Annotated in this window: 43 protein-coding genes (2 of these 43 cut by a window edge); 18 read left to right on the forward strand and 25 right to left on the reverse strand. The window is 42.1% G+C overall.

All coding sequences use genetic code 11. From position 1 onward, the window contains the following. The 3 genes from FQ082_RS07995 to FQ082_RS08005 all read right to left on the reverse strand — a co-directional run. Positions 1-754, reverse strand: the 5' portion of a protein-coding gene (locus FQ082_RS07995) for an ATP-binding cassette domain-containing protein (RefSeq protein ID WP_149492706.1). It extends 161 nt beyond the left edge of the window; only the first 754 of its 915 coding nucleotides appear in the window; the start codon lies at positions 752-754; its stop codon lies beyond the left edge, outside the window. A 109-nt stretch (positions 755-863) separates the two neighbouring features. Further along, entirely contained in the window at positions 864-2,804 is a 1,941-nt protein-coding gene (locus tag FQ082_RS08000; RefSeq protein WP_188018930.1) for a glycine betaine ABC transporter substrate-binding protein, read from the reverse strand. A gap of 280 nt (positions 2,805-3,084) precedes the next feature. After that, positions 3,085-4,557, reverse strand: a complete 1,473-nt coding sequence (locus FQ082_RS08005) for a coniferyl aldehyde dehydrogenase (RefSeq protein ID WP_149492707.1) — start codon at positions 4,555-4,557, stop codon at positions 3,085-3,087. Positions 4,558-4,992: 435 nt separating this feature from the next. On the opposite strand from FQ082_RS08005, the gene lipB reads away from it, so the two are divergent. The 3 genes from lipB to FQ082_RS08020 all read left to right on the forward strand — a co-directional run bounded on the left by lipB (position 4,993) and on the right by FQ082_RS08020 (position 7,164). Further along, positions 4,993-5,850 (forward strand): lipoyl(octanoyl) transferase LipB, encoded by an 858-nt coding sequence (gene lipB / locus FQ082_RS08010; protein ID WP_149492708.1) that lies wholly within the window; start codon positions 4,993-4,995, stop codon positions 5,848-5,850. Between the two features lie 186 nt (positions 5,851-6,036). Continuing rightward, the gene (locus FQ082_RS08015; RefSeq protein WP_020443289.1) at positions 6,037-6,567 is read left to right on the forward strand and encodes an inorganic diphosphatase; all 531 of its coding nucleotides are present in this window, start codon (positions 6,037-6,039) and stop codon (positions 6,565-6,567) included. A 132-nt stretch (positions 6,568-6,699) separates the two neighbouring features. Continuing rightward, positions 6,700-7,164, forward strand: a complete 465-nt coding sequence (locus tag FQ082_RS08020; protein WP_149492709.1) for an LMBR1 domain-containing protein — start codon at positions 6,700-6,702, stop codon at positions 7,162-7,164. Positions 7,165-7,268: 104 nt separating this feature from the next. On the opposite strand, the gene FQ082_RS08025 is transcribed toward FQ082_RS08020, so the two are convergent. Continuing rightward, complete coding sequence (locus FQ082_RS08025) at positions 7,269-7,562, reverse strand: hypothetical protein (protein WP_149492710.1); 294 nt, start codon at positions 7,560-7,562, stop codon at positions 7,269-7,271. Between the two features lie 286 nt (positions 7,563-7,848). Here FQ082_RS08025 and FQ082_RS08030 point away from each other — a divergent pair, with 286 nt between their 5' ends. Continuing rightward, entirely contained in the window at positions 7,849-8,346 is a 498-nt protein-coding gene (locus tag FQ082_RS08030; RefSeq protein WP_149492711.1) for a hypothetical protein, read from the forward strand. Between the two features lie 282 nt (positions 8,347-8,628). Beyond that, positions 8,629-9,027: a hypothetical protein gene (locus tag FQ082_RS08035; protein ID WP_149492712.1), complete on the forward strand. Its 399-nt coding sequence runs from the start codon at positions 8,629-8,631 to the stop codon at positions 9,025-9,027. Positions 9,028-9,202: 175 nt separating this feature from the next. Here the strand turns inward: FQ082_RS08035 and FQ082_RS08040 are convergent, their stop codons facing one another. The 4 genes from FQ082_RS08040 to FQ082_RS08055 all read right to left on the reverse strand — a co-directional run bounded on the left by FQ082_RS08040 (position 9,203) and on the right by FQ082_RS08055 (position 14,126). Then, a complete protein-coding gene (locus FQ082_RS08040) occupies positions 9,203-10,090 on the reverse strand; it encodes an SDR family NAD(P)-dependent oxidoreductase (RefSeq protein ID WP_149492713.1) in 888 nt (295 codons plus the stop codon). A 165-nt stretch (positions 10,091-10,255) separates the two neighbouring features. Then, complete coding sequence (gene dusB / locus FQ082_RS08045; protein ID WP_149492714.1) at positions 10,256-11,287, reverse strand: tRNA dihydrouridine synthase DusB; 1,032 nt, start codon at positions 11,285-11,287, stop codon at positions 10,256-10,258. A gap of 129 nt (positions 11,288-11,416) precedes the next feature. Then, positions 11,417-13,465: a BCCT family transporter gene (locus tag FQ082_RS08050; RefSeq protein ID WP_149492715.1), complete on the reverse strand. Its 2,049-nt coding sequence runs from the start codon at positions 13,463-13,465 to the stop codon at positions 11,417-11,419. 220 nt (positions 13,466-13,685) lie between these two features. Then, positions 13,686-14,126, reverse strand: coding sequence for an HIT family protein (locus FQ082_RS08055; RefSeq protein ID WP_149492716.1), 441 nt, complete (start codon positions 14,124-14,126; stop codon positions 13,686-13,688). A gap of 238 nt (positions 14,127-14,364) precedes the next feature. On the opposite strand from FQ082_RS08055, the gene FQ082_RS08060 reads away from it, so the two are divergent. The 3 genes from FQ082_RS08060 to FQ082_RS08070 all read left to right on the forward strand — a co-directional run bounded on the left by FQ082_RS08060 (position 14,365) and on the right by FQ082_RS08070 (position 18,688). Next, positions 14,365-15,138 (forward strand): hypothetical protein, encoded by a 774-nt coding sequence (locus FQ082_RS08060; RefSeq protein ID WP_149492717.1) that lies wholly within the window; start codon positions 14,365-14,367, stop codon positions 15,136-15,138. A 180-nt stretch (positions 15,139-15,318) separates the two neighbouring features. Then, positions 15,319-17,229, forward strand: a complete 1,911-nt coding sequence (gene ilvD, locus FQ082_RS08065) for a dihydroxy-acid dehydratase (RefSeq protein ID WP_149492718.1) — start codon at positions 15,319-15,321, stop codon at positions 17,227-17,229. Between the two features lie 211 nt (positions 17,230-17,440). Next, the gene (locus FQ082_RS08070; protein ID WP_149492747.1) at positions 17,441-18,688 is read left to right on the forward strand and encodes a cation:proton antiporter; all 1,248 of its coding nucleotides are present in this window, start codon (positions 17,441-17,443) and stop codon (positions 18,686-18,688) included. A gap of 57 nt (positions 18,689-18,745) precedes the next feature. Here FQ082_RS08070 and FQ082_RS08075 read toward each other — a convergent pair whose 3' ends face one another. The 4 genes from FQ082_RS08075 to FQ082_RS08090 all read right to left on the reverse strand — a co-directional run bounded on the left by FQ082_RS08075 (position 18,746) and on the right by FQ082_RS08090 (position 23,611). Continuing rightward, positions 18,746-20,221 carry a serine hydrolase domain-containing protein gene (locus FQ082_RS08075; RefSeq protein WP_149492719.1) on the reverse strand — a complete coding sequence of 492 codons (1,476 nt, stop codon included), beginning with the start codon at positions 20,219-20,221 and terminating at the stop codon, positions 18,746-18,748. A gap of 166 nt (positions 20,222-20,387) precedes the next feature. Further along, positions 20,388-20,945, reverse strand: coding sequence for a beta-lactamase hydrolase domain-containing protein (locus tag FQ082_RS08080; RefSeq protein ID WP_149492720.1), 558 nt, complete (start codon positions 20,943-20,945; stop codon positions 20,388-20,390). Positions 20,946-20,994: 49 nt separating this feature from the next. Next, positions 20,995-21,912: a MaoC family dehydratase gene (locus tag FQ082_RS08085; RefSeq protein WP_149492721.1), complete on the reverse strand. Its 918-nt coding sequence runs from the start codon at positions 21,910-21,912 to the stop codon at positions 20,995-20,997. Positions 21,913-22,210: 298 nt separating this feature from the next. Continuing rightward, a complete protein-coding gene (locus tag FQ082_RS08090; protein ID WP_011513406.1) occupies positions 22,211-23,611 on the reverse strand; it encodes a 3-oxoacyl-ACP reductase in 1,401 nt (466 codons plus the stop codon). A gap of 641 nt (positions 23,612-24,252) precedes the next feature. Between FQ082_RS08090 and FQ082_RS08095 the strand changes: the two genes are divergently transcribed. Both FQ082_RS08095 and ppk2 read left to right on the forward strand, forming a co-directional pair. Next, positions 24,253-25,869 carry an acetyl-CoA C-acetyltransferase gene (locus FQ082_RS08095; protein WP_149408561.1) on the forward strand — a complete coding sequence of 539 codons (1,617 nt, stop codon included), beginning with the start codon at positions 24,253-24,255 and terminating at the stop codon, positions 25,867-25,869. Between the two features lie 281 nt (positions 25,870-26,150). Further along, the gene (ppk2, locus tag FQ082_RS08100; RefSeq protein WP_011513404.1) at positions 26,151-27,164 is read left to right on the forward strand and encodes a polyphosphate kinase 2; all 1,014 of its coding nucleotides are present in this window, start codon (positions 26,151-26,153) and stop codon (positions 27,162-27,164) included. Between the two features lie 106 nt (positions 27,165-27,270). Here ppk2 and FQ082_RS08105 read toward each other — a convergent pair whose 3' ends face one another. The 10 genes from FQ082_RS08105 to rsmG all read right to left on the reverse strand — a co-directional run bounded on the left by FQ082_RS08105 (position 27,271) and on the right by rsmG (position 37,150). Beyond that, positions 27,271-27,618: a PilZ domain-containing protein gene (locus tag FQ082_RS08105; protein ID WP_011513403.1), complete on the reverse strand. Its 348-nt coding sequence runs from the start codon at positions 27,616-27,618 to the stop codon at positions 27,271-27,273. A gap of 137 nt (positions 27,619-27,755) precedes the next feature. Further along, entirely contained in the window at positions 27,756-28,874 is a 1,119-nt protein-coding gene (locus FQ082_RS08110) for a DNA polymerase III subunit delta' (RefSeq protein WP_149492722.1), read from the reverse strand. 142 nt (positions 28,875-29,016) lie between these two features. Continuing rightward, positions 29,017-29,823: a 3-deoxy-manno-octulosonate cytidylyltransferase gene (gene kdsB, locus FQ082_RS08115; RefSeq protein ID WP_149492723.1), complete on the reverse strand. Its 807-nt coding sequence runs from the start codon at positions 29,821-29,823 to the stop codon at positions 29,017-29,019. 48 nt (positions 29,824-29,871) lie between these two features. Beyond that, positions 29,872-30,990, reverse strand: a complete 1,119-nt coding sequence (gene lpxK, locus FQ082_RS08120) for a tetraacyldisaccharide 4'-kinase (protein ID WP_149492724.1) — start codon at positions 30,988-30,990, stop codon at positions 29,872-29,874. Positions 30,991-30,992: 2 nt separating this feature from the next. Continuing rightward, complete coding sequence (msbA, locus tag FQ082_RS08125) at positions 30,993-32,789, reverse strand: lipid A export permease/ATP-binding protein MsbA (protein ID WP_149492725.1); 1,797 nt, start codon at positions 32,787-32,789, stop codon at positions 30,993-30,995. A gap of 136 nt (positions 32,790-32,925) precedes the next feature. After that, positions 32,926-33,357, reverse strand: coding sequence for an ExbD/TolR family protein (locus FQ082_RS08130; RefSeq protein ID WP_020443268.1), 432 nt, complete (start codon positions 33,355-33,357; stop codon positions 32,926-32,928). Between the two features lie 89 nt (positions 33,358-33,446). Next, the gene (locus FQ082_RS08135) at positions 33,447-34,181 is read right to left on the reverse strand and encodes a MotA/TolQ/ExbB proton channel family protein (RefSeq protein WP_149492726.1); all 735 of its coding nucleotides are present in this window, start codon (positions 34,179-34,181) and stop codon (positions 33,447-33,449) included. 84 nt (positions 34,182-34,265) lie between these two features. Next, positions 34,266-35,381 carry a ParB/RepB/Spo0J family partition protein gene (locus FQ082_RS08140; RefSeq protein WP_149492727.1) on the reverse strand — a complete coding sequence of 372 codons (1,116 nt, stop codon included), beginning with the start codon at positions 35,379-35,381 and terminating at the stop codon, positions 34,266-34,268. A gap of 145 nt (positions 35,382-35,526) precedes the next feature. Next, entirely contained in the window at positions 35,527-36,306 is a 780-nt protein-coding gene (locus tag FQ082_RS08145; protein ID WP_149492728.1) for a ParA family protein, read from the reverse strand. Positions 36,307-36,433: 127 nt separating this feature from the next. Next, positions 36,434-37,150, reverse strand: a complete 717-nt coding sequence (rsmG, locus tag FQ082_RS08150) for a 16S rRNA (guanine(527)-N(7))-methyltransferase RsmG (protein ID WP_149492729.1) — start codon at positions 37,148-37,150, stop codon at positions 36,434-36,436. A 352-nt stretch (positions 37,151-37,502) separates the two neighbouring features. On the opposite strand from rsmG, the gene FQ082_RS08155 reads away from it, so the two are divergent. The 3 genes from FQ082_RS08155 (at position 37,503) to FQ082_RS08165 (ending at position 42,451) form a co-directional block, all read left to right on the forward strand. Continuing rightward, complete coding sequence (locus tag FQ082_RS08155) at positions 37,503-40,442, forward strand: ATP-binding protein (protein WP_149492730.1); 2,940 nt, start codon at positions 37,503-37,505, stop codon at positions 40,440-40,442. A gap of 119 nt (positions 40,443-40,561) precedes the next feature. Further along, positions 40,562-41,698, forward strand: a complete 1,137-nt coding sequence (locus FQ082_RS08160; protein WP_149492731.1) for a helix-turn-helix transcriptional regulator — start codon at positions 40,562-40,564, stop codon at positions 41,696-41,698. 87 nt (positions 41,699-41,785) lie between these two features. Next, complete coding sequence (locus FQ082_RS08165; protein WP_149492732.1) at positions 41,786-42,451, forward strand: TerD family protein; 666 nt, start codon at positions 41,786-41,788, stop codon at positions 42,449-42,451. A 262-nt stretch (positions 42,452-42,713) separates the two neighbouring features. On the opposite strand, the gene FQ082_RS08170 is transcribed toward FQ082_RS08165, so the two are convergent. Further along, positions 42,714-43,691 carry an ion transporter gene (locus tag FQ082_RS08170; RefSeq protein WP_020443260.1) on the reverse strand — a complete coding sequence of 326 codons (978 nt, stop codon included), beginning with the start codon at positions 43,689-43,691 and terminating at the stop codon, positions 42,714-42,716. A gap of 576 nt (positions 43,692-44,267) precedes the next feature. Between FQ082_RS08170 and FQ082_RS08175 the strand changes: the two genes are divergently transcribed. Beyond that, positions 44,268-44,903, forward strand: a complete 636-nt coding sequence (locus FQ082_RS08175) for an OmpW/AlkL family protein (protein ID WP_149492733.1) — start codon at positions 44,268-44,270, stop codon at positions 44,901-44,903. Between the two features lie 163 nt (positions 44,904-45,066). Here FQ082_RS08175 and FQ082_RS08180 read toward each other — a convergent pair whose 3' ends face one another. Then, positions 45,067-46,806: a 2-oxo acid dehydrogenase subunit E2 gene (locus tag FQ082_RS08180; protein ID WP_149492734.1), complete on the reverse strand. Its 1,740-nt coding sequence runs from the start codon at positions 46,804-46,806 to the stop codon at positions 45,067-45,069. 22 nt (positions 46,807-46,828) lie between these two features. Beyond that, on the reverse strand, positions 46,829-49,642 hold the full coding sequence (gene aceE, locus FQ082_RS08185) for a pyruvate dehydrogenase (acetyl-transferring), homodimeric type (RefSeq protein ID WP_020443257.1): 2,814 nt from the start codon (positions 49,640-49,642) through the stop codon (positions 46,829-46,831). 587 nt (positions 49,643-50,229) lie between these two features. On the opposite strand from aceE, the gene FQ082_RS08190 reads away from it, so the two are divergent. From FQ082_RS08190 to FQ082_RS08205, 4 genes are all read left to right on the forward strand, one after another. Continuing rightward, positions 50,230-51,876: a hypothetical protein gene (locus FQ082_RS08190; RefSeq protein WP_149492735.1), complete on the forward strand. Its 1,647-nt coding sequence runs from the start codon at positions 50,230-50,232 to the stop codon at positions 51,874-51,876. 270 nt (positions 51,877-52,146) lie between these two features. Then, positions 52,147-52,611, forward strand: a complete 465-nt coding sequence (locus tag FQ082_RS08195) for a hypothetical protein (RefSeq protein WP_149492736.1) — start codon at positions 52,147-52,149, stop codon at positions 52,609-52,611. 46 nt (positions 52,612-52,657) lie between these two features. Then, entirely contained in the window at positions 52,658-54,805 is a 2,148-nt protein-coding gene (locus FQ082_RS08200; protein ID WP_149492737.1) for a beta strand repeat-containing protein, read from the forward strand. Positions 54,806-54,959: 154 nt separating this feature from the next. After that, a protein-coding gene (locus tag FQ082_RS08205) for a DUF11 domain-containing protein (RefSeq protein ID WP_149492738.1) crosses the window boundary here: on the forward strand, positions 54,960-57,671 show its 5' portion. It continues 2,574 nt past the right edge of the window; the window shows 2,712 of its 5,286 coding nt (coding positions 1-2,712); it begins with the start codon at positions 54,960-54,962; its stop codon lies beyond the right edge, outside the window.

Consider the following 57,671-nt stretch of genomic DNA (forward strand, 5'->3'; position numbering starts at 1 on the left):
TCTTATTCAATCGTGCTTGTAGCTCTAATAATTGATCCTGTAGTTGAGCGCGAATCAAAGGATCTAGCGCCGAAAAGGCTTCATCCATGAGCAATATAGGATTGTCCATTGCCAAAGCACGTGCCAGCCCAACGCGTTGCTGCATGCCTCCTGACAGCTCATCGGGATAGCTACTCTCTAGATTGGATAGACCAACTTCATTCAGCCAGTGCCGAGCAACCTCATGACGCGCTTTGAGACTCATTTTTCGTACCCGCAAGCCGTAGGCGACGTTTTGAATGACGGTCAGATGAGGTACCAGACCAAAATGCTGAAATACCATACTGACGGTTTGCTGACGATAGTGCTGAAGCTCTTTATCATTGAGCGCTAAGATATTAATAGCAGAAGATGGTTCTCCTTTCTCTACTGGCAAGGCATCTTTATTTGTAACTACTGAGTTAGATACTAACTTAGTCACAGAGTTTTTAGCATTGATAGCTGTGTTTACCAATATCTTGCCACTGGTTGGATCAATCAGACGATTGATATGACGTATCAAGGTTGACTTGCCGGAGCCTGACAACCCCATAATACAATGTAGCTCGCCCGCTTTGACCGCCAAATTAATATCATAAAGCCCGACCGAATAGCCGGTTTGCTCTTTTACCGCAATACTATCCATACCCTCAGCCAGCAATGCCAATGCCATTTTTGCTTGTGCGTGACTGGCGTTATATATCTTACTGATATTTTCTAGCTGAATATGATTCATTGTCGTTCTCTTTGTTTTTATTTTTAGAATTTTTATCTATTAAGATTGATTGATGTAGTTGAGTTATTTTAAAACCGACACAAGGCATTATTATGTCTGCAAATAATCGTTAACCAATCGGGCGTCTACCAGCTTCAATGGTTTTTTGGCGCGCACGCTTACCTTGCCCAAACGCCTGAGTAATGCGGTCAATGATAATCGCCACAATGACAATCGCCGTACCTGCTTGTAAGCCTTGACCAATATTGAGCGTTTGAATAGATTGCAATACATCTTCACCAAGACCTGGCGCTCCGATCATGGACGCCAATACCACCATAGACAGTGACATCATGACGGCTTGGTTTACCCCTGCCATGATACTGGGCAGCGCTTGTGGTAGCTTAATCCAAATAAGTAATTGCAGATGAGTACTGCCAAACGAGCGTCCTGCTTCCACCATTTCATGATTCACTTGAGTAATACCTAAGGTCGTCAGACGAATAAGAGGCGGTAATGCATAAATAATGGTGGCAAACAGCGCTGGCACTTTACCGATTCCAAACAGCATCAGTACCGGTATCAGATAAACAAAGCTTGGCATGGTTTGCATCACATCTAATATAGGCGTCACAATCTTACGCAATAGCTTACTTCCTGACATGGCAATGCCGATAGGAATACCAATAACCACCGTCACCCATACTGAAACGATGAGCAATGCCAAGGTATCAATTAACGCGCCCCATAAACCAAATGCCCCAATCAAGAACAACCCAGCGCCGCATGCTAAGGCAAACCAAATTTTACGTACAGCAAACCATGCCAATACCGTCACAAGGGCAATAATTAGCCATGCAGGGATAAGCGTTAATAGGCGCTCAATAGGAAGCAATAAATACGTTAAGGCGACGGTACTGATCGTACGGAATACGTCGCCATGATTGCGAACGACGCTGGCTAAGGTGTTATTCAGTGGAGATTCAAGTGACCATGAAGGGAAGATAGATGATGGGTCTGCTAGGTTCGTACTAGATGCTGTTTTATCAGTCACGATAGCAGCACCCGTTAAGCTAATACCTAATTTAGCTGCAAGATTCGTCGCTGCCTCGTCCGATAACCACTGCTGCCAAACTTGGGGGTTATCACGCAGAAAAACAAAGGCTTGCTCTTCTCCGCTACGTTTGCTTTCACTCATCTCTAAAATAGCACCATTAAGCTCAGCGGGGCTAAATTGGATTTTTTTGAAAACATCTGCAAGCTCAGGATTGGCATCGATAAATGGGGTAGATACAGCGATACCTAAAGGGGATACGGGGAATCCAGACACGCAATCAGCTGTACCATCAGCGAGTAGTAAATCTTGCCAGCAGGCGTCATCATGGGCAGGAAATTCCAATGCGGCAAAATCGTATTTTGCCATCAAACCTGTCGGCTGCCAGTAATAAAATAAGAGTGGCTTATGCTGCTCAAAAGCGGAGGCAATTTCGGCATCAAGGGCTGCACCTGTGCCGGGATGGGCATTATTAAAATCACTCTCCAAGCCAGTATTTTTAAGCAATCGCGTATTAAAAATCTCACACGTCCAACCAGATGGACAGTTCATAAAGCGTGATTTGCTAGGGTTTTCAGAGTCTTTAAACAGCTCAGCGTATTTAGGCAGATCTTGATAACGACGTAGACCCGGGTTTTCGTCCAGTACATATTTAGGAACATACCAACCTTGAGTTGCACCGCCCTTAAGCGTGTCACCAATGACAGCGACTTTATTCTGCTCAATAGCTTGTGTCATGATGGGTGAGCGCCCTATCCACTGCTCTCCAATGACTTGGATATCATCTTGCGACAATGCTGTTTCAAGTGCAGGACCTGCTCCCGGCACCTCTTCTACCTGACAGCCATAACCGCTTTCAATGATGTATTTTAAAACACCGCTTGTGAACTGACCACTCTCCCATGTCAATGCCCCAAATTTAATCGGTGCTTGACATGTTGGCACAGCAGCTGATACTGGCAAAGACAGTAAGAGCGAGCTTATAAGCAATAAGCTAAATGCAATCCATTGGCGCACGGCGTTATCCTATTTATTATCTTTATTATCTTTATTATCTTTATTATGAAAGCGGCTGTCATTATCCTAATTTGAGCAATTAATAAGCCTATCATCTACTACTGATTTTTATCTAAAACAAACAAAACTATCGTTTAGTGTCACTACAAAGTGTAGCGATTTATAACACTGATAACAAATGATTCTTTAGACAAAAAAATAGCACCTACCGTAGTAGATGCTATTGATGGATGCATGTGGGTAAATACTATCTATTCAATAAGGCAACTATTTTAAACTGCTATTTCAAAAACAGTGCCATTGCCTTTTTAAATAAGCCACCATAGGGCGGTAACAATATATTTAGCCCATTCAATTTGGATTGTACAAAGATAGGTTTCATATGACTCAAACGATCAAATCCAGCTTTACCATGGTAAGCGCCTGTACCTGAATCGCCAACACCGCCAAACGGCAAGTCATGCTGCGCTACATGCATAATCACTTCGTTGATACATAATCCGCCCGATACCGTATTGGTGCGTACCTTATCGATATCACGGCTATTATCACCGAAGACATATAGCGCTAACGGTCGTGGACGGGCGTTAATAAATGCAATCGCATTATCAAGAGTGTCATAGTGCATGAGCGGTAAAACGGGTGCAAATATCTCGTTTTGCATCAAATCACTCTCAGGCGCAGGCTCGCTGACAATAACTGGTGGCATGAGACGCGTTTCAAGATTAGACGTCGCATCAGTGAGTCTATAGACACCTTCACTGGATAAATTCTCTAAATAGCCTTTAACACGCTTGAACTGCTGAACATTAATAATGCGCGAGTAATCAGGATTGCTTTCAATATTGGGATAGTGTTTCTCCATCCACTCTCTTGCCAGACGCACAAATTCATCATGATGTTGGCGCTGGATCAATACATAGTCAGGGGCGATACACGTTTGACCTGCGTTTAAAGTCTTACCCATCATCACACGATTGACAGCATTTTCTAGGTTAGCACCCTCTAGTACTATGACTGGTGACTTGCCACCGAGCTCAAGCGTGACCGGTGTTAGATTGGGTGCTGCCGCTGCCATTACCTTTTTACCAACAGCAGTAGAGCCAGTATAGAGCAGGTGATCAAGAGGCAGCTCACTAAAAGCCGCTGCAATCTCAACTTCACCGATGACCACACAAACCATATCTGCTGAAAAATAACGTGAAATGGTTTCTGCAAACGTTTGCGCAAATTGCGGCGCCGCTTCACTCATTTTAACCATGATGCGGTTACCAGCGGTAATCGCGTCAATCATCGGTCCTATCGCCAAGAATAAAGGATAGTTCCAAGGTACCATGATACCAACCACACCTAATGGCTGTGGCAAAATCTCATTATGGGCTGGCATATATAGTGCTGAAATCGATACTCGCTGCGCCTTCATCCACCTCTTACCGTGCTTTTTGGCATGACTGATACCCGTAAAGCTCGGAAACAGCTCGGCAAATTGAGTTTCTGATTCACTACGATAGCCAAAATCAGCACTGATAGCATTAGCAAGTAGCTGTTGATTGTCACTCAGCATCAGCTCTAGATTATCGAGTTGGTCTCTACGCGTTGCCCAATCATTGATAGGCTGAGTACGGCTTAGATTTTGCATGCGTGAAAACTGTGACTGCATATCTGCCACGGTTTTGATAATACTAAGCCCTTCGTGCTCATCGTATTTAGGATGCATCGCTTGAACCTGATTGTTTTGATCGCTGTCTGTCATATATCTTCCTTGTCATATACGTGAGAGTCAGCACGTTTTGTCAAACTTAAGACTCTATAGCTATTATTAGACACTAAAAATCACTGATATCACTCTATTATCCTTGTAAACGTGTTATCTATGCAACAAAGCCTAATAGTGAATAAGGCTAAAACATCATTTTCTTAGATATTACTTTTGTTTAGTACCATTTAATGTAGCCTATTGATTCCTGAATGAACAGCATCTTTAATGCACCCATGCGTTTGTATACGATGCGTACCTGCTCACTACAAGGTTGCCTTTTGTGGCTATTTTATTCTTTTATATTTTTCCAGTTCGATATAATTAAAATTAAAATTTGGGCGACAATATGAAAACTGCTACACTCAATGACAGTAATATTAACAATAGATAGCCCATTTTACATAACAAAAACATAAGACAGCCACTCTCATGCCAAATACTATGCAGGCGCTTAATACGCAACCACTTAATGAAAATCTTATCACAAAGTCACTCACTGCTGCTGACTATGTGGCTACTCTTGATGCCATGCTATCACGCACGTTAGAGCGTATTTCTCTTAAAAAAGAGCAAGGACTACGTACGCCTGACGAGTTATGGATTGTCGATCACAATGACGTTTATACTCTTGGGCAAGCAGGTAAAGAAGAGCATATCCTGCAACGTACTAATACGCCTATCATTAAGACGGATCGCGGTGGTCAGGTAACATGGCATGGACATGGTCAGCTGGTTATGTATTGGCTGTTTGATTTGGACAGTATCAGCTGGAGTGTGCGCAATATGGTCTCACACGCTGAGCAAGCGATTGAGGATGTGGTCAATGACTGTCTCAAGAGCACAGCATCAACTGACACCAACCATATCAGCGCCCGTGCCCGCCGTGATGCCCCAGGTGTCTATCTATATGCTGATATGGCTACAGAAACGGACAGCGCTCCTACTAGTGATGAGATAGAAGTTGATAATACCATTATGATTGGCAAAATCGCGTCGCTTGGCTTTAAAATCAAGCATGGCTTTAGCTACCATGGTATTGCCATTAATTTAGATTGTGATTTATCAGCATTTAATGCTATCAATCCTTGTGGTTATGCTGGCATGCAAATGTTGCGTTTGGCGGATTTTGTTAATATGAACCAAGCGACCAATATACAGCCAAATAACCTACCGCTTACCGATGACAAAAAAACACTTACCTACGAGCAATTTACGCAACAGCTCATCGAAAATATCGCAAAACGTCATACAGGACAGATACCACTGCGTGAATTAGCACCAAAATAGGTATTTTTTGCATAATCCTTTTTTGCATAATATCGTGCGCGCTTAGACTTAAGCATTGTGAGAAAATTTGATTCAAACTTGTTATAATCGCACACGGTACAAATTGGGCGCAGTAACAAACCTTATACGCCGACTTTAACCCTTTACGATTCAAACATTCATAACAAAAGCAAATTGGAGTATTTTATGGCAGATTTTAACAAAATTTTGGACGCAGGCGACGTCGACGGCGGCATTATTAATGTCGTAATAGAAATCCCAGCTGGTAGTAGCCATAAAATTGAGTGGAATCGCGAGTTGGCCGTATTTGAGCTTGATCGTGTTGACCCACAGATTTTTGCCAAGCCTTGCAATTATGGTTTTATCCCACAAACTCTTGATGAAGATGGCGACGAGTTAGATGCGCTTATCATCACAGAACAGCCTTTACCGACTGGTATTTTCTTAAAAGCGAAAGTCATCGGTGTGATGAAGTTCGTTGATGATGGCGAAGTCGATGACAAAATCGTCGTCGTACCTGCTGACGACCGTGATACAGGCAATGCTTATAACAGTCTAGCGGACTTACCAAAGCAGCTGATCAATCAGCTAGAATTCCATTTCAGTCACTATAAAGACCTCAAAAAAGCAGGTACAACGGTGGTTGAATCTTGGGGTGATGTAGAAGAAGCCAAAGAAGTGATTAAAGAGTCTATCCAGCGTTGGAAAGATCTATAAATTAAACTGAAAAATTGATGAAAATACCGCAGCTATGATGATAACTGCGGTATTTTTTTGCTTGAATTTTGACTGCACAACAAGGTTATAATACTCCAATCTACTTATTATCATGTTCAAATAAGGACAGTCATGTTTGATTCTGATTCAGGCTCAAAACCTGCCAAAGTAAAATTACCGAAAACGGTTGTTATGATGGTCGAAAAAGGCAATCTGGTCATGGCAATTAAGACGTTAGCCGCTGACGAAAATATCAGTATGGATGCTGCAAAATCTCGCATCGATGCATACGAGCTTGCTCTCAAAAATCAGCAGCAGCAAAAATTAAACAGTATCGCTAATAAACAAGGCATTCCTAGTCAAGCCATGAGCTTTGATAGAGAAACAGTCGAAGATGATACTGAGCGCTTGATTAAGAGTAAAGTAAAAAGCACACCAACGGAGCAAAGCTTCCAAAGCCTACAAGAAGGCGTTGACAGTCAGCTCAATGATTTAGGCTATAAAAAACCCCTACTGCCCTACTGGGCAAAGCGACTACTCATCATTGCTATCATTATGGCTGGGTTATTTTGGATAATGTGGCGTGTGTTTGGCTAGTCTGTTCTAAATGGTTCCATTATACCAGTCCGTTTTAAGTGGTCTGTTAATAGGTTTTTGAAGGGTGAAATAGCTGGTTCCCTTGAGGTATAACCCAATCGAACCTATTGAAATAGCTCATCTAGTTTTACGACAGCATCATCATATTCTTTGCCTGGATCTAGAAATGCTGTTTTAAATGAATAGTAATCTGCCAAAAACTCCAATGAGCATCCGCCTAAAGATTTTGCTTTTTCCATAAGCTTCATTCTAGAATCAAAAGGTATATACCATGAGTCATCTTCTAATAAGCACTTAACTAACATATCAACATCGAAGCATTCTTCTACTGCTTTATCAAATTTACTGAAAACATCTCTCCATGCCCCCATATCTGCATCTACTTTTGCTTCAGACATTTCCCTAATTTGTGTACTAATTCTACAGATATTCACTTATACCTCTACTTAAGTTCCAGAAAACAAATATCCAAATATATCTATAATATAGCTTAAAACATCCTAAACATAAGCTACGATAGAGAGATCGCAGAAGCTAACTTAGTAATTTTTAATCAATGACCTCATAGGCATGAAGATTATATCTAAAATCTGCTGTTCGATGCCTGTATAGCGCACCGATCACGATTTAATACTATTTTCAGGCTTACAAAACTTATTAGTCAATATAAGGTTAATTAAATAAATGGCTCATTTGGATATACATGCTAATGCAGAGATTGGTAAATCCTTAGCAGGGTTCACATTAGGTGAAAAATTGGAAAGCTTTCTTCATTTTATCGATAAGACAGTTGATGGAAATATTAAGGAATGGACGGTTGATTTAGCCTTAGACAATACAGGCGTCTTACTTTTTGAGATACCAAATAATAACGGATATACAATATATTTTTCAGAACCTAAAATAGAGTTAGGCTTTACTGAAAAAGGAACTCTATGCGATATTAGCGCTGGTGCTGGTTATAAAGGTGATATTTTTGAAGGTAACATTAAAATTGGTAGCCGTATTGGAGATATAGATCATGCCTTAGTTTTGGACGATGCTGAAGATATACATTATCTTGCTGATAACGAAGGACAGATCATTGAAGGGATGTACTTCGTAGCTGGTGGCTTAGAGCTTGAAGAAGATCCCGACTCCATTATAGAAGAAGTTAGGATTTATAATTACAACTTAATATAACAACTATTCTGGTCTAGATACCATCTTACTCAAGTAACCTTGCATGGCCCAACAAGTACACTGTGAAGTACATTACAATGAAATAAATGAACAAAACCATTGCTACAATTAGCTTACAGCCGTAGATTCAAGTCCTCACTAGGGTACCGAACCGGTGAAAGCACCTGATTAGTTCGCCATATGTATATTAGCAGTACTCTAAAAAAACAGCTTCTCCTATAACTGATTCTATTGGTGCGCTGATAATGGTAAGCTCAATGCAGAAAACAGGAAATTATGCTTATGGAAATAAATGAATGCGAAGAAAAGTTTTGGAATAGTGACTCTTTTCATTATTATTTAGAGAGTGAAGACACATGGGATGTTGATAAATATTGGGATCTTGAATATTCACTAATAAAGTTAAGTAAGTACCTGAACGACAAGAATATGATAGAAAAAAATCTTGCAAGAAATATTTATTACCTAGGAAATAGTATAAGTAATCTAGTCTGTGCTCATAGGAACTCTACAGTTGCATGGACATGGACATTTGATACATATAGATATAGCGAAGATGACATTGATTATTGTATTGATAGGTTTAATCACCTCATGAGAGTTTTATGGCAAGCTGGTAGCTACAATCATGAAGAATCAATAAATTTTTTTAGAGAAAATCCGTTGTTTAAAGATACTTAACTATAATACTTTATTAAAAATCCTCACTAGTAAACCACACATTTTTCCAATAACGAGCCTTATGTTAAATAGAAATCCACTGCTGCCTACCCGTCTATATCATTATCAATGCTTTTAAGGCACTAAAAAAGGATACCGAAGTATCCTTTTTTTGGTTATATATAATAAATATAATCTAGTGATGCTCACCCGGTAAGATTCTGGCAAAAGCACGTTGAGCAAGGTTTGGTTTTTTATCTGTGGTTTGAGCGGCGCGAGTGCTTGGAAAAATGCGATAACCCATCGATTGAATACCAACGTTAATCGCTGGTGCTAATGAATAAGTAGCCGACGCAAACTTGCCCATGTTACTGGCAATACTATTTGGCTTATGAACGATCGCTTTGGCGACCATCATTGCCGCCTCATCTGGCATAAGCGCTGGCATATAACGATAAAGCTTAGTTGGCTCAATCATCGGCGTGCGTACCAATGGCATAAAGATATTGGTTATCGTCACATTATCGCCTTTGACTTCGGCAGCTAGGCAACGGCTAAAGGCATCCAAGGCCGATTTTGAGGCGACATATGCGGCAAAACGCGGACTGTTTGCCAATACACCAATTGATGAGATATTCACAATTTGACCCGTTTGACGTTCAATCATCGTCGGCAAAAACCCAAGAATGATTTTGACTGCGCCAAAGTAATTGATATCCATGGTACGCTCAAAATCATGGAAACGTTCAGTGGATTCGTGAACCGAGCGTCGTATCGAGCGACCGGCATTATTTACCAAGACATCAACGTGACCAAAGTCCGCCAAAATTTGCGTGCTAACTTTTTCAATGGCATCCATATTGGTCAAATCACAAGGATAATAACTTGCCTTACCACCAAGCTCTTCGATACTTTCTTTAACCGCTTTTAGCTTCTCTTCAGTACGTGCCAACAAAATGACATGAGCACCGCATTCACTAAGCAAAAAAGCAGTACGCTCACCAATACCGCTTGAAGCCCCCGTTATAATAACATTCTTGTCTTGAACTGCTTTACCGATTGCTTTTTTTGAGGGGTTAGCCATGAAACATCCTTTTAAAAATTAGACTTCCGTTAATATTTACCTAAATCATAACAAAGAAATATAGGTTAAAGGAAATAAATAAGCAATAAAGCCAGTTTAACTGGATAGACATTCTTATTAGATGAAGTATGGATCACTTTGTGCTCGACATATGCTCTTCACTGTCTATTCATGAGCATTCAAAAAATCCTCTACCACACGGAACTGTCCGGCGGTACTTTCCTCACCATACATGGCTTGCCTAAAGGCGTTAGAGTTCGGAATACCGGTGGTATACCAAGCAATGTGCTTGCGAGCAATACGGCAGCCTGAGTATTCACCATAAAAACCGTATAGCTCTTCTAAATGTGTCAGTACAATCTCTTTTATCTCGCTAACACTGGGTGATGCCAGCGTCTCACCTGTGCGCAAAAAATGCTCGATATCGCGAAATATCCATGGTTGTCCTTGGGCAGCGCGTCCAATCATCACCGCATCACAGCCGGTCAGCTCATAAACGCGCTGCGCTTTTTGCGCACTATCGATATCGCCATTTGCAATGACTGGAATGCCAATGCTTTCTTTGACCTCACGTATCAGCTCATAACGCGCCTCTCCGGTATACATATCTTCACGCGTGCGTCCATGGATGGCAATAGCAGCTATACCCGCTTGCTCTGCTCGCTTTGCCACGCGCAAAATATTTTCACGTCCATTCTCATAGCCCAAGCGCGTTTTTAAAGTAACGGGCGCATCGACGGCATTCACCGCAGCATCTAGCAAGCGCGCAACCAAATCCTCATCTTGCAATAGTGCAGAGCCTGCCAATTTACGGCAAACCTTTTTGGCAGGGCAGCCCATATTGATATCAATAATTTGTGCACCATTATCAATCTGATAACGCGCCGCTTCTGCCAATTTATCAGGTTCTGCGCCTGCAATTTGTGCCGAAATAGGCGCAATCTCATTATCGAAATTGGCACGATAGAGCGATTTTTTGCGCGCATACAGTGCCGTATCAGCGATGATCATTTCACTGACTGCATGACCTGCACCAAAGGATTTGCACAATCTTCGAAAAGGGTTGTCTGTCACGCCAGCCATCGGTGCAACTATCAAACGGTTCTCAATCGTCAAGCCGCCAATCACGAGTGGCTGCAATAAAGGATGGTCTGAGGTAGGATTAGACGAAAGTAAAACTGGAGAATCAATAGACATAAAAAACGGCTTGATTAGCAATGAAAACAAGCCGTTATTCTAAGGATTCGTGCGCATATTGCAAGGGATTACGTAATCATTTGCTCAGCTCATAAAGTTTATCAACATTGAATGTCCTGTTTAATATACCTATTTATCAAAAACACTGCCCTGCTCAAGCGTTATATCTTCATCATGCTCTTGCATACGCCACGGTAGAATATCTGGTGAGACATTGACAAAGTGTAGATATTTCTCAAACTGATCAATAATGTCATTAATAATCGACACTGATTCATAACCATATAAATCATAGGTCTGACCACCACGGCGCAAATACACTTCAGCACGGTAATGGTGCTCTTGCGGCAATTTGTTTGCCATATCTTCCGTATAATAATCAGGAATATCATGCTCTGATAAGCGAACCTCGTACCAGAACTCCACATTATCGCCACTTCTTAATTCTAATACAGCGCGGTTATTGATCTCATCATAATTCACATCAGGTAACCAACCTGTATCGGCGAACTTCTCAGCCACTTCGTTCATAGAAGATAAAATCGTTCCTCTGATATAACTAAGCACTTTATCGCGTGTTGGCTGCTCAGTCATATAATCAATACGCTCGCGCCAAGCCTCTAGTTTCAGTAGATGCGGCGGCAAATGATTGTCGTTACCTAAACTCTGGTTACGATGACCTTCAATACGTAGCGCTCGCCACATGCCAAATATCGAAATCAATATAATAACGGCAAAGGGTAAGGCGCTGACAATAGCGGCAGTCTGCAATGCTGTCAGTCCACCAGCTACCAGTAAAGCCGCGGCAACTGCCCCTTCAGTCACTACCCAAAAGGTACGTTGCCACCATGGCGTATCACTGCGTCCACCCGCTGCAAGAGAGTCAATCACCAACGACCCTGAATCCGATGAGGTCACAAAAAAGGTAATAATTAATAGTACTGTTAATGACGACACTATCTGAGTAAAAGGCAAGTTCTCTAATAATTTAAATAACGCAATTGCTTGGTTGTTCTGCACTTCAGTAATGAGTGCATCGTAGCCATCAACCATAATCATATGGAGCGCTGTATCACCAAAAACCGCGAACCAAAAGAATGTAAAGAAGGTTGGTACTAACATCACGCCTAATACAAACTCACGGATAGTACGACCCCGACTAATCTTGGCAATAAACAATCCGACAAAGGGTGCCCAAGCAATCGTCCATGCAAAGATAAAGAGTGTCCAACTGCCGATCCAATCACTCGATTGATAAGCCTGTAAACTAAAAGTACGCTCAACAATATTGCCTAAATAGCTGCCCGTGTTTTCCATAAAGGCGTTTAGAATAAAGATGGTTGGACCCACGATAAAAACAAACAGCATCAGCCCCGTTGCTAACATCATGTTCAAAATTGAGAGTCGCTTTACCCCTTTATCCATGCCAGCGAGAACAGATGCCAAAGCTGCTAGTGTCACCAGCGCAATGATAATCACCTGAACTGTAATACTAACAGGTATCGTATTTGGTAATAGATAATTTAACCCGGCATTGATCTGTGATACAGAAATCCCCAAACTGGTCGCAATACCGAACATCGTGCCCACAATGGCAAACACATCAACAGTATGTCCAATCGGACCATAAATTTTATCACCAATGAGTGGATATAGTGTTGAGCGCATTGACAAGGGCAAGCCATGACGAAAAGAGAAATATGCCAGCGACAAACCTACCACACCATAAATCGCCCAAATATGAAAACCCCAGTGAAAATAGGCAATTTGCATTGCTTCTTTTGCGGCCTCAATAGTCTGCGGCGTTGAAAGCGGTGGACTAGCAAAGTGTATGACTGGCTCTGCTACGCCGTAAAATAGTAAAGCAATCCCATACCCTGCTGAAAATAGCATGGCAAACCACTCAAGAAAATTATACTCAGCCTGAGCATGATCTGGTCCCAGTTTAATACTGCCATAAGACGAAAACGCCAAGACAATGATAAACATCAAAAATATAGCGACTGCTAACATATAGAACCAGCCGAAAGTCTCAGTGGTAAAATTCAGAACGGTGCTAAATAGTTCCCCAGCAGACTCAGGATTAATGGCAGTACCAATCACTAATAGCAGCATAATGGCTGCTGCCGGCACGAAGACGGGCAAAAGAATAGTGGAACGGGAGGATTTGTTCTTCATAAGCAGATTCTTGTATTAACGATCAAGTAGACTTAATATTTACCACAAAACGATTACTAACCCCAGTATTGCTGCCCATTTGTCACATTACTTGAACTATTGTTACAGCACTATTACCTAAAAACAAAAAAGGCAACTTGTTAGTTGCCCTTTTATTATTATCTAAAGAGTAAGTACTATCTGTTCTTTTAACTCAGAACAACGATAGACGTTTTTAAAATTACGCAGTAATAATCGCTGCCAGTTGTTCAGCTGTTTTTGCAAGCTCGGCATGATCTGCTTGTGTGACGGCATGGCGACCAAGCTCATGAATACTAGAAGGAATCAGGTGCACATGATAATGAAAAACTGTTTGCCCCGCTTCTGCACCATTTAGCTGCATTTGGATAATGCCTTCACGATCAAATACCTGACGCTGGGCTTCCATGACTTTTTTAGCCGTCATCAACACAGCTGCCGCATATTCAGGTTCAAGATCAGCTAAGTCCACCGCTTTTTGCTTAGGAATGACCAAAACATGCCCCTTTGCTTGTGGCATGATATCCATAAAAGCAAGAGTCTTATCATCTTCATAAACTTTATGATAAGGGATATCGCCATCGAGCATTTTGGCAAAAATATTATCGTCTTTATAAGTAGTTTGCGGATTGGCTTGGCTCATTATCTTATTCCTTTAACCTGTATTATTATTGAATCAAAGTTAGTATTGATTGGATAGCGAGTATTAAACGAATACCTACACCATTAAATATAGTGGACGAAATCTCACTTAAGTACAAGTATCAGATAATCACTGATTGATCCTCATGAACTAACTTGCTGCTCTCGTTGATGATTAAATTATTGACGAGCCATGCGCGATAAATGTTATATTAATCTACTCTCTCGATGACCTTACCATGATGGATTTGACTGCCTTGCCAACTCAATTATCTAATAATACTGACGCTCATACGCAATCTATCAATGACGCTACCATAAACAATGATGAGCATGAGCAAACGCTTGGGGCAAATAACCCTCCAGCTACTGACCCAAATGCCATTATATTAGCGCAAGCATTGACTGATAAAGCCATCAGTTGGCGTATTCATAACTGTAAAATCAGTCAAAAGACCATCACTCAAGACTTACCGCTGCCATTTTTATATCATTATGACAGTTTGGACGATGTCGTTAAGCAGACCTATCCTTTAACCCCAAAGCTACTGGTACAATTTAATACGCCGATGACAGCGCAAGAAGCTGCCAAGCTAGTTGGTATTGACGAAGCACTCATATCCAATCCGTGGCATGTCAAGGTGATTGGCTCATTGGTGGTGTTCAGCGAAGCATTACAACTCGCTGTCCGTTTGCATTGGACCAATACGGGTAAAGAGACGCAGCAGATTTATACTAAAGATAAAGATGATGCTATCATTGCAGCCTTTAAAGAATGGCAGTTTTTTGGTCGTATTGATATCCTGTATAAAAACAACAAACAAGCGCTGATTAGTATTGACGAACAGAGCATTGATACAGAAACCAATCAGCCGCTACCATTGACGATAGAAGCCAATATGGAGTATCAATACCTACCAGCGACTCACGCCTTAGTCGTCATTGCCAAGCTAGAAGCAGATAAAGATGAGCTCCCTTGGTTTGAAACCGCTATTTTGGAGCGCATTGCATAAATGATTGACCCTTAAGTCTTGTTTGTTATAGGTTAATTATTTTCAGTTACTCATATCTAATGGTATGGTAACGACTTAGTATTATTCACTAGTACTCTCCCGGTATAAAAAGCACACTATCAACATTGCAGCGGATGCTGCACATATTAATAAATCTCGCTCATTTGTAAGGAATACCACATGGATTATAATTCAAAAACCTCTACCGGCGGTCGTAATATGGCAGGTGCTCGTGCCCTGTGGCGCGCAACTGGCATGACTGATGGCGACTTTGGCAAACCTATTATTGCCATTGCCAACTCTTTTACCCAGTTTGTACCCGGCCATGTGCATTTAAAAGATTTGGGACAAATGGTTGCACGCGAGATTGAAAAAGCGGGTGGCGTGGCAAAAGAATTTAATACCATTGCTGTTGATGATGGTATTGCGATGGGTCATAGCGGCATGTTGTATTCACTACCGAGTCGAGATTTGATTGCTGATTCTGTCGAGTATATGGTCAATGCCCACTGCGCCGATGCGCTAGTATGTATTTCTAACTGCGATAAAATTACTCCGGGTATGTTGATGGCAGCCATGCGCCTCAATATTCCCGTCGTCTTTATTTCAGGTGGCCCAATGGAAGCGGGTAAAATTATCGCCAGCACGGTCGCACACAGTCATAATAATGATGGTAGTAGCGACGTCCATAGCACTGACAGTAAAGGTAATGCCATTCGTAAGCTTGACCTCGTCGATGCGATGATGGACGCGGCCGATGATAGCATTAGTGATGAAGATGTCGCTGCTATTGAAGCCTCAGCGTGCCCGACTTGTGGGTCGTGCTCTGGCATGTTCACTGCCAACTCGATGAATTGCTTGACCGAAGCATTAGGATTGGCATTACCGGGTAATGGATCATTATTAGCAACCCATTCGCTACGTCGCGAGCTATTCTTAGAAGCTGGTCGTACCATCGTGTCACTAGCCAAACGTCGCTACGAGCAAGATGATGATTCAGTCCTACCGCGCTCTATCGCTACTAAAGCTGCGTTTGAAAATGCCATGACTTTAGACATCGCCATGGGCGGCTCTACCAATACTATTTTGCATTTGCTTGCTGCTGCACATGAAGCCGAAGTCGACTTCAAAATGCACGATATTGACCGTTTAAGTCGTGGCGTCCCTTGTTTGGCTAAAGTTGCCCCTGCTTCACAAAAGTATCATATGGAAGATGTGCATCGTGCTGGCGGTGTCTTTGCGCTATTGGCCGAGCTTGACCGTGCTGGTTTGCTACATACCGATTTGCCAACTATCCATAGTGCCACGATGAAAGAAGCGATTGATAAATGGGATATTATGAATCCTGACAATCTTGAAGCACGTGCACGCTATATTGCAGCCCCTGGTGGCGTACGGACGACTGAGGCTTTCTCACAATCAAAAGAATGGTCAAATCTGGATGTGAACCGAGAGTCAGGCTGTATCCGAAGTACCCAACATGCTTATTCAACTGATGGCGGTCTTGCCGTTCTATACGGAAACATTGCTGAGCGTGGCTGTGTGGTCAAAACTGCCGGCGTTGATGACAGCATCTTGGTTTTCACCGGACGTGCACGCATCTTTGAATCACAAGATGACGCAGTAGCAGCGGTGCTTGATGATCAAATCGTCGCAGGCGATGTGGTTATCATCCGTTTTGAGGGTCCAAAAGGCGGTCCTGGTATGCAAGAGATGCTCTACCCGACGACTTATCTAAAATCTAAAGGCCTAGGCAAAGAATGTGCGCTGCTTACAGATGGTCGCTTCTCTGGTGGGACATCAGGCTTGTCTATTGGTCATGCCAGCCCAGAAGCCGCTGAAGGCGGCGCCATTGGCCTCGTGCAAGAAGGCGATACTATCCATATTGATATCCCAAACCGTACCATCAATATGCAGGTCAGTGATGAAGAGTTAGCTGCTCGCCGCGAAGAAATGGAAAGTCGTGGACGTGATGCTTGGACACCCGTCAGCCGTGAGCGTCATGTCTCTCCTGCTTTACGTGCCTATGCTGCAATGACCACCAGTGCCGATACGGGCGCTGTACGTGACGTCAGCCAAGTTGAACGTTAGACAATAATATTTAAGTACCCTTCTTGAACTGAATTTATTAAGCCTGCGCAATGCAGGCTTTTTTTCACCAAAAAACAACGTATCTGTCTATTTAATCACTATCTGATAACGATTTTTTGCGATATTTAGATATTTTTACCGTCATTATAAACGGATACTAAGTGTGACTTTTTTACACTTTAAATCAAATATAACAGCGTGCACCAACCTCATGATTGAAAACTACAATTTATTCTTATTGGTTTGCGGCATTGCCTTCGTATTCGGTGCGCTATTTCCGATTATCTTTAAACGCACGCCTATCTCCTTGCCCATGCTGCAATTAAGCTTTGGTTTGCTGATGGGCTATTTTTGGACAAGTTTGGCATTTTTGAACCCTATCGATAATGGACTGATTATCGAAAAACTGACTGAAATCGTAGTGTTGGTTTCTTTAGTCGGTGCGGGTATCAAGATTGATACTGAGCTGTCTTGGCGATTATGGCGTCCGACGATGCGCCTACTCCTGATTACCATGCCCATCGGTATCTTTGCGATGGCAGTATTAGGTTACTATGCCTTTGGTATGACGATAGGTGCTGCGATTTTACTCGGCGCTGTCCTTGCCCCAACGGATCCGGTATTGGCCTCTAGCATTCAAGTGGGACCGCCCAATACTGGAGGTGAAGATACACCACGCTTTACCTTAACCTCAGAGGCAGGGTTAAATGATGGTCTAGCATTCCCTTTTGTATATCTTGCGATTAAGATCGCAGAAGCCTATAGCGAAGGAGAGCGTTTTACGGGGGATATGCTGTGGTCTTGGTTTACCCATGATGTATTGTGGAAGATTGGCGCAGGGTTACTGGTCGGTATTGTCGTTGGCAAAGTCATGGCAAAGTTGGTGTTCTCAAAGTATAGCCGTGAGACGACTATGTCTCAAGGTTATGTGGTCATTGCCTTAACTTTGATGGCATATGGATTGGCAGAATACGTCCATAGTTATGGCTTTATTGCCGTGTTCGTCGCGGCATTTGCGTTCCGTCGTTCAGAATCTGAACACACTTACCACCATAAATTGCATGATTTTGCTGAGCAATCAGAAGGTTTACTCATGTCACTGGTGCTTGTCATCTTTGGCATGTTCCTTGGACAAGGTCTACAAGCTGGCGTTGAGCTAACATGGCGCGTCTACATCGTCAGCTTTACTTTTTTATTATTGATTCGTCCGCTTGGCGGCTTTATTGCCTTATCAGGGCTGAATCTACCGCGCACTGAAAAATACGCTATATCAGCCCTAGGTATCCGCGGCATCGGTACCCTGTACTACTTATCTTATGCACTCAACCAAGGGTTTTTTAATGATGAAGATGCCCTTAAACTTTGGATAGTGTGCTCAATTGTGATTTTGGCGTCTATTTTTATACATGGTTTAACAGCAAAACAGCTGCTTAAAATGACACCAAACAAAGCGCAATAATAAGATAAACAGTATTTCTTTAACTAAAAAATGCTATTTATAAATCACTAACGCTGATTAAATTTCAGCATCAATTAGACCTAGTATGGCTTCCGTCAGCGCAAACTGGCGGATATCGTTGAGCATGGTCACATCAAAATTATGGACAAAGGCAAACGATAGCTGCCGCTCAGGGTCGCACCACGCAACTGAACCGTTATAGCCCATGTGTCCAAAACTTTGTGGCGCATGAAATTTTGTATTGTGAGTGTTTACCTCAAAATTATCGCTATTACAAATACTAAAACGGCGATGATAACCCAAGCGCCAATCCATATGGGCTGGCATAACGGCATCCATACCAGTGACTTGCGGCGTTGATAGCTGCTTAAAGGTTGCCTCATCAATGAGTGTTTTCCCTTGCCATATACCACCACTAGCCAACATCGCATAAACCGTCGCCAGTGCATGTGCTGATGCGACGCCATTGGCAGCAGGGATAGTAGCTTGTAAAGTCTGCGGATGATAATAGTCAATCGGTTCTTTGCTCGCAAGTAACAGGGCTGCTTTATAGTTTTTAAGATTCAGCTGACTGTTATCAAAGTATAGACGGTTGATTTGTGCCGTATCCAATGTTGGCAGTACTTTCTCTATCTGCTCTTTATTATCAGCTGTTACTGATTGGATTGCATACTGATTGGCTGCTTGTTGTTGTTGCCAGCAGGCATAGCTCGGTAAATCACTATAAGCTTGCAAGGTATCTACTGAATCTGGTTTTAAAACTGGTTTATGACGGCGGGAACGTGGCTGCGGTTGTGAGCTTTCTTGTGCATTTTCTGACACTTCTTCTACTGACTCAAAGTTTTTAACCAATCGCGCAACCTTGTCGACCTGATTTTCTGGTACACCAAAGTAGCAGCTGTTGGCAATGCCTAATGGCTCTGTTAGATAATGGCGTAATGCTTGAGCCAGTGGCATCGCAGTAACGGCTTCTATCACGCCGCCCAGCACCCAACCATATACCAAGGCGCTGTAAGCACTGTCGTATAATTCCGCCTGCTCAGGGGCAGTCACAGGCATTGCTGCAATTTTCTCTAGCATCATACTCCAATCAAGGACGATTTCATTATCGAGGTCAATACTTTGAATCGAAAAAAGATTGGCTTGATGCGACATCACACTGCGTAAAGTGATTTTCTCTTTATTTTGCACGCCAAATGCTGACCAGTAATGGGCAATCGGTAGATCATAATCCAGTTTTTTCTGTGATACCAATACATGAACCAGTGTCGCCAAGATGCCTTTGCCAGTCGAAAAGTTCAATGATAAAGTATCTGTATTCCATGATAAATCAGCACGTGCCAGTCCCACACTTGCTTGTGCGATACATTTGCCAGCTTGATAAACCACTAATGCGCCGCCTGCCGGCGCATCATCAAGCTGCAAATCTGTTAGCAGTTGTTGAAGCCGACGTTGGATATGATTGTCAGTATATGTACCGACGTTAGCGTTTTGATGGGTAGTTGTAGAGATGCTTTCATTATTATTGTTCATAAGTGCCCTGTTCTATTTTATATTTATGAAGTTATTCAGTTTAAAGCCTGTCATACATCTTATCAGGATAAAAAATCTCTATCCTCCAAAATATTTTTATAATGTATCACACAATAAAAAAGGCAACCCTAAGGTCGCCTTTTTTATTGTTAGGAATATTTATGATTTAACGCGGTACTAGCAATCGATTATGAACCTCTTCTGCAAGTTTAGTCAAACCATGACTACGTCCACGCTCCATAGCCGTATCCATTTTACGTCCACGTAACCAACCAGCCCGTAAGGCTATGGCAGCGCCAACACGATTGCCAGAGCCACAATGCATGGCAATTTTTTTGCCATGATGCTGACGTAGTATGTTATCAAACGCCAGTATTTTAAGCTGTTTCAAGTCAGCAGTGCCATTAATAGGTAAATGCTCGTATTGCATGCCTGCCTGCTCTACAGCTGTACTTTCATCGAATTTCAGCTCTTCATCAGGCTGCAAGTTAATAACCAACTCAACTCCAGCTGCTGCCAATGCGGCCACCTTTTCATCATCAAGCGCACCGCATACGATGGTATTTTCATCAGGACGAAAATATGGCTCAAATATGGTGGCAAGATGGATGCCATTATCGTTGCTACTAGTGTCGGCACTGCTAGCCTCGCCAACTGCTGTTTTGTCTACCGCAGCTGAATGATCAGAGCATTCGGTACTTTTTGAATTTTCATGTAAAGTCATAAGGATAAATGTGTTCAATAGTAATGATTTTTGATATAAAAATTATATTTTACTTCGCTTCATCCTGCAAGGTAATCACACCAGCAAGATGCGGCTTGTCATTTTTTGCACTAAACAAACCAAACTGGCAAGTATCTTCTGCGCCTTCTAACTGAGCAAGTGGATCAGCGATAAGCTCTACTTCAGATGGTAAGAAAATAGGCAGCTTAAATGACACCTCAACCGTACAAGCATCAGGCAGCTCGCCCATCATCGCCAAACACTTAGCTTTTGACCACATACCATGAGCAATGGCTTTTGGAAAACCAAAGGCACGCGCTGATAATGGATGCAAATGTATCAGGTTAAAATCACCAGAGACAAACGCATAACGGCGACCGATATCTTCTGGCACTTCAAAAATACTGTGAACACCCTCTTCATTGATTGATGGCTTAACGGCTACTGGACGCGGCGTACTCTTTTTGTCCTTACTGCTGGCAGGTTTTTTGCTGCGTGATAGATAAGTCGACGTGCCTTCCCAAATGATTTCGTCTGCTGCTTTTACCGTGGTGACAAAATCAAACTGCTGACCTTGGGCATGGTCACGCAAATTATCAAACATCACTGACATAGCAACCGTTTCACTCTGCTTAATGGCACGATACTGGGTCACGCTGTTATCGACGTGAACCAGTCCTAGCATAGCAAATGGAAATGGCTCTTTGACCATCATATTCATCTGTAACGCCTGTGAAAGCACCGAAAAATACGTAATTGGCACATTGCCATCGTCTGCAAAGCCGCAAATTTTACGATAATCATTTAGATTGCTTTGATCAATATGCAAATCATCTACAAAATATGTCGCTTGCGGCAACTCATCGCGGCTGACTTTACCATTATTACCGATAGGCAATAGGCTTTTGACAATATTTGCATAGGTAGTATGCGCTTTGGGCAACGCATCATAATGTTTGTCTGACATAATACATCCTAAGTTGGGATTGAGTAGTTTTTTGATGGCATTTAATATGCTATGAATTCGATGACTAAAATATAAGATGAAATCCTAAAATAGGCGCAACGATGTTTGGCTTATTGTCACTTTGTTTTTATCATAAAAAAGCCACCCTTGGGCAGCTTTATTACAATTTATGAGCAGTTTTTTCGTAAGCATATGTGAAGTAACGTCAATACCTTGTTTAATAAAGGCAATTAACGACCAACTTCATGGCTCACATAGCCTTCGTTGTCATCTGCATTGTCATCTGATATAAGAACAATTATGCACCTAATAAGCTTTGACCGCAAACGCGGACAACGTTACCATTTAGACCACCAGAAGCAGGTGAGGCAAACCATGCGATGGTTTCTGCAACATCGACTGGTAAACCGCCTTGGCTCATCGAGTTCATACGACGACCTGCTTCACGGATAGCAAATGGAATCGCTTCAGTCATTTGCGTTTCGATAAATCCTGGCGCAACTGCATTGATGGTCATGCCTTTTGCATTGTCTTCTAGCTGCTTGGCGGTTGCATTGACTAAACCAATGACACCAGCTTTTGAGGTCGCATAGTTGGTTTGACCCAAGTTGCCAGCGATACCTGAGATTGAAGACACACAAACGATACGTGCAGCATCTTTTAGTACATCGTTATCTAGTAAATAACGGTTGAGCTTAGCGATACTGCCCAAATTGATATTGAGCACCATATCCCACTGTTTATCATCCATATTTGCTAGTGTTTTATCGCGGGTGATACCAGCATTATGAATCACTGAATCCAAACCACCACGTTTTTGTGCAGCTTCTGCAATTTCTTTACCAGCATCAGCACTGGTAATATCAACTGTCAAAGCCGAACCACTAATTTCACTTGCCACTTTCTGCAAGTCAGCTTGCTGCTGTGGTACATCTAAACAAATAACATGCGCCCCTTCACGAGCCAATACACGGGCAATTGCTTCACCAATACCGCGACTTGCGCCAGTGACAAGCATGGTTTTGCCACCTAATGGTTGGTTCCAATCGACATCGACATTGGAACCATTACTGACACGTACGACCTGTCCTGACACATAAGCTGAACGCGCTGACGTAAAAAAACGTAGCGTTGAGTCTAAATTCTGTTCTGCGCCTGCTTCAACATAGATAAGCTGTGCAGTAATACCACGTTTGAACTCTTTACCAACTGATTTTACAAAACCTTCAAGGGCACGCTGCGCCAATGCGGCTTCGATATCAGTCAACGCTTCTGGTGGACGACCAATGACGATCACTCGACCTGATTTTTCGACACGGCGCGCAACGCTATGAAAGAACTCGTACACTTGTTTGAGCTCTTCAGCATTGCTAATATTGCTGGCATCAAACAATAAGACTTTAAACTTATCATCACTGCCAGTATTGGCTTTGGCTTTAACGCCTGCATCCGACAGGGTATCTTTTACGTCATCACCACTATTTACAAAGATTTCCGTATGCAGCTCTGACAAAATACGAGCCACTGACGCACTAACTGCGTTATCGCCACCATTAGCACGACCAACCAACACGCTGCCACGTACCAAAGGTTGACCACTATCAAAACGGTCAAGATCTACTGGCATTGGTAAGCCCAAATTCTTTGCGACCTTTTTACCAATAGACGACTGAACAAAATCACCATAACGGTCTGACATAATATAATCCTTTAATTGATGAGTAAGATAATAGTAAACAAGAATAAAATGTATCTATGATGAAATGCGCGCTATTAAAGTGCATTGATTATAAAACTACCTGTATAAAGCGACATTAACATCATCATTTATAAATAATAAGTACTTATTAAATAGGTTAGAAACGGTCTTAACTATACACATTCATACCGAATAAGTCCAAAAACCACTAATGTCCATAGCAATATGTAGACAAGCCAGTATACAAGATGGTCTATTTTTCTGCCGTTAAAGGATTTTAGTTTGTGCTAAACTAAGACCTATAAGTTATAGCAAATCCATTTATCGATAACAATATATTATCAAACCTACGATTATGCAATGCTTTTAATCAGCACTAGCCAGTTTATAAAGCTTGTATTTATCCTTGTAAATACTGCAATATCTACGGTTAAGCGTCACATCGTTTGCTAAAGATATACAGTAAGGTTATAAAAAGCGTCTTATGCTGTATGACAATAATGTGTAATATATATCGCAATAAATGGTAATACATATCTAAAGTATTTTAGGTGTTTTTAGAATAAAGACTTCTATTATTTAAATATTTTTTTGATAACTTCCCTTTTCTATTTCTACCCATATTTTTTAAGGATAATATTATGAGTAACAAAAGCAATCACCCAGATAGTCCTGTTGTTGAGACCACCGTGGTAAAAGCCAGTGATGCTAAGAGCACTGATACTGCTGTAAAATCAGACACCACTGATGCTAAAAAAACAGATGCCAAAGCAGCAGAACCAAAAGCTGATAGCGCTAAAAAAGAAACCGTAGCAAAAGATAGTAAAACCACTGCTACGAAAGAGGATAACGCAGCTAAAGAAAGTGCAGCAAAAGGTAACAGCGATAAAAAAGAAGCACCTAAAAAGGCTGACGCGACTCCTGCTAAGAAAACAAATACTGTGGCTAAAAAAGCAAGTACGACTAAGCTTAGCTCAGGTCAGAACCGTGTGGCTATCCTAGGTGGCAACCGTATCCCATTTGCTCGCTCAAACGGCTCATATGCTGATGTTAGTAACACGGATATGCTCACTGCTGCGTTAGATGGTTTGGTCGAGCGTTTTAACTTACAAGATGAAAAAATCGGTGAAGTCGTTGCTGGTGCAGTTATGAAACTGAGCCGCGATATCAACTTGACTCGTGAAGCGACATTAAATACTGCACTTAACCCACATACCCCAACGTATGATATCTCTCAAGCTTGTGGTACTGGCTTGCAAGCGACGTTTGCTTCTGCCAATAAAATCGCGCTTGGTATCATCGATTCAGCCATTACTGGCGGTGTTGATACTACTTCTGATGCGCCTATCGCAGTCGGTGATGGCTTACGTAAAGTATTGATTAAATTGGGCGCAGCTAAAGACAATAAACAACGCCTAAAAGCATTGATGGGTCTAAACCCGAAAGATTTACTTGATACGCCGCAAAATGGTGAGCCACGTACTGGTTTATCTATGGGCGACCATCAAGCGATCACTACGCTTGAATGGAACATCAGCCGTGAAGCGCAAGATGAGCTTGCCTTTAATAGTCATCAAAACCTAGCACGCGCTTATGACGAAGGTTTCTTTGATGATTTAATTACCCCATATAAAGGTCTGACCCGCGATAACAACTTGCGTCCAGATACCACTTTAGAGAAGCTAGCTAAGCTCAAGCCTGTTTTTGGTAAAAAGAATGCCAAGCCAACCATGACCGCTGCTAACTCTACCCCATTGACTGATGGTGCATCTTGTATCCTATTGGGTACTGATGAATGGGCGGCAGCACATGGTCTAAAACCATTGGCTTATATCGTCCATCAAGAAACAGCGGCTGTTGATTTCATTGGTAAATCTGGTGATACAGAAGGCTTGCTCATGGCACCGGCCTATGCTGTACCGCGTATGCTTGAGCGTGCTGGTTTGACGCTACAAGATTTCGATTTTTATGAAATCCATGAAGCTTTTGCTTCACAAGTATTATCAACGCTTGCTGCATGGGAAGACGAGAAGTTTTGTGAAGAGCGTCTAGGTCTTGATGCGCCACTAGGCTCTATCGATCGTAGTAAGCTAAACGTCAACGGCTCATCACTTGCTGCAGGTCATCCATTTGCTGCAACCGGTGGTCGTATCCTAGCCACTGCTGCCAAACTATTAGATCAAAAAGGCTCAGGTCGTGCACTTATCTCTATTTGCGCCGCTGGCGGTCAAGGTGTGACTTGTATCTTAGAAAAATAGTAATATGTAAATACAACGTGTAAGACTGACTCAGTTTTAAAAATACCCTTTAATCTATTGATTAGAGGGTATTTTTTTATCTAAAAAAATATTGGCTACTTTATTAACACAATAATGACGCCTGCTCTACTCATAGAATTGAGCGTGCTATGCTAAAGTAAAGATGGTTATAAAACAGAATAAAGATATTTGTAAAAACGACACTTATATCGACGTACTTTTGGATTTAATAGACTATAAGATAGTAACAGCATAATAAAAATATTTATCAGGAGCGCATCATGGGTAAAAAACCCTTAATAATTGACCCGACATCTTTAACCGAGCAAGAACGCAGTAAATTAACTACACCTGAGCAAGTGACATTCATAGAGCGTATGGATAAAGATCTTTTGAACGATGAGCTAAAACGCAAGATGCACCAAGACTTAATTGACAGTTATGATGAAGAGCTTGAGAATGAAATAGACGATTATGTACGCGATTTCCGGTTTGATGGTCGCGAGATGAGTGAGCAAGAGCGGTTAGATCGGCGTACCTACTTTCAAGAGCTGGTACGTTTACAACGTGAGCTGATTAAACTGCAAGATTGGGTCGTTGATCGCGGTGAGCGCATTGTGGTGATATTTGAAGGGCGTGATTCTGCGGGTAAAGGTGGGGCAATTAAACGCATTACCCAACGATTAAACCCCCGTGTTTGTCGAGTGGCTGCGCTACCTGCACCTACTGAACGTGAACAATCACAGTGGTATTTTCAGCGTTATGTGGCGCATTTACCTGCTGCAGGCGAGATTGTCTTATTCGATCGTAGCTGGTATAACCGTGTGGGCGTCGAGCGTGTCATGGGGTTTTGTACGGATGCGCAGTACGAAGAGTTTTTTCAATCAGTACCAGAGTTTGAGCGTATGCTGGTACGTTCGGGCATACGTTTGGTAAAATATTGGTTTTCAATTACTGATGATGAACAGCATTCTCGATTTATGAGCCGGATTCATGACCCACTGAAACAGTGGAAGCTGTCAGCGATGGATTTGCAGTCACGGCGACGCTGGGAAGATTATACAAAAGCAAAAGAGACGATGTTTGAGCGTACGCACATTCCTGAAGCGCCTTGGTGGGTGGTTGAGGGCAATAATAAAAAACGTGCAAGGCTCAATTGTATTGCCCATTTACTTGAGCAAATTCCGTATAAAGAAGTGCCACGCGATGAGGTGGAGCTACCTGATCGTAAGCGCGATGATGAATATTATCGCGAGCCTATTCCTGATGATATGTATGTGCCGCCGCGCTATTAATTATTAGCATTCACACTGTCTAAAGAATATTGCTCATAAAAAAGCCTTATAAAGAGTTATAAGGCTTTTTTTATACAGTTATTATGATTGCTGATAAGTATTAAAACTACATAGTATAAGTAGCCTGCAAACTGTCAATCTTACCTGCCAATAAACGCTCAACTTCGTTCTTTATTCTCAATCCCGTAATGTCCGTGCCCATTTGGACTGCAAAACCTACTGGTCGACCACTTTGAGCTTTAGAATTAATCCAAACTACCTTGCCATTCATAGGCAAACGCTCGCTAGAATTGGGCAAAGTAACAGCAATAAAAACTTCGTCACCCAGTTTTTGCGCTCGATCAGACGGCACGAACAATGCCCCATTGGTAACAAAGGACAGATAGCTTGCATATAGCATATCTATGTTTTCAATATGACAGGTTAAAATCCCACCACGTCCTGGCATTGCCATAGTCAGCTCCCTTTATCCATGAGGTTTACAGTATTTTTTCACACAGGGTTATCTTGTATAGTATTAGAGTATACATACTGATAATAAGTTAGTGGCATGCACTGATATGCGAAAGCATCTTTAGGCTTTGTTGTCTATTATAAGCAAGCCAAATCTTGCATCAGCTTATCATAAGCGAATTTTTCTTGCACGTTTTGTTGCAGCGCAATTTTTGTCTGTTGTAAGCTATGCGCAAACACATCTAACCCACTATCAATAGGTTGATAATCATTTAAATTGATTAAAAAATTAATGTCTTTTTGCTGCGCTTCAAAGCCCAAACCAACACGGCGGATATCGATTATCATGAGTTCAGACAGCTGGATAAATTCGACAATACCAAGCTGGGTTTGCCAATAGTCACTTGCCGCCACGCTACTGCGCTTACCGCTACGTAATGCCTGCCATGTCGTCAGCCATAGCGTGCGCTTGCTATACCATGGCGCTTGAGCCAGTGCCACAGCTGCTAAAGGCGCACCATTTGCTAACTGGATAAGCTGCTCAATGGCATCTGTACCAACCGCTTTACGATGGATATTGCTACCCAATGCTTTAGTCATATAATCTACTGCGACAGCAGGGTCAATCGTTTGTAATGCCAATTGCTGAACGCGGCTTTTAATCGTTGGGAGCAACTGTGCAGGGGCATCACTAATCAGAAATAAATGGACTTGGGCTTGGGGTTCTTCCAATGTTTTAAGTAGCGCATTGGCAGCGGCAATGGTCATTTTCTCAGCATGATCTAACACGCAAATACGCATTCCCTGCCCGCCTTGATAAATAAAAGGCTGCAAGGCACGAATATCATCCACCTTTATTTTTAATGATGCGTTACTAGCTGTCTTAGCAGATTTTTTATCTTTTGTACTATTAGTTAACGCTTCTTTTTGAGCGCTACTATCAGCATTGACTGGGAGGCTAACCAGCGGTAACACTTGTAAGCTTGGATGCGTACCTGATCTAAGCCATTGACAGCTCTCACAATGCCCGCAAGCGCCGAGTGGATGCGCATCACGCGCGCGGCATAATAACCATGCCACCAATCGCCATACAAAAGCGCGCTTGCCCATGCCTTGCATGCCAGCCGCCAACAGCGCATGAGGTAAAGACTGCTGCGGCGCTAGTACCCGCATTGTCAGCTGCGACCAAAGTTCGTGTTGCCATGGCAATAGTGGCGCAAAATACATATCATCTGTCATATTTGTCAGCTCACTCATGGCACTCACTTAATATCTTTCAATTAAAAATCTGTGTTAGAGCATAATTTCTAAGAGTAATTTGGAATAAAAATAATGCTATAAAATTTAATTAAAACTATTTTAATAGAAACTGTATTTTTATTGCTTAGGCTATTCTACATTAATAATCTTGGAAATCTGTCAAACTCATGGCATTTAAACGATCCAAATCTTCTTGCGTATCGACACCTGCAGGTAATGAGCAGGCAGCTTTAGCAATGGCGATATGTCCACCATTTTCCAACACACGTAATTGCTCTAAGCTTTCTAGTATTTCAAGCGGCGTTTGTGACCAGTGAACAAATTGCTGTAGCAAACTGACACGATAAGCATATAAGCCTAGATGACGATAGGCATTTTTTGGCGGCTGTTTATTATTCTCACTGGTTAATACAACGTCACGATTACAAGGAATCGGCGCGCGACTAAAATAAAGTGCGCGCTGTTGGTCATTGGACTTCTGACTGACCACTTTAACGACGGATGGGCGCATAAAGGTATCATAGTCCTCGATTGGCTCACACAAAGTGGCCATGACGCTCTCTGCATCTTGTACCAATAATGTTTTAACTTGCTCTAACAATAATGGCGGTACTAGTGGTTCGTCACCTTGCATATTAACCACTATATCATGGGCAGCCCAGCCTTTGATGGCAGCTACTTCAGCCAAACGGTCCGTGCCTGAAGCATGTTCACTGCTTGTCATCACCACATCAAAACCTGCATCTAGACAAATTTTTGCAATCGATTCATCATCGGTTGCAATACACATATCATCGGCAAAATCCGCCAATCGTGCTTTTTCAGCCACCCAAAGTATCATAGGCTTGCCGTGAATGGTTAATAATGGCTTGTTAGGTAAACGCGTACTTTTTAAACGTGCAGGAATGACGATATGAGTTTTGACGGGCATAAGGGCTGATGACATAATCTGTTCCTATAAAACCTTTTAAATCTTTATATGATAAACGCTATATTATTGCTTTCTCATGCTTATATCGATGTCCAAGGTTTGCAATTGCTGTTGTAAACTCTCGTAACAACTGTTTGACAATACTGCGGTCACTGGCAATACCCATAATCTGCTGACCAGCTCTTTATACTCATCACTCAGCGCTTGATTAATAATTGCTTGCATTATCAACGCTCTTATTTTCACGGCATCTTTACTGGTCACGATAATAGGATGATCAGTATACTGCAACAGTTCATCCAGACTAAAATCATAATGATCAGGATAAGGATGCGGAATAACTTCAAAACCAAGAGCATTTAAAGTATCAAAAAAACGCTGAGGATACCCAATGCCGCTCACCGCATGTACCTGACTGCCTTTCTCAGGTGCCATGGCTACTACGGCTAAATTATCCATCTGATTATTAGATGACCACAACAGTTCCAAATCATCCGCTTGTAAATGCATCGTTAAATGCTCAGTTAAGAGCTTGTTATAGTCAGATTTATTATGTATTGATGATGCGTCTGGCTTTTGATGATAAATGACATTAGCACCCTTTAATCGTGAAATGGGTTCGCGTAAAAATCCTGTCGGTAGCAACTGTTTATTCCCAAACCCTCGCGCCGCATCTACCACAACCCATTCAATATCACGTTGCAGCGCATAATGCTGCAAACCATCATCAGCTATAATCAGCTGTAGCTCTGGATAAGCCTCTAGCAAAATAGCAATCGCTTGCTGACGGTTAGGAGATACTGCCATGGCTGTCCCTGTCGTATTAACAATGAGACATGGCTCATCACCGACGACATTAGGGACGCTCTCTGTATTAACCAATAATGGCATCTGGCTGCTATCACCGCCATAACCGCGACTGATAACCCCTACTTTAATGCCTTGCTGCTGCAAATGTCGAACCAAAGCAATAATTAATGGTGTCTTTCCGCTACCACCCACCGTGATATTACCAATCACCATGACTGGAATAGGCGCACGGTAACTGGAAAAAACACCTACTTTATAAGCTTGGCGGCGTAGTACCATCAACAGTGCATACAGCCAACTCACTGGCAACAGTAGCCAAAGCCAAGCCGCTTGACGTTGCCATGCACGTATTATTACCGTTTCAATATTCATAATTATTCAAAATCACGCGCATACATCTGCGCATAATGACCATGCAATTGCATCAGCTCAGCATGGGTGCCAAGCTCAACAATCTGACCACCATCTAGTACAGCAATGCGATCAGCAGACTCAATTGTAGTCAATCGATGCGCAATAACCAGTGTCGTGCGATTCTTCATAATGTTATCGAGTGCTCTTTGTATATAATATTCTGACTCATTATCTAAAGCACTAGTAGCTTCATCCAATATCAAAATTGGCGCATCTTTTAGCAGAGCACGGGCAATCGATAGGCGCTGACGCTGACCGCCAGAGAGTTGCAAACCTTCAGCACCGATTTCACTTTGATAGCCATTTGGCATTTGCATAATGAAATCATGAGCAAAGGCATCTTTTGCTGCTTGCTCAACTTCGACTGGGGTTTTATGAGCCAAACTGCCATAAGCAATATTATTAAACACAGTGGTATTAAACAGTACCACTTGCTGATTGACCATCGCAATCTGAGCACGTAAGCTTTCAAGCTTAATGTCTTCAATGGGCATACCATCGAGCGTAATCTGCCCTGAAGAAGTGGTTAACGTGCGTGTGAGCAAATTGACTAAAGATGATTTACCCGCGCCACTACGTCCAACGAGCGCTACTGTCTCGCCTGCACGTATATCCAAATTAAAGTCGTGTAGTGCCACGGTTGAATCTGGATAAACCAAGCCGACATTATCCAGTTTAATCTCACCTGCCAAGGTAGGGCTAAGCACACCAGTATCCGCCTCTTCCGGCTCATCTAATAAAGCAAATATCGATTCACCAGCCGCCAGCCCTCTCTGCAGTTGTTGATTGACATCCGTCAATGAGCGTACTGGCTTACTTAAGAGACCTGCTGCTGCGATATAGGAGATAAACTCACCAGCTGAGATATCATCTATCACCGCAGGACGTAATGCTAGCCAAACCACGACTGCCATTGCCATTGCCATCAATAACTGTACTGCTGGGGTATTGATACTATTGGTCACAACAACCTTCATGCCTTGGCGCAGGTTTTTCTTAGACGTCACATCAAAGCGCTTAGACTCGTATACTTGTCCGCCATAGTTTTTGACCACTTGATAACCATTGATGACTTCATTGGTGATATGACTGACATCACCCATCGTTTCTTGAATACCCTTGGAAAGCTTCAAATAACGCTTTGAGGCAACCCGGATAAGCCATAAAATCGGTGGCAGCACAACGAATAAAATCAGAGTCAAACGCCAGTTGCTATAAAGCAAAAAGCCCATCAAGGCAACCACGGTCAGACCGTCACGTAATAACGTTTTCATCGAATCGGTGCTAGCAGCGGTCACCTGCTCAACATCAAAAATAAGCTTAGACGAAATCGTCCCTGCCGGATTGGCCAAATAGAATGAACTTGGCAAACGCAGTAACTTATTAAACACCTCTACGCGCAGCTCATAGACCAAGTTTCGCGATACCAATGCCGTGTAGTAATTACCCAAAAAGCTACCCACACCGCGCACAAAGAACAACATCACAATAATAAACGGAAATAAATCTTGCTTACTTTGATCGTTCTGATTGATAGCATCAGTGATGTATTGCAAGAGTTTGGCAATCCAAATCTCGGTGGCGGCATTAATAGCAAAACCGATAATGGTGAGTAATATTGCCCACCAGTATGGTTTTAAATAAGCCAGTAAACGCATGAGCGTCTTGCGTTTAGGCGGATTTAAGGTCACCACTGTTGGTGCTACTGGTGTTTTAGCAGAAGTTTTTGTAGAGTCAGGTTGGTAAGCTTGGCTCATAAAAGCCTCAATATAGGTATAAGAACGAGAGTGAATGGCACTGATAAAGCAGTAACTTGCAATGATGTATATAGCCATAAAAAAGAGTGATGGTGCTTAATACTGAAAACACGCTATAAGCCAAGCTTATTCAGATTTATTGCGGTAACGCTTGACCAAGTGGTACCACGGTACTAATGTTTATATTTAAAAAGCCCAATTTACCAGCGATATCCATCACTCTTACCACTGATTGATGTGTGGCATTGGCATCAGCGGCAATCACAAATAGCATATCACGATTACTGCCCGCCTCTTGCTGCAACATACTGGTGAGTTCAGCTTCATTGCTGCTGGCAAGGGTAATACCATTGACCAAATAGCTGCCATCTTCTTGCACGGCTACCTCAATACTGTTTTTATCGTCGGTCAGTGCCACACCTTCCGCTTCAGGCAAAATAATATTTAAGCGGCTAAAGTGATTGAACGAGGTTGCTAGTAGCAAAAACACGATTAAAAATAATAAACAATCAATCATCGGGGTCAGATTAATTTCAAGCGGCTCAACGGTTGGTTTTCTAAAGCGCATGTCACTCTCTTCAATAGTCGTGATATCCGATACTAATCTGACCAATATAGCGTTTTCACAATGCCATTATGGCGCTGCTAAAAACATAACTATAGAGTGGCCGTTGCCGTTTTATCTAAATCAAATCCGTCAATTGAGTGCTGATCTCTTATGCTAGCATCTACTGCAGCATGAGTAACTTGCTTAGATGTATTAGGAATATGGGTGTTTTCTAACAATTGATAATCGTACAACTCTTGAACCATCAATCCTGCTTGGGTTTCAAATTGCGCATTGATATCGATGATACGGCGCTGAAAATAGCGATAGGCTACCAACGCTGGGATGGCAACTATCATGCCAGCCGCAGTCGTAATCAGAGCTTGCGACACCGCTGCAGCAAGCATCGTTGGGTCTTGCATCGCACCATCAGTAATCGCTAAGAACGATGAGATAATACCCAGTACTGTACCCAACAGGCCTAGTAAAGGGGCAATCGCTCCGATAGTACCAAGCATATTGATGTTTTTTTCTAATTGATGGACTTGTACGCTGGCACGATTTTGCATATGCATCGTCATCGACTCTAAGCCGTATTGACGATAGAGCAAACCCGTTGCTAGGATATCACCTAGCGCAGTCTTTTCTTTGACATTCATCAGCTGCGTACGACCAATGTCACCATTTTCACGAAGGCGAGTAATCAGCTGCTCACGCAATCTATTTGGGGCAACCTTGTTAAACTGTAAGGTATGGCTACGCTCAATAATAATCACCAATGCTAAAATAGAGCACAATACAATAGGTGTCATCAGCCAACCACCCGCTTTTACCAACTCCCACATATCAACTCTCTTCTATATTTTGATAAAAATAGCGGTCATCAAGACTATTTAAATAAGCATTAGATTAAATACACACGCAATATTTTAAGCCTGTGCTTCCATATGCTTAATTAAAGCGGCTAATTGATCTTGACTGTGGAAGAATATCTCAACACTACCCTGCCCGTCTTTTTTATGCTTAAGTTTCACTTCAGCGCCGAGCATATCTGTTAGTCGCTGCGTCAAACGCTCAACATCACGAGACTGTACTTGTTCGGTGCGACTGGCTTTTGGCGCTGGCTGCAAAATAGATTTAACAAGCTTTTCAGCTTCGCGTACGGTCATACCACCATCGATGATTTTTTGAGCAATGATAGGCTGCTGCTCAGATGATAACGCTAAAAGCGTACGCGCATGACCCATATCTAAGGCGCTAGTAGCTAGGTGATCTTTGACCGTGTCGTGCAACTGGTTTAAGCGCAGAAGGTTTGATACGGTAGTACGTGCTTTACCCACGACTTCAGCAATCATAGCGTGACTCATACCAAATTCAGTATGAAAACGCTGTAATGCTGCTGCTTGCTCAATCACGGATAGATCTTCACGCTGGATATTTTCAATTAATGCGAGGGCAATCGCCAGCTCATCTGACAAAGCACGCTCAATCGCTGGAATGACTGACTTGCCTGCCATTTTCGCCGCACGCCAGCGGCGTTCACCGGCGATGATTTCGTGCGTAACAAAAGCTTCGCTTTTATCTTCTGTGGCGAGTAATGGACGAATAACAATAGGCTGCATGACACCATGCTGTTCGATAGAAGATGCCAATTCTGCCAGTGCCGTTTCACTCATGTCACGACGCGGTTGATACTTACCAGCCTGCAAACGGGTAACATCGATTTGCACCAAACTGATTTGGTCTTCAGATCCGTTACTTTCACTCACGTTTACACGATTGCCATTGGCAGTATTTTTACTTACTGTACGCGGTGTACGAGCTTTACGTTGATTGGCATCTTTTGACTCAGAAGCGGCAGTAGATTTTGCATTAGCGGCAGTTTTGACCGTCGCTTTTGTCTCTATTGGATCAGCTGGTAAAGCCTGCTCACGCACGGCTATATCGTCTTGCAAGGCAGAGGCGGTGATTTGCTTTTCTTTTTTGATTGACCCTAATAAGGCGTCTAAACCTCGATTGGCAGCCAACCCTCTTTTCTTCGCCATGATTACCTATCCTCTAACGCTAAAATAAAAGCCAAATGTTTTAAATTCAATAATAAATACGATGTGCACAATTTTGTTATCTGGCTGATTACTCCAGTGATCCATTATTTTTTATAATTGATCATTTTCTCTTATAACCACATAACTATCGACTTTGTTTCATGACTTCAGCGGCCAATTTCTGATAAGCACGTGCGCCCTTTGACCATCTCTCATAAGCAATGACCGGTAGACCATGCGCAGGCGCTTCAGCCAAACGGATATTTCTTGGAATAATGGTTTGATACATAATCTCACCAAAGTGCGCTTCCAGCTCAGCAGACACATCACGGGCGAGCGTATTGCGTGCATCAAATAATGTTCTGACCACACCGCGAATATATAACTTAGGGTTCAACTCTGTTAAACGTTCTATCGTTTGAGACAAATCCGCCAAGCCTTCTAACGCATAATACTCGCATTGCATCGGAATAATAACGCTATCAGTCGCCACCAACGCATTAATTGTCAATAAATTTAAGCTGGGCGCGCAATCTATAATCACATAATCATAGGCAGGTTTTTGTGCCGCTTTTTGAGCTTCAATCAACTCTGCCATTGCCGTCTTAAATAACTCATGGCTGTTGGTTTTGCTCATCAAAGTGATGTCCATACCCGCCAAATCACGATTGGCACCGATGACATCGAATCCTGCCGGACTGCTAACAATAGCGTCAGATAAAGCCACCCCATCAAGGAGCACATCTGCTATCGTCAGTGCCAACTCATTCTTATCGACACCCGTACCACTGGTCGCATTACCCTGTGGGTCTAAGTCAATGAGCAGTACGTGCTTGCGTTTGGCAGCCAAGCTGGCGGTCAAATTTACCGCCGTTGTGGTCTTACCCACTCCGCCTTTTTGATTCGCAATCGCTATGATTTCCATACACTCACTCAATTTAATTAGGATCTGTTACTAATTTTATTAACACGCGCTTTTACTGAAAACATAAACATGAGCACAGCATTTACCATAAAAAAGATAGTTTCATGGTAAATGCTGTGCTCATAGCTTAGACATTTTTATAAGACAATTCAATTAAATGACGACTATCATGTAAACGTGGCACGTTTAATTTAATGGTCTTAAACTGCCAATCGTTACTTAAAGCGTCTAACTCTTCTTCACTTGGCGCTTTGCCTTTCATCGCACATAGATAGCCATTATCTACCAATCGCGGCTCGGCAACTGCAACAAAATCTATCAAACTGGCAAATGCTCGAGAAGTAACTACATCATAGCTTGCCTCGTGCGCTTCAATACGCGATGCGATAGGCTGCATATTACTCAAACCAAGCTCACTGCTCACTTGCTTAATAAAGCGGATTTTTTTCTGATTGCTATCAAGCGCTGTACATGAGCGCTCAGGCTGACAAATAGCAATAATCACTGCCGGCAAACCTGCGCCCGTACCAATATCGAGCAGCGACCCCGAGGGTAAATGGGTTATAATAGCCAAACAATCGATAACATGTTTGATAAGTGCTTCTACCGGATCAGTAATCGCGGTCAGATTATACGCTTTATTCCATAATAAAAGCTGGTCTAAATACAATAATAAGCTGCGCTGCTGCTGGGCACTCAATGTTAGACCCAACTCGTCTATTGCTTGCGCTAAGATATTCGCCAATGTCTGTAATTGTGCGCCAAGCTTTACAAAGCCTGTCGGATCAATATGGATATTACCCATGGTAGCAGAGGATAAAGAAGATTTAGAGGAGTCTGACATACAAGGGTTTATCCGTTTTTGACATGTGAACCGTCTATTTTATCATGCAGGCTGCTTATTGAATAGTTGCAGATTGCGCCAATGTGCGTCATCTTATACTATCTACGCCTATATTGAGCTGTTATTCTTCTTTAACTGTTCTACTATTATTGTTTTATAATTACTATTAGTAAACTTTTATTCGCTAAGACATAATCGCTCATGATACAAATTTGCGCTCAATGACTGCTTTAAAAAACAGCGATATCTTGTAAGATGTTCTATTACTATAAATGCTAATGTATCCATTGCCCCATCAAAAAAACCAAAATCAATCACCATTTAATATTTTTAAGCGACTGACCCTATTCCTATGACAGAACAGCCAAACATACCCCTGAATAAAGACCAACAAGACATTAGCGATAATACCGCAGAGGCTATAATGCCTATTAGTGGCTCAAGTAACAAGCATCCCCATGAAGAGCCCTCAGCCAATAAGGAATCATTTGATAAAAATTCCTTAAATAAGAAGAAATTGGATAAAAGCTTAAAACGTAAAAAAACGGCCCGCAAGTCGGTAGAAAAAGAAAATAACCCTAACGCTACTGATGCGCCTATTACACCTCACCCTATATTCATAGAAGTCAGTCAGCGCTGCCTCGTCGCGGCAAATCAGCTTAAACGCTATAGTAAACCTAGTCTGCTGCCAGCCGATACTCGTAGCGCACCCGATTTAGATATTGGTTTTGGGCAACAGCGGGCGCTTAAGGCGTTGCATACGGCACTCGATATTCATGCTAGTGGCTATCATGTGTTTGCGGCTGGCGAGAATGGTTTGGGTAAACGTACGGTGATTAGTCGCTTGCTCAGTCTTATCGCAGCCGATGCACCGACGCCGGATGATTGGGTATATGTACACAACTTCACTGACCCACGGACGCCACTGGCACTACGCTTACCTGCTGGTCAGGCCGCTGTCTTGCAACATCAAGTCAATACTTTGTGGCAACAAGCCAAAAAACGGCTGAGTCAACGCTTTCGCAGTGATCAGTATCAAAGCAAGATAGAAGCCATCAAAAATGACACACATCAAAAGGAAAGTCATGCCTATGATGTGCTCAATGCTGAGGGCAAGCAGTATGATCTAGCGTTAACGTTTCGGCCGTTTGATAATAAAGCCGTTTTTGTTCATCCAAGCCAGCTTGCAACAGAAACGAGCGATATGGATGATAAATCAGACAAACTCTCCAATAGTCATAAAAACAATACCCTTATCAATGACAATAAGGAAGCGACGACCGTTAGCACCGATGAGAGCGATGTTAAGGCTAATGATAGTTCATATAGCAGCGAATATGAAACTGAGCTAAATAATTTTGCTCAAAAAAATCATATGCAAAAACGTCTGAGTCAGCTGACGATTGCTTTAGAGCAATTAGAAGATGAAGCCAATGATGCCATCGAGTCGCTACATCGCAATATTGCCAAGCGAGCATTACAGCCATTGTTTACCCCTATTTATGAGCAGTTCAGTGCTCAACCACTGGTCGTTGAGTATCTAAAAGTAGTCTTTGCCGATATGGTGACTCATGTCGAGCGTATCGTTAATGGAGATGATGAAGAGTTTGTAACGGCATTGCTCGCCACGACGCCTAGTAGATATGCGGTCAATGTTATTAGCAGTCATGAGCCTGATAGTGGTGCGCCCGTTATCTTTGAAGACTTGCCTACTCACTTAAATTTATTAGGTCATGTAGAGCAGATCACTCAATTAGGTACGGTTACGACCGATGTCAGCATGATTCGTGCCGGCGCTTTACATCGTGCTAATGGAGGTTACTTACTGCTTGAAGCCAGTCATCTGCTTGAGCATCCTTATGCGTGGCAAGGTCTTAAGCGTGCACTACAGTCTCGTAAAATTAAACTCTCAAGTCTTGAGCAAATGCTGACCTTAACAGGTAGCTTATCCTTATCGCCTGCGCCCATTGATCTTGATATCAAGGTCATTTTATTAGGTGAAGCTGACTTGTATTACGAATTACTGGAGCTTGAGCCGGAGTTTGATGCGGTATTTAAGGTACGTGCTGACTTCCACGATGATGTGGTTCGTACTCATGAGCACGAGCTCGCGTTGGTCGGAAAGATGGCAGACATCATCGATTACGCCAATCTTTATCCATTTGATAGAAGGGCACAAGCTGCTCTACTTGAGCATTTAAGTCTGCAAGCAGAGGATCAAGACCGTTTAAGTCTGCACAGTGATTTGCTTATTAAGCTGTTGCATGAATCCAATCGCCATGCGCGTTTGGGCGGACAGGATATCGTCAGTGCCAAACATGTGGTGCAAGCTATTGAGGATATGGATGAGCGCTCAGGATATTTACGCGACCTCTATTGGGATGAGCTCAAAAACGGTCAACAGCTTATTCAGACCCAAGGAGAGGCAGTTGGGCAAGTCAACGCGTTAACAGTGGTAAGCTATGCCGATAGTGAGTTTGGCATGCCTGCCCGTCTCACAGCGGTCATTCAGCCAAATATCGGTACGGGTGAAATCCTAGATATCGAGCGCGATGTTGATTTGGGCGGTAGCTTGCACGCCAAAGGTATGCTGATCATGACCAGCTACTTAAGAGCATTATTTAGTCAGCACCATGCACTAAATTTTAGTGCTTCACTGGCGTTTGAGCAAAGCTATGCGCATATTGATGGTGATAGCGCGACTGTCAGTGAGGGCTGTGCCCTATTATCTGCTTTAGCAAACGTACCGATCAATCAATCTCTTGCGATTACAGGTTCTATGAATCAGCTTGGTGAAGTACAAGCCGTCGGCGGCATCAACTCCAAGATTGCAGGTTTCTTTGATGCGTGCCGTGAGCAAGAGTTGACTGGACAGCAAGGCGTGGTCATTCCTATGGCAAACGTCAAGCAGCTTATGCTACGCGACGATATCATTACCGCTGTAAAATCAGGTAGCTTTCATATATATGGGGTGCACACGCTCAGTGAAGCGCTCACATTAATGACGGGATTACCTGTCGATACAGTGAATAAGAAAAGTCGCTACCGCAAAGAGACGTTGTTTGGTAAAGTCTTAAGTCGTTTGATGCTATGGGATGAAAACCAAAATACAGATGATGATATTGACGATAAAAAATCAAAAAAGAAAGCCAAAAAGAAACGCCAAGCCAAACGCCAAAAAAAAGAAGATAAGAATAAAGTCTCTAACAAAGAAAAGGCTATTAAAGAACAGCTTATTAAAGAGGATAACGATATCATCGTAGAAGAAGTTATTATAGATGAAGCACGCTAGATATTAGGGTGCTCTGTGCAATGCTATATAATAACCATCTGCTGATGTCCTTTCATGCTCATACCAATGTGAATAACCCGCTGACTTTATAATCGTGACATTACAAAGGTTATCTTTTCATGACTGTATCTCATACCGACATTGCTCATACTGACAATGATAATCGCGACAATCAACAGGCTACTGATGAGCAAGCAAACACTGTTGCATTTTCAGACAATAAAGCCGCTGATGATGCAGCTGATAGTCGTCATGGTGCTGCGACAACAGCGCGGCAGTGGCAAGTGTTGTCACAATTACAACGTAATCGTTGGGTCGGCACCACTCATGTCTATGAGCAGCTGATACTGGCAGGTTTTGATATCAGTTTGCGCACAGTACAGCGCGACTTAAACGCCCTTGCCAAACGTTTTCCTATCGAAAAAAATAATGCCAATCCACAAGGTTGGCGCTGGGAAGACGATGCGCCGCTACAAAGCTTGCCGCATATGAATCTATCTCAAGCGGTTGCCTTTAATATGGTGGAAGCCAATCTAAGCCAGCTGCTACCGCCAGTTATTTTAGATGAGTTATTTCCTTGGTTTGATTTGGCACGTCGCCAACTTAAAAACAGTAAAGTAACCCATTCATGGATTGATAGGGTTCGCATTGAACCCGCGACCCAGCCTTTGATTGCGCCGCACATTGATTTGGACAGTAAAGATAATATTTATCATGCTTTATTTTATCAATTACAAATCAAAGCCAGCTATACCCGTAGCAACAAATCCCAAGCCAGCGAATATACCTTAAACCCTATTGCTATTATCCAACGCGGGGTGGTTATTTATCTGCTCGCGACCCGCACTGATGATAGCGAAACTATCATTCGCACCTTTGCCCTACATCGATTTGCCAGTGTTGAGATATTAGAGAGCGCAGCAAAAACGCCTGATAATTTTCAGTTGGATAACTATCTGGATGCAGGTGGTATGGGCTTTAGCCACCCCTTATTCCGCCAACTGCCCAATCATGGCAAATATACAGCGATTGAGCTACAATTTACCAAACAAGCTGGCAAAAGCTTAACAGAAAGTAAGCTCAGTGATGACCAAATTGTGAGCATCAATAACGATGAAACCTTGACCATACAAGCAACGGTGAATCTAACTTCTCAGCTGGTTTGGTGGTTACGAGGTTTTGGTAATGGGCTGCTAAACGCCAAACCAGAGCTGCTTTATCAAGCGGTATTAGATAAAGTAGTGGAAGATATCTAATTTTTTACGCCATTCTTACAAGCACTTTTATAGCTTCTACATCTACCTAACTCATTCATAAAAAAACCAAGTATCAAAAGGATTATTATGTCGACCACTACCCCATCGCCACTACTTTCAGACAGCTTAAGAGGGTTGGGTTTGGACGCAGGAACTTTGTTTTTTGGTCTCAATTATGAATTTACCAAGGTTGAACAGACAGGCTTATTTAAAAAATTAAAGAAGCGTTTTAATAAAAATGCAAACTCCATGGATCTTGATTTGGCTTGCGTATTATATGATGACAACTGCACCATCAGCGACATCGTTTGGTTTAAGCAGCTGCGCGACAAAGCCGAATCGATATGCCATCAAGGCGATAGTTTGAATGGTAAAGACCGCGGCAACCAAGCGATGTATCTTGCACCGCTTGATCAAGAGCAAATCAGACTATATCTGGATGAAATCCCTGCTCATATCACGCATATTGCTTTGATTGCCAACTCCTACTACGGACAACCTTTTACCAGAGTTAAAAAAGGCGAGATTCATCTCAGCGATGATGAAGGTAACCGCTCTTTTGAGGTCAATTTAAAGCAGCTGCCGCGTGACTGCGTGACACTGTGGGTCGCCCATTTGCGCCGAGAAGTAGATGACTGGCATCTAACGTTACAGAACCTGCCACTCCCTGCAACAGATTTGGCAATAGCGGCGCAACAAGTGGCGCATGAATTGGCTCGTGCCCTACCGATCCCGCAAGCCATATATAGCTAAAAGGATGTGCCGCGCTTAATTAAAAATGGTCAATCGCGATACAAAGCCATTGACCATTTTTAATTCTATATGGGCGATTCGATACAGAAAAAAGCCTGTGATAACTGGCATAGTTAAAATATCTTCAAAACACTACAGTGCTGCTGGTATAAATTTTTTGCAGCCTCTGTCGGCGTAGGCACAGCAAGCAAGCAAGCAAGAAAAATTAATATCAGCAGTACTTGATGTATCAATGTTACTTTTCCCTGACTATAGTCCTTTGCTATAAGCGCTCACCGCAATGTGGACAAAAATTCTTTTGCTGCACATCTCTTTCACGGCGCTCAAGCTCTTGCTCACGCAGCACTTGCAGCACAATATCCTGCGCTTGCTCTTTATCTAAGCCAAGCTCGCGGCGGATTTTTTCAATCATCATCTGATTTTGAACCAAATCAAAATCACTATCAATCAGCTGTCCCCTGAAATCCTGCTCAAGCTCTTCACGGCGCTGACTGAGCTCATTTGCCAAGCCGGTTGCCAAAATACCAGCAGGTAACGCTGCTAAACCAACGCCCAATATAGTAATAATAGCGCCTAATATTTTACCAGCATTGGTAATCGGCGTCACATCGCCATAACCTACCGTTGTTAGAGTAACTACCGCCCACCACATGGCTTTTGGTATCGATTCAAACTCTTCTGGCTGTGCATGATTTTCTACTAGATAGATACCACTAGAAGCGGTCACAATCATAATTATTAAGATAAAAATAACCGCTTGGAAGGAGCCTTTTTCCTTACTAATAACCACCAACAAAATACGCAATGAGGCAAAATAACGAGTCAATTTAAGAATACGAAACAAACGTAAAATACGCAAGAAACGCAAGTCTATACTGACAAAGAAGTTCAAAAACGCAGGGACAATGGCAATCAAATCAATCAATGCAGATGGACTTCTTAGCCAATCCCAGCGCTGTCGCCATGTAGTATTGCTTGGCTTGGCTTCAGCAACGCTCCATATGCGAAGCAAATATTCAATAGAAAATATCACAATAGAAAAATTTTCAAACCACGTAAAGTATTCTTGATAAGGGTAGTACCAAGTATCAACAGACTCTGCAATCACCGCAGTGACATTTGCCATAATCAAAAAAATAAGGAAATAATCAACACAGCGACTAAAGAGCGTATCATGCTCATCGTTTTGCAAAATATTATAGACAAAAAGACGCAAGCGCCGTATAGATTGAAATAGCATGCCGTCCCTATGCGGTGTAACACCGAGCTTGGATGAACAAAAAAGCCGTTATGAGAGTCTGATTATACTAACTTTGTATAATAAATATAGACAACCAAGACCAATATGATAGCAACGGCGAAAAACGCTATGCGCAATAACCGCTCTTCAGCGCGCCACTCATGACTACGTTTTTGGGCAGGTAACAAGGATAAGCCACAGATCGGGCAACAAGAATCTATTTGGTCTAACACTATCAATGAGAGAGCGTTGTCACAGCGCAGTGGAGAATTACTACAGTAGCCAAGCATAATAGATAACCGATCCCTTTATAAAATAATGGCATATCAATAATAGCAAAAACCTACAATCAAAATAGGTTATGCCATAAACTTTAACGTATCAAAACCTTTCTCATTGTAACTTTACGCATAAATATCTGAACGTTCCGCTTAAAACCTTACTATTAGTAAGGTGTTTGTACTATAATAGATAGCAGATGTTACAGGTTAATCCCTAGCCTAATATTATATGTTGCTAACTTATGACATCCCTCATGAGCTAGCGACCATTATCTAAACGTTGAGGAATTAAACGATGAAACTACAATCCCTAGTTTTAGCCGCTGCTACTGCACTTACTATGACCACTGCTTTTGCTGTACCTGCTGGTACTTGGACAGTTGCCGCTGGTGCACACTATGTTGATCCTAAAAATGATAATGGTGATGTCACTATAGGTGGCACAAACTATGCTGTAGATGTTGATGGTGATGTCCGTCCAACCATCAGTGGTGAATACTTTATCGCTAATAACGTTGGTGTTGAACTACTCGCTGCCATTCCATTTCATCATGACTTTACCTTAACTGATGCTTTAAATAATGAGATCACTGGTAGAACTCAGCATTTACCACCAACGCTTTCTCTACAATATCACTTCGATGATTATAACCTACCTATGAATGTAAAACCGTTTGTGGGTGTTGGTGTAAACTACACGATGTTCTTTAAAGAAAAAGCAAACGTTGTAGGTACTGAATTAAAGCTTGATGATAGCGTTAGTGTTGCTGGTCATATCGGTCTTGATATCCCCTTTGCAGCCTCTGAGTCTTTCCGTATTGATGCTCGCTATATGGACATCAAAACTGACGCTACTTTAAATGGTACTGATATTGGCAAAATCGATATCAGTCCTTGGGCTTATGGCGTTGCCTTTGTAAAACAGTTCTAATTTATCAGAGTTATAAGCTAAATATCATAAATAGAAAGCCAGCGATAAGCTGGTTTTTTTGTGTCTATTATTTATCTATCATTTGTTGCAATAACAGCTATAAAAAAGACCATCCGCAGACAGTCTTTTTATGATTCATAACATATTTAAGTAATACTAAAGTTTATAGCAAGATACGGCGCGGGTCAGCAAGCAATGTTGCGACATAACGCGTGAATACTGCCGCATCAGCACCGTTAATCACACGGTGATCATACGATAATGACAATGGCAACATCAAGCGCGGCTCAAAAGTTTGCTTATCAGCATTCCATTTCGGTTGCATCGTCGCTTCTGATGCCCCCAAAATACCAACTTGTGGCCAGTTCACCAATGGCGTAAACGCCGTACCACCCAAGATACCTTGACTTGAGATAGTAAAGCTTGCGCCTTGCAAGTCTTTAGTACTTAGCTTTTTATCACGGGCTTTGATGGCCAACTCGCCGATTTCAATCGCAATTTGCTTAATACCTTTTTCGTGAGCATTTTTAATCACTGGCACGATTAAGCCATCATCTGTTGCTACTGCAATCCCCATATTTACGCTTTTACGTAGGATGACTTGGGTATTGTCGTCACTTAAATGACTGTTAAAACGTGGATGCTGGGTCAATGCATAAGCCGTTGCTTTGACAATAAAGGCTAAAATTGTCAGTCCAACACCTTCAGCTTTCATACTGCCTTTAAGCTCACTACGCAGCTGCTCTGTCTCAGTGATATCAGACAAATCAAACTGCGTCACCTGTGGCAAGTAAGTGTTGTAATTCAGCTGTGGAATCGACACCTTTTGCAAGCGAGTTAAGTCTTGGGTTTCTGTTTCGCCCCAAATCTCAACGTTACTCATATCAGGTAAGCTTGGTAAGCTGGCTCTAGATACACCGGCTCCAGTAGCGGGTGCAGCTTGTTTTGTCGTCAAGCTTTGCTTCACATGAGCAAATAAATCTTCTTTTAAGATACGTGCATTCAGTGCTGAACCTGTTACTTGGCTAATATCCACACCCAACTGACGGGCAAGTTTACGCACGGCGGGACCAGCATAGACATCAACCATTTTTTCATTGACTTGTGCTTCGGTCAGCTTATTACCTGTACTGCTTTTTGCAGTAGTACTAGCAACTTGTTTAGGCTCAGTCGTAGCTTGTTTAGCAGCTTCCTGACTTGAATCAGTCTTTTGCTCGCTCACTGCTGGTTTTGAATCTTGCGATTGAGCGACTGGTGCTTTGGCTTCACTCGTAGCATTAGCATTGTCTGAGCTTTGAGCGATGATGACAATAAAGTCTTGACCATTGGCAACCATATCGCCTACTTGTATCAGTATTTTCTGGACTTTGCCGGCTTGTGGCGCTGGCACTTCAACCGACGCTTTATCTGACTCGATCAGCAAGATAGATTGATCAGCAGTGACCATATCGCCAACACTGACCATAATCTCAGATACTTGCGCTTCATCGACGCCTAAATCTGGGAGCGCATGCGTGGTCGCTGTTGCTTCTTGCTCAACAGGTTGATCAGTATTTGACTCAACGGCTACCTTATCGCTCTGCTCTTCCTTTTGCAGTTCTTCTTGCTCAGTATTAAGAGACTTCTCTTGAGTAGCAGCAGGTGCTTCTGTGCTTTGACTTTCATCTTGACTGTCATTCTCGCTTTCAAGCTCGATTAGCACCATACCTTCACTGACTTGATCACCAATCGCAACACTGATTTTAGTCACTTTACCAGCAGCAGAGCTTGGCACTTCGACCGAAGCCTTATCTGACTCAAGTAAAATAATATTATCGTCTTTTGCAATGACGTCACCAACTGCAACCATAATTTCACTGACTTCGGCGCTATCGACACCCAAATCGGGGGCTTTAATGTCCATTTTTCATTTCCTTGTCTTATGGTTATTTTTCTTCGACATCATCATTATTAAGTAAGGTTGCATCGGCTTGATCTTCGGCGCGACCTTCACTGCTGATTTCATCATCATCTTCAGCAACAAACTCAGGTACAGGAATCGGATTGATGTTGCCAGGTGCTGGAGCGTCTGGAGAATAGTCATAATATGACTGTTGCTGCCATGCAGGCGGATGATCGATATCAATATTTAAGCTAGAGATCGCATCTTTAACCAAACGCATTTCCACTTCGCCTTCATCAGCCAAGCGTTTTAGAGTAGCAACAACAATATGGGCGGCATCAACGTTAAAGAAGCTACGGAGATTTTCGCGGGTATCGGAGCGACCATAACCATCAGTACCTAAAGTGGTATATGGACGGCTATCTGGCAACCAAGCACGGATCTGTTCTGAATAGTTGCGCATATAATCCGTTGCGGCAACGACCACACCTTCGTGCGGTGCAAGCTGTTCAGTAATCCATGGCACGCGCTCTTCATCCATTGGATGTAGACGATTATAGTCATCACACGCCATACCATCACGTGTCAACTCATTAAAGCTGGTCACACTCCAGACGTTCGATGTGATATTAAACTCGTCTTTTAAGATACGTGCCGCTTTTTGCACTTCACGTAAAATAACACCAGAACCTAATAACTGAACTTGCGCAGAACCATTATCTTCTAGCAGATACATACCACGTTTGATGCCTTCTTCAACGCCTTCTGGCATTGCAGGTTGCTCATAGTTCTCATTCATCACGGTGAGATAGTAATAAATACGCTCGCCTTCAGCATACATGCGGCGTAGACCGTCATGCATAATCACTGCCAACTCATAACCAAAGCACGGATCATAGCTCACACAGTTAGGAACGACGTTGAATAAAATTTGCGAATGACCATCTTGATGCTGCAAGCCTTCACCATTTAACGTCGTGCGACCTGCCGTTGCACCCAATAAGAAACCCTGTGCTTGACAATCACCAGCGGCCCAAGCCAAATCACCAATGCGTTGGAAACCGAACATAGAGTAGTAGATGTACATCGGAATCATCGGTAGCGCATTCACTGAATAACTGGTTGCCAGCGCAATCCACGCACTCATTGCACCCGCTTCGTTGATACCTTCTTCTAACATATGACCATCGATGGCTTCTTTATAACCCATCAAGGCTTCACTGTCTTCAGGCGTATACTTTTGACCAACGGCAGAGTAAATACCCAATTGACGGAACATACCTTCTAAACCAAAGGTACGCGCTTCATCAGGTACGATAGGTACGACGCGGTCTTGGATGTCTTTGTTCTTTAGCATTGCTGATAATAGGCGCACAAACACCATGGTGGTTGATTGCTCTTTACCGTTACTGCCTTTTAAAACCCGATCAAAGATAGATAAATCAGGGATATTCAAAGGAATATGACCACTACGGCGATTTGGCAAATGGCCACCCAAGGCTTCGCGGCGACCTTTTAGATACTTCATCTCTGCTGAATCTTCAGCTGGACGATAGAACGGAAGCGTCTCTAACTGCTCATCAGTAAATGGCAAATCAAAACGGTCACGGAAGTACACCAATGCTTCTTGATCAAGCTTCTTGACTTGATGCGATTTGTTAACCGCTTGGGTGGTGGATAGACCATAGCCTTTGACGGTCTTCACTAAAATAACCGTCGGCTGACCTTTGGTTTTCATGGCTTCACTAAACGCGGCATAAACCTTCATCGGATCATGACCACCACGGTTCAGACGTGAAATATCTTCATCCGTTAAGGCATCTGCCATCTCTTTTAATTCAGGATACTTATTAAAGAAATGCTCACGGGTAAATTTGGCATCGCGCGCTTCATATAGCTGATACTCACCGTCGACTGTCTCTTCCATACGGTGTTTAAGGACACCGGTATCATCATTAGCAAGCAGACTGTCCCAGTTACCGCCCCAAACCACTTTAATCACTCGCCAGCCTGCACCGCGGAATACGGATTCAAGTTCTTGAATAATTTTACCATTACCACGAACAGGACCATCGAGGCGCTGCAGGTTACAGTTAACGACCCAAATCAGGTTATCCAGCTTTTCACGACCAGCAAGAGAAATAGCACCTAAGCTTTCTGGCTCATCTGTTTCACCATCACCTAAGAACGCCCAAATCTTACGACCTTCTGACTCTAGCAGTTTGCGGTTTTCCATATAGCGATGTACATGGGCATGGTAGATTGACATGATAGGACCTAAGCCCATCGAAACCGTTGGGAACTGCCAATAGTCCGGCATCAAATAAGGATGTGGATAGCTTGATAACCCTTTACCACCGACTTCACGGCGGAAATTATCCAACTGATCTTCAGTCAAGCGACCTTCAAGATAAGAACGGGCATACATACCTGGCGCTGAATGACCTTGATAATAAATCATATCGCCGCCGAAATGATCGCTAGCAGCACGGAAGAAATGGTTAAAACCCGTTTCATATAGCGTCGCACTAGAAGCAAATGAGGCTAAGTGACCACCCAAATCGTCATCGTTTTTATTGGCGCGCATCACCATTGCCAAGGCATTGTAGCGAATCAAGGCACGAATCTTGCGCTCGATCGTCAAATCACCTGGGTACATCGGCTCATCTTCAACGGCGATGGTATTGATATAGGCCGTATCTAAACGGTTAAAGGGCAGGCCTTCTTGTACCCCCATATTGTATAAGGCTTTCAATAAGAACTGCGCACGATCTTTATCGGCATGCTTAATCACAGACTCAAAAGCTTGCAGCCATTCCTGCGTTTCGCTGCTATCAGCATCCTTGTAATAATTCATCTTTTCTAATCCTTTTTTATCAGTCATCCCTACACGGTGGCAGGGTATTATTAAATCACAGAGTTATACATATTTTCGTAAGCAAACGATTTACCTAATGCCTTCCTTGCTGCATCTCGTCATTCCATTATATGTCTTGGCTATTACAGACCAGTGCTAATAATCAGCAACTGTAGCTTGGCATGGGGTTCAAACAGACATCGTAGTAAAAGTAAACGACAGCCGATATGCGACTTTCATCATCAAATGATATTGACGCTCTATTATAGGGGTTTATTTACGTATTGTTTATAGCTATAAAGAAATGCCAATATGACAAGTATTTTTAAAATAAATAGTGATTATGTTTTTTGAGATATTTGGGAGGTTTGTTGGGATATTCTTTGTAATGAGCGGTAAATATAATATTTAACAGAAATATATGTATTTGGTCATATTAAATCTACCATTCATCCGTTTTCTAGGAAATTTACAAAATTATTGCTTAATATGATGAATTACGTAATATATACAGATTTTTGGTTATGTTTATCGTGCGTATTTACATAAATGATTGTTAGTGAATATCAGTTTATAGGGATAGCAATATGTATCAGACTCAGCGCTTCGTAAATGTAATAGTTTCACAATTATTTGGTGAATATCTATATCGAATATTGGCGTTGATGACAGCGATAGTTTTTCTTGCAATCAGTAATTCATCATTTGCACTTGCACCTAATCCTGGAGCTAACCTAGCATGCCCAGCTAGCTCAACTAAGGGAATATTCGATAACAGCAACTACACTAAGCTCAAAGAGAGTTTTGACACAAATACTTATCAGCCTATGACAAGTACGTCAAGTTTGTCTATTCCATTGAAAATCAAAATGACTATTGAAGATATCAACGTTAATACTTCTGGTAATAATACTACGATCACAGGAACTAGCGCCAATCCGGCTATGGATATTAATAGAAATTTCAAAGATCTAACATCTCGTTCTGATATCACTTTAGATTTTCAAAACACTGGGAATAGTGACTCTCTTTATTTAAATAATGTTGCCATAAGCGCGTTTGATATTGATAAAAGCATAGGCAGCAATAAGACAGGTTGGGATGATTTAGTCAGCATCACTGGCATAACCCGAAACAATACTAAGATTAAAGGGACTTTTCAAAGACTATCTGGATCCAGTGTCATTGAGCTGGCAAATGGGCTTCAGACCTCTTCTACAAATGCATCATTTAACTGCACTGCTGCTCTTGATACAAATTGTCAAGGATCTGTCTTATTTAGCGAGGATATCAGATCGGTCACTTTTAGCTACACTAATACTAATAATGTAACTACTCCTACAAGTCAAAGGTTTCAGTTTCGAGTAGATAGCTACTGCTACACGCCACAATATACTTTTTCAGGTATCGTTTTTAATGATAATGGCGGTATCACAGATGCTAGTGCTACTAATGCCAATATTACAACGGGTCCTTATGCTAATAACGCTAATTACTTTAACGGCATATTCGATAACACTACACCTAATGCTGAAGCTGGTATTACTGGTAGTACTATTGAGCTTACTCACTGTACAAACGGCTCTATTTACGGTTCGCAATTAGTTGATGCTGGTGCATCTACTATTGGTCAATATAAGATAAATGTTCCTATTACTACCATCAGTGGCAATACCAATAATCTCTGTCTAATAGAAAAAAATAATAATACCGCTAATGTCTATACTATCCGTACCAATAGTGATAAGAAAGTGATTGCATTTGCAAATACCACTTACCATTATCCAGATAATAACTTCGGTAGAGTCATCGCTGCAAATGCTGCTTTGGTATTACAGAAATACCAGTTTGTAAATGACTGTAATGCCAGTACTTTAAATTATACTACAGTACCAACTACTTCTGATCCAAGAACTGGATTTAGCATGGACTCTATTTTAGGCAATATTACTCCACAGCAATGTATTGCTTATAGAATTACCGCCACCAACCGTGCAAATATCGCAATCAACGATTTTGTGATGCGAGATGTGTTGCAGAAAAAAGGAGTAAACGGTGCTCAAGTCACATCAGTACTTGCCAATCCTCCACTCTCAACGACTGATTATAATGCTGCAGAAAACCCCGCTATTGGAGCAAACGGTGAAGTCAAAACCAAAACTCTTACCCTCAATGCAAGAACCAATCGCAATTTTTACTTCAATACCAAATATGGAAGTACATCGAATCCATAGTGATTACTTATCTTATATCGTCCCTAACATTAGAAAATCAAATTTTTCAACAAAAGCCCTATCTCAAAAGATAGGGCTTTTACCGTTTAGTCGCCTTAAAATGCCGTTTGTCTTATTTATAGTGAAATTATGTATTTATTTTGTGACAATACCCTTAAGAAAAAATCTGTCATTACCTAAACTTTTATAGATTACTGATTACGATTTTTGAATCATATAAGATGACATTTAAGTCTCATTAATAGCAATAGTGTAAACAAGGAATACTATATGAAAGGTTTTAATATTTTACGCACCGCCTTATTAGCCAGTTTAACATCGGTATTATTGTTAAGTACCGCTCATGCCGATGACGCTTTAAAAATGGATTTAACTGCCAATCAAGTCACTAAAAACGCTGCGGGCAAAACTAGCTATGTGCCCGTTCGTACTGCTCCAGCAGGTACTGTTATTCAGTATAAAGCCACTTATAGCAACACCATCAATAAAGATATTCAAGACTTAGCAGTTATCTTGCCTATCCCTGCCAATATGACTTTCACTGGTGAAGCAAGTCCATTAAGCGCTCAAGCTAGCATCGATGGCAAGAACTATATGGATATGCCATTGATGCGTAAAGTAGATGGCAAGATGGTCAAAATTCCGTTTTCTGAATACCGTACCCTGCGTTGGAATATCAAGCTGTTACCTGCACAGAAAAACGCCGTTGTATCCCTCAATACCATCGTTGAATAGCACACTTATAACGCCTTTTATTTAAATACCCTAGGAAAATTACTTTATGAAATCTAATCTATTCAAATATTCCATGTTGACTGTTGGTATTGTTACTGCGATGGGTATTACTACTGTCAATGCAGCTACCCCAACAGGTGGCACTTCTGGTTCTTTTAACGTGACCAACAAAGCTACAGCTTCATACACCGTAGCTGGCAATACAACTTCACAAACTGCAGAATCAAATGTAGTCACAGTTAATGTTTCTGAAACTGGTTCTTTTAGTTTAATTTCTACTGTTGTTGATAATACACCTAACGATGATTTTGGTAGAGATCGCTCTATTAATGCACAAGCAAACTCAACGGTAGATTTCACTCATACATTGACCAATGGCGGCAACGTTAACGATACTTATACTGTAAATATTACCAATGCGTCTGGTGATAATTTTGATTACAATATCGCCAGTAGCGTCATTAAGTACCAAAAAGTTAATGCTGCAGGTATTAATGTTGGTGAAGTGAAGGATCTTAACGGTGGTACTATCGCATTAGCGCCAGGCGAAAAAGCATTAATCACTATTACAGCCCGAGCTGATACTAAACGTGTTGCGGATACTAATGGAATATTAACCGTAACAGCTGAAAGTACTTACCTAAAATCGAAACCTAGTAATACCACTGCTACTACTTATACTGCAACTAATACTGATAATGCTTTAACCAAAACGCCACTTTATGCTATCACAAAATCGGCTACTACCAATCTTGGTAATAAAAACTTAGATTTAAATAATGCCAATGCTTATGTCGATTACACTATTACTGTCAAAAACGAAGGCAACATTGATGGTACTGCGATCAGTATCTCAGATGATCTACCATCAGGTTTAGTAGCTATAGCAGCAGGACAAGATAACTATATAGAACCCACTGTTGCAGCATCTAATGGTAGTGTCGCTGGTACTGCTGTCATCTCGAATAGCGATAAAACAATCACTGTAGCTGGTCAAAATATCAAAGTCGGCGAAACCATTACAGTCACTTTCCGTGCCAAAAAGGCAGACGGCGCAACGTCTACTAGTAGCTCATTTGTCAATTATGCAGTCGTCAGAGACAATACTAAAGATGATGATACTGCTAACACTCCCGATATCATCGATAGATCTGATAATGGGCTCACTCCAGGCGGTCCTACTGAAAGCACTTACGAAGATCCAGCTAAACCTCTAGTAGGTGCAGACAATAATAACAATGCAACAGTAGAAACGACTAACCAACGTCGTGCTATTGCCATCACTCCTGGTGCAAACAAGGAAGTCGCGCTTGTTACTCCAGTAACCAACAATGAAGTTTCCAATACTTATACTTATACCATCACCAACAATGGTAATGACATTACAGAAGCAGCAGGAACAGGTAATAACGCCAATGCGGTCAAACTGTCTATAAAACCCACTGCTACTAAGAGTCCCGGCATTATTGATGATCCTAATATCAGTATCACACGGGTATACGTAGACGCTAACGACAATGGTAAGTTTGACACTGGCGAAACCGAACTTACTGGTGTAAACGGTATCTATGATCTTAACGCTGCTACCCCTCTCGTAAATGGTACGCGGACAGGATTAGCTCCAGGAGCCTCTGTCAAAATTGGCGTACAAGTTGCTTCGACAGGTCAAGGAAGTAACAATCCGAACTCTACAACAGATAATGTAAACAACATAGGTAACTTTGAAACTTTAACAGTCGCTGTACAGCCTAATGGTGCAGTTAACGGTACTGCTGCACCTACTAGTACCGCTACCAATCCATTGTCCACAACATCTACTACAACCTTGCAGGGCATTAATCTGATGAAATATCAGATAGGTGCTGATTGTGATGCTAACCCTGGTGTTGCTGCTGAAGGGTGGTTGACTACGAATGCTAAGGCTAAGGCTGATCAATGTGTATTCTATAAACTAGAAGCCAAAAACACCTTTACTGATAGTAATAGAGTTGTTAACAACCTTATAGTTTCAGATACATTAGACTCTAAACTTACGTATCAAGCTAATAGCTTCTCAGCGTCTCCAACAGCTACTAGCCAAACCCTTGGTCAGTTGATAACAGTAACCTTTGCAAGTATAGCTGCTAATACAACTGCCAACGTTATATTTGCTGCAAAACCTTCACAAACAGGTACTAACTCAACTAATCCTTAATAAAAAATTAAATATCATACTTCTTCGAAATCTATAAGTATCACAAGATGCTTATAGGCTAAATCTCTAGCTTGAACCAATCGATTTTGAATAGTCAAGCTAGAGACGCTCCATTCTGTTACCCCTTTATATTTTATTGGATAAGCGACTTATTATGATCTCTAGTGTAATCAATACGTCTAAAAGCTTAACATCAGGCACAGCCAAGGTTTCGGCTCTGACGCTTGCTATGTTGCTTATGCAATCAAATATGGCTTTTGCTGCACCTAATACTGCTGTACAAACTATCAATAATATCGCTAACGCAAGCTACTACGTCGACAGTCAAGCTACCATCGTTATCTCTAGCACCTCCAACCAAGTAAGTGTTCAATCATCTGCTTTTCCTCAGTATGGTATTAGCCTAACCTCGCCGTTAACAAAGACTATCGCCCCTGGCTCGACCGTTAGTTGGAAAAACCTTCTAACCAATACCAGTTACAGTGATCAGACTATCGATTTGAGCCTGACTATACCTAATAGTTTATCGAACATAAAACTCTATCAAGACTTGAATAACAACGGGCGCTTCGATGATGGTGTTGATAAAGAGATTAAGTTAAATAACAATCTAACCGCTCAGATTACTTTAGGTCAAAGCGAGAGCATTGAGCTTACTATACAAGCATTATCTGATACCAATGCTAAAGCCGATGATATTGCTAGCATCAAGCTTGGTGCTGCTGTTGTTGAAGACCCTTCTATTACCGCTTTAGTGAGTGACGAGCTAATCATCGTTGAAACACGTCTCGATTTTATGCTTTATTCATGGGATGGCTATAGAAGAACATCGCAAGTTGGTGAAAATATCTATCTCGAAGCCAGCTGTGCTAAATGTAATGTTCAAGATAATAAACGCGATCAAGTATGGATAACCATTACTTCTTCTAAGACTGGCGATACATATTCACTCAAAGCTCTCGAGACTGGCGACAATACTGGCAAATTCCGTATAGAAACACCAACAGAAAATAATGCTAATACCATTAATGACGATATCATTCAGACGCTAGAAGGGGATAATTTACTCGCTACGTTAGATGCTTATATCGACTCAAATGGTATACGACAAGAAATTAAAGAAGCTATCAGTACCAACATTGCCATCGTTAATGATATCCCAACCCTGCAAGTTACCAAAGAAGGTGATGTCAAAACTGCCTCACTCGGTGATTATGTTAATTATACGATTAATATCAAAAATGATGGTACCAGTACGGCTTATAACGTTGAATTAAAAGACGCTTTACCGCGCGGCTTCGACTACGTTGGTGGTAGTGTGAGCATTGACAAAGCACAAACCACTGAGTTTAAAACCGATGGCAAATATCAAGTTTTAAGTCTGGGGAATATGGATGCCAAAACTAGTAAAGATATTACTTATCGCGTATTAGTTGGTTCATCAGCATTAGGCGGTGACGGCATTAACCGTGCGACTGCTATTGCCAAAACTGAGCAAGATCAAAGCCTCGTATCAAGAGAAGCCCAGTGGAAAGTAGAAGTCGATCGCGGTGTTATGAATACAGACGGCATCATCGTCGGTAAGGTCTACCACGATATCAACCGCGATGGCATTCAGCAAAAACAAGATGGTGAGCTTGGTGTTGCTGGCGTGCGTATCTATATGGAAAACGGTAACTTTGCTGTCACTGATCCTGAAGGTAAATATAACTTTTATGGTATTAGTGCTAAAACCCACGTCCTAAAAGTTGACCGCACTACTATTCCAAACGCCACAGAACTGGTCACTCAAAGCAATCGTAATGCTGGCGATGCAGGTAGCCGTTTCGTTGACCTAAAATATGGCGAGTTACATCGTGCCGATTTCGGCATCGTTGGCGGTATGGCGGACAGTACTGAACGCTTAAACGCAGAGCTTGTTGCGCGTAGCAAAAGTATCGGTGCCAAAAACGATCGCTTAGAGCAAGCAGTTAAAAGCGAGCTAACTTTAGATCCTGACTATAACCGCGATAATAAAGACAATATCAATGCCAGCGGCTGTAAATCTAACGATGTTTTAGATGCAGGGATTCAATGCGATTCAGCCATCGTCAATGAAATGGTCAACCCATCTGCCAATCGCGTTGAGATGGCAATTACTAAAATTGCACCTCCTGTAGAAAAAGAGTTAGAAGAATACCTTAAAGAAGTGGCAACTAATAATGTCTCTTTCATTAATTTGAGTGAAGGTCAGCAGCTCAGCACTTATAAACAAATGGTACAGGTACAAGCCCCACTGGGCTCTATTTTCACTCTATATGCCAACGGTAAAGCCATATCAAGAGAACAAATCGGTAAAACGGCTGAACAACAAAAGCAAAATGTCACTGCATTTGATTATTACGCAGTCGATTTAAAGCGTGGCACTAATACTTTACGCGGTGTCGCAACCGACGTGAATGGCAAAGTTATCTCTGAGCAAACTATCAAGGTATTAACACCGGATATTTTACAATCTATTAGTTATCGTACCCAAAAACAACTGGTGGCAGCTGACGGCGTCAGCGATTATCAAATCGTTATCAGTCTAAAGGATCGTGATGGTCGTCCTTATATAGCATCAACTCCTATCACCATTGATACCAATATTGGTCGTATCAATTTGGCAGACAGCAGTAAAGACCAAGCCGGTACGCAAGTTACTGTCAATGGTGGTGAGCTATTGATCTCCGTGACTGCGCCAAGCGTACCCGGTAAAGGTGAGATGATCATCGATACAGGCAGCAATAAGCAAGTAATTCCGCTACAGTTTACGGCTCAATTGCGTCCATTAATAGCTGTTGGTATCGTTGAAGGCGCGATATCGCTCAAAGACTTTGATGGTAGT

It is taken from the genome of Psychrobacter sp. ANT_H56B (genome assembly GCF_008369245.1).
GTDB classification, from domain to species: Bacteria; Pseudomonadota; Gammaproteobacteria; order Pseudomonadales; family Moraxellaceae; genus Psychrobacter; species Psychrobacter cryohalolentis.

Bases quoted from the DNA above. Each gene is read 5' to 3' on its own strand.
- FQ082_RS08005 (WP_149492707.1), bottom strand. From the start codon at position 4,557: ATGACAGACAGCGATCAAAACAATCAGGTTCAAGCGATGCATCCTAAA.
- lipB (WP_149492708.1), top strand. From the start codon at position 4,993: ATGCCAAATACTATGCAGGCGCTTAATACGCAACCACTTAATGAAAAT.
- FQ082_RS08015 (WP_020443289.1), top strand. From the start codon at position 6,037: ATGGCAGATTTTAACAAAATTTTGGACGCAGGCGACGTCGACGGCGGC.
- FQ082_RS08020 (WP_149492709.1), top strand. From the start codon at position 6,700: ATGTTTGATTCTGATTCAGGCTCAAAACCTGCCAAAGTAAAATTACCG.
- FQ082_RS08025 (WP_149492710.1), bottom strand. From the start codon at position 7,562: ATGTCTGAAGCAAAAGTAGATGCAGATATGGGGGCATGGAGAGATGTT.
- FQ082_RS08030 (WP_149492711.1), top strand. From the start codon at position 7,849: ATGGCTCATTTGGATATACATGCTAATGCAGAGATTGGTAAATCCTTA.
- FQ082_RS08035 (WP_149492712.1), top strand. From the start codon at position 8,629: ATGGAAATAAATGAATGCGAAGAAAAGTTTTGGAATAGTGACTCTTTT.
- FQ082_RS08040 (WP_149492713.1), bottom strand. From the start codon at position 10,090: ATGGCTAACCCCTCAAAAAAAGCAATCGGTAAAGCAGTTCAAGACAAG.
- dusB (WP_149492714.1), bottom strand. From the start codon at position 11,287: ATGTCTATTGATTCTCCAGTTTTACTTTCGTCTAATCCTACCTCAGAC.
- FQ082_RS08050 (WP_149492715.1), bottom strand. From the start codon at position 13,465: ATGAAGAACAAATCCTCCCGTTCCACTATTCTTTTGCCCGTCTTCGTG.
- FQ082_RS08055 (WP_149492716.1), bottom strand. From the start codon at position 14,126: ATGAGCCAAGCCAATCCGCAAACTACTTATAAAGACGATAATATTTTT.
- FQ082_RS08060 (WP_149492717.1), top strand. From the start codon at position 14,365: ATGATGGATTTGACTGCCTTGCCAACTCAATTATCTAATAATACTGAC.
- ilvD (WP_149492718.1), top strand. From the start codon at position 15,319: ATGGATTATAATTCAAAAACCTCTACCGGCGGTCGTAATATGGCAGGT.
- FQ082_RS08070 (WP_149492747.1), top strand. From the start codon at position 17,441: ATGATTGAAAACTACAATTTATTCTTATTGGTTTGCGGCATTGCCTTC.
- FQ082_RS08075 (WP_149492719.1), bottom strand. From the start codon at position 20,221: ATGAACAATAATAATGAAAGCATCTCTACAACTACCCATCAAAACGCT.
- FQ082_RS08080 (WP_149492720.1), bottom strand. From the start codon at position 20,945: ATGACTTTACATGAAAATTCAAAAAGTACCGAATGCTCTGATCATTCA.
- FQ082_RS08085 (WP_149492721.1), bottom strand. From the start codon at position 21,912: ATGTCAGACAAACATTATGATGCGTTGCCCAAAGCGCATACTACCTAT.
- FQ082_RS08090 (WP_011513406.1), bottom strand. From the start codon at position 23,611: ATGTCAGACCGTTATGGTGATTTTGTTCAGTCGTCTATTGGTAAAAAG.
- FQ082_RS08095 (WP_149408561.1), top strand. From the start codon at position 24,253: ATGAGTAACAAAAGCAATCACCCAGATAGTCCTGTTGTTGAGACCACC.
- ppk2 (WP_011513404.1), top strand. From the start codon at position 26,151: ATGGGTAAAAAACCCTTAATAATTGACCCGACATCTTTAACCGAGCAA.
- FQ082_RS08105 (WP_011513403.1), bottom strand. From the start codon at position 27,618: ATGGCAATGCCAGGACGTGGTGGGATTTTAACCTGTCATATTGAAAAC.
- FQ082_RS08110 (WP_149492722.1), bottom strand. From the start codon at position 28,874: ATGAGTGAGCTGACAAATATGACAGATGATATGTATTTTGCGCCACTA.
- kdsB (WP_149492723.1), bottom strand. From the start codon at position 29,823: ATGTCATCAGCCCTTATGCCCGTCAAAACTCATATCGTCATTCCTGCA.
- lpxK (WP_149492724.1), bottom strand. From the start codon at position 30,990: ATGAATATTGAAACGGTAATAATACGTGCATGGCAACGTCAAGCGGCT.
- msbA (WP_149492725.1), bottom strand. From the start codon at position 32,789: ATGAGCCAAGCTTACCAACCTGACTCTACAAAAACTTCTGCTAAAACA.
- FQ082_RS08130 (WP_020443268.1), bottom strand. From the start codon at position 33,357: ATGCGCTTTAGAAAACCAACCGTTGAGCCGCTTGAAATTAATCTGACC.
- FQ082_RS08135 (WP_149492726.1), bottom strand. From the start codon at position 34,181: ATGTGGGAGTTGGTAAAAGCGGGTGGTTGGCTGATGACACCTATTGTA.
- FQ082_RS08140 (WP_149492727.1), bottom strand. From the start codon at position 35,381: ATGGCGAAGAAAAGAGGGTTGGCTGCCAATCGAGGTTTAGACGCCTTA.
- FQ082_RS08145 (WP_149492728.1), bottom strand. From the start codon at position 36,306: ATGGAAATCATAGCGATTGCGAATCAAAAAGGCGGAGTGGGTAAGACC.
- rsmG (WP_149492729.1), bottom strand. From the start codon at position 37,150: ATGTCAGACTCCTCTAAATCTTCTTTATCCTCTGCTACCATGGGTAAT.
- FQ082_RS08155 (WP_149492730.1), top strand. From the start codon at position 37,503: ATGACAGAACAGCCAAACATACCCCTGAATAAAGACCAACAAGACATT.
- FQ082_RS08160 (WP_149492731.1), top strand. From the start codon at position 40,562: ATGACTGTATCTCATACCGACATTGCTCATACTGACAATGATAATCGC.
- FQ082_RS08165 (WP_149492732.1), top strand. From the start codon at position 41,786: ATGTCGACCACTACCCCATCGCCACTACTTTCAGACAGCTTAAGAGGG.
- FQ082_RS08170 (WP_020443260.1), bottom strand. From the start codon at position 43,691: ATGCTATTTCAATCTATACGGCGCTTGCGTCTTTTTGTCTATAATATT.
- FQ082_RS08175 (WP_149492733.1), top strand. From the start codon at position 44,268: ATGAAACTACAATCCCTAGTTTTAGCCGCTGCTACTGCACTTACTATG.
- FQ082_RS08180 (WP_149492734.1), bottom strand. From the start codon at position 46,806: ATGGACATTAAAGCCCCCGATTTGGGTGTCGATAGCGCCGAAGTCAGT.
- aceE (WP_020443257.1), bottom strand. From the start codon at position 49,642: ATGAATTATTACAAGGATGCTGATAGCAGCGAAACGCAGGAATGGCTG.
- FQ082_RS08190 (WP_149492735.1), top strand. From the start codon at position 50,230: ATGTATCAGACTCAGCGCTTCGTAAATGTAATAGTTTCACAATTATTT.
- FQ082_RS08195 (WP_149492736.1), top strand. From the start codon at position 52,147: ATGAAAGGTTTTAATATTTTACGCACCGCCTTATTAGCCAGTTTAACA.
- FQ082_RS08200 (WP_149492737.1), top strand. From the start codon at position 52,658: ATGAAATCTAATCTATTCAAATATTCCATGTTGACTGTTGGTATTGTT.